Genomic DNA, 57,671 nt, shown 5'->3' with positions numbered 1-57,671 from the left:
TCTGAAACGCCAGCCAAACTTATTACTCGTTTTATACGGTGGTCTTCTTCGGCTTTAATCGTAACTATACCGCCAGCTCTACTATGGCCTAGTAAGTTAATATTGCCGGTGTTTGCTTCGTTTTTAAATGGAAAACCGTTAGAAACCCATTCCATAACGGTTTGTAAATCATCCAATTCTTTAGTGTAATTATTGTTTCCAAAGGCTTCCAAATCGAGGAAATCAATGGGTTGGTCTACAGTGCCGCCATTATGCGAAAAATTAAACTTTATAAAGAAAAAACCGGATGCGGCGAATGCTTTTGCCATTAAATCCCATGCGCCCCAATCTTTAAATCCTTTATAGCCGTGGCAAAAAATGATAATGGGTTTTGGTGTGTTGTTTTCTTCAAAAAACACGTCGGCCAAAATAGGTTTGCCGTGTTTTCCTTCTAATACAATGTTTTTTTCAATGGTCATTTTTAAACTTCTTTTTCTACGAAATCGATGTTCGGACTGCAAATTTCAATTATCAACTTTTTAAGTTCTGCTTCGAAGTCCAACAACGTATTTTGGGTTATCAGGCTGTCTTTCTTTCGGCTGGATGATGATTCTTTTTGGGCGAATTTTAAAAACCCCGAACTAAGGTTTTTAAACGAAATAATGCCCGCTTCAATAGGGAACTTCAGATTTTGTGAGGCCTGCATCATGTAGGCATAACAAAGCACTTGGAAACTTTTGCTGTATTTTTTATAATCGGTTGTAATGTCTTGCCAATCCACAATTTCCACTTGATTTTGTTCTACCTTTCCGGTTTTGTAGTCAATAATCCTAATCATTCCGTTGCACTCATCCACACGATCTACCTTTCCTTTTAATTTTATAGGAAAATCGAGTTCAGGAATATGGATTTCTATTTCATTATCGGCTTCAATGGCCAATATTTTAATTTCATTCCCTGCTTTTAGGGCTTGCATCTCTAATTTAAGAAAATTGGAGACATAGCGCTTGGCAATTTCAAAAATAATCAGATTTTTTCCGGTTGAAATATCACCTTGTTTGTATTCGTTTTTAAAATGGTAGGTTACCCGTTCTTCAATATTTGTTTTGAGTTGATTGATGATTTCAATGGTTAAAAATGTTCCAGTAAGCGGTTTGTAAAAATCTTCCAAAGTATTATGAACTACTGTCCCCAAAGTGTTGGCCGCCACGGTTTCTTCAACATCGTTGTTCTCGCGAATTTTTAGGATGCTTTGGTAGTAAAAATCAATGGGATTCCTGACGTAATTGGTGAGCGATGAGGGCGAAAATCCTTTTCCGGACAATGCAATTAATTTCTTTTGCAGGTCGGGTGTTTTTTTGATGCATTGCAATTCTGCGGGAATTACCGGCACGTTTGGCGCTAATATTTTGTGGTTGATTTGGTGTTTGCCCTCCAATTCCAGTTGCGTGATAAATCGACTTTTTTCGCCACCGGTCAACACATCAGCCTCTGTGTTGTATAAAATGTAAATGTTTTTAGCGCGCTGTAAAAGTCTATAAAAATGGTAGGTGTAAACGGCGTCTTTTTCTTTGTAAGTTGGGAGCTGGTTTTCTAACTTGACATCAAACGGAATGAACGAATTTTGGGTTTTTCCTGATGGAAGAATGCCTTCGTTAACCGAAGAAATGATAACGGTTTCAAAATCGAGAACACGCGATTCCAACATTCCCATAATTTGTAAGCCCTGCAATGGTTCACCTTGAAAATCGAGAGTTTCTGAACTTAAAAGCTCTTTGTAAATGCCGTGCAGGGTTGAAACGTTGTCGATATACGGATGCTCTGAATTTAATTTTGATATTTCCTTGAAAAGCGTACTGAATCGGTACAAATATTCCAGAGCAAGTAAATTAGCGGTTTTGTTTTTGTCTAAATGCTGTTTTATAAGTAGGATTAAATTAGTGCAGTTTTCTAAAGTATTTTCAACTGAGGTTCCCCAATTTGAAAATAGTAAATCGATAATATTTTCACCTTTAGGAGTTATTTCGTTGAGTTTTTCCTTTTTCAAATACACTAAATTGTTTTGATCGATAGTTTCGGTTATCACCGATGAGTAATCTGTGTTTTCAACAAAAAACAATGGTTTTATAAATTGATGCGAAATGATTTTAACTACATCTTTATAGTAAAACGTTGTTGGTGAATGTTTGTGTAAAAGGAATAGTGATTCGAACAAAGTAGCCAAAGGAATGGATTTTAACGGAAACCCCATAGTGATGTTAAGCGCATCAACGTTTGGAGGAATGGAGTTGAGCACCGGGACAAGTAAGTTTTCGTCGCCCAAAACTACCGCAGTATTTTGCAACGAGGGATTGTTACCTTGTAATTTTTTTAAGATTGAACCGATGTATTTGGCTTGGCCTATATTTTTAGGAATGCCAAAAACCGATATGTTTTTTTCTTCGGAATAATGCTTTGTTACCCAATTAAACGGATGGGTTTTAAAGTGTTTCCAGTTGTTTTTGTGCTGTCTTGTAAACAGCCCGGCATCGTGGTTTTTGTTATTGAAAAATTCTGCATCAATATCCCAATATACTTTGGCCATTTCATTTTGAAGCAATTCTTGAATGATGGTAGATTCTGAAGTGTTTAGTGCATTGAACCCCAAAAAAATATGTTGTTTTTTGGAATTGTTTTGAATGTAGGGTTCCAGGTTTTCAACGGCTTCTCTGTAAACCAATCCTTGGTAGCCTAATCCTTTGGTCAACAAAGCTTCATGAAAATGGTCATAGTAGTTGTGAAGCTTTTTCCAAAACGAAAGGTAGTTTTTTACAAAATCGGTTTTATTGACTTCGAGTGACCAATGGTTTAAATCTTGAATGGCACTTAAGTAATTGAAAATCTTTTCCTGTGGAATCAGGTAACGGTCAATCTCGTTAAAATCCTGCAGGAGTATTTGCGCCCATTTGGTAAAGGTGTCGAATGAATCTCGTTTTTGAGGCTTTGTTAACTGAGAATAACTATTGTAAAACTCAAAAAGCAATTCGGTATTCGAGATGGTTTTGAGTTGGGAAAGTTGCCCAACAAATTCTTCAATGCTTATAATTTCTGGTGAAAAAATAGTTTGATTTAAAACTTGCGGCAGTTGATGTTTTAAGAACAGCCCCGCACGTTTACTGGGAACAATGAAGGTGAGTTCGGAAAAAGATTGTGTGCTGTTTTTTAAGTCTTTTAAAACATCAAAAATAAAAGTCGTCATGTTATAAAAATAAAAAACGCTTCGGAAATCCGAAGCGTTTTTTTACTTATTATTTGAAAATTATCTGGGCTGTAAATTACTTAGCCAAGTTAATTTCTACACGTCTGTTGTTAGCTCTACCAGCTCTAGTTTTGTTAGAATCGATTGGTTTAGATTCTCCGTAACCAAGAGCAGAAAGTCTGAAGGCATCGATACCATTCTCAACTAAGTACTCTTTTACAGCATTAGCTCTAGAATCAGACAATCTTTGGTTTAAAGTTTCGCTACCTACGCTATCAGTGTGACCTTCAACAGTAAACTTAGAGTTAGGATACTCGTTTAAGATTTTGATGATATCAGCTAAAACTTCAGCAGATTGAGATTTGATAGTTGATTTACCAGTATCAAACAAGATTGTTTTTGCGTACTCGTTAAGTTGTTTTTGAACTTCAGCAGTTACTTCTGGACAACCAGCGTTTGCTACAGTACCTTTAATTTCAGGACACTTATCGTCTTTGTCTAATACACCGTCACCATCAGTATCTGGCCATGGGCAACCGTTGTTAGCAGAAGGACCAGCTTGGTTAGGACACTTATCGTCAGCATCAGTTACACCGTCACCGTCAGCATCTGGACAACCAGCTAAAGCAGCTACACCGGCAACAGTTGGGCAGTTATCTTTGTTGTCTGCTATACCGTCACCATCTTGGTCTGGGCATCCGTTAAGCTCAGCTAAACCAGCTTCGTTAGGACAATCGTCTTTGCTATCTTCAATACCGTCACCGTCAGTATCAGGACAACCGTTGAAAGCTTCTAAACCAGCAACATCTGGACAAGCATCATCTTTGTCGTAAATGCCATCTCCGTCAGTATCAGTTCCTCCAAATTTAATAGAGATACCTGCACTGTGCTGGAAGTGAGTTTGTAAGTAATCTTCGAAAGCGTGCTTGTATGCGGTTTGGAGCGTTAAACCAACGTTTTCGCTAAACCAAATGTTTACACCTAAAGTACCGTTTAAAGTACCAGCACCAATTTCGTCAACCCAAGTGTAACCACCACCTACACCTAAGTAAGGGTCGATAGTTGTTCCTTGTAAAAAGTTGTACTTAATGGTACCGTCTACACCGTAGTAAGACCAATCATCAACTTTGTTTACTTCTTCTGGTACAGTGTTTGCTTTATCTCCCCAGTTTTCAATTTTATTTAAAGAACCCGTAATTCCGAAAGAAAATCCGCTGCTTAGATATTTAGATACAGAAATGGTTGATAACGATGGTAAAATGTTCCAGTGGTCGCTAGCGTTAAAAAATTCATCGCCTAAACCGCTACCTAGGTAAGCGTCGCCTACTACACCATCTCCAGAAGGGTAAGCATCAACCGCGTTTGCCCCAATGGTAATTTGCCAAGGGTTGTTTTCGTCTTGCGCATTAGCGTTGCTATAACCAAGTACAAGCAACATAGCGAACAGTAATCTGCTAAGATTTTTCATATTCAAAAGTTTAATTTTTAAGTGTTAATTGTGAACAAAAGTAAGTTGTTAAATGTTATTAACAAAGACAAATATAAAAAAAAATAGTACAAATGTACCTTTCGTCGATAGTTCAGATTCAATTTAGATTATTTTTAGAGTATAACTTGCTTTAGCCAAGGTTATGGCGCATTTGCCCGAATGCGATTCCTTAAAACAAGCCATAATACCAGCTGTTTTGACAGATTTAAACCTGTTTTATTTTAATGTCGTCATTTATATACACCAAGATTCTCTTTTTGATGACAATGCCCATTTCTTCCAAAACGTCTTGGTAAAGTTGTAGCTGTTGTATGTGTTTTTCATCTTCGACTCCCGTTTTGTAATCAATAATAACGGCTTCGTTTTTTTTGTTTACAGCGACTTTATCCGGCCTAAGAGTAATACCTTGTTTAGTAATAATGTCGCGTTCATTATAAGTGGTGTAGGTTTTGGTAAAATAGTCGCTAATTTTGGAATGGTTGATAATTTGAACAACGGTTTCTTTCAGCTCAGAAGCTTGCAAGTCATCAATAACGGAAGCGCCAAAAAAATCATCAATTACAAAATCAATATCGGCTTTGGTTTTAATTTGTGCCATAATATCGTGTATCAAATTCCCCCTTTCAATAGCTTCTTTTTGTGCAGTATCCCATAAAAAGCTCGATTTGGTTACTACTTTTATGTGGTGTTGCTCTTTTGCCGTTGAAATGAATTCGTCCTGCAATTGGGTGTTGGTTTGTTTTTCTTCGGAAGTTGTTGAGGTCTTTTTTGAACTTCCGAAACTATATATCAACTTTGACTCTTCCCATAGACCCAAATGCTGAAGGTAGCTAATTAATAATCCTGAATATTTTTTGGTGTTGGCTTCGCCTTTTGTTGAAATATCTTTTGCAGAAACAATGTAAAGTTGCTCAGCAGCACGGGTTAAAGCTACGTAGAGTAGGTTGATGTTGTCCAATTCCAATTCCGACTGGTGCTTATTGTAAATCTGCTTGCCCTCATCTCCAAAATATTCAAAATCCTTATTGTAATTAAGCAGCGTATGTGTAAAACCCTGATATTGCTCTTTGTTGATGGCAAACCATTCTTTAGGCTCTTTTTCGCGGTAAATGTCCAGATCGACATACGGAAAAATAACCACCGGAAATTCCAAACCTTTCGATTTGTGAATAGTCATAATCTGTACCGCATTTTGCCCCAAAGGTGAAACAATGCTTAGGTTGTCTTTCTTTTTGTCGAAATACTCTAAAAATCCAGAAATATCAGAGCCTTTTTTCTGCGTAAAATCCAAAACAACATCCAAATAGAATTGAATATAGGCATTGCTGTTTTGCACCAAATTAAATTGGCGAACAATGGTTTCGGCCAAATCGAAAAGAGGTAGTTGAAATAGGCCTTCGGCTTTTATAAACACATCAAAGGGTTCCAGTTTTTTCAGTAGTTCTGAAACAGGCGTGTCGATATTTTCAATGAAAAAATCATGCTGGTTTTCAATTTCAAAATGTTTGGTTAGAAATTGAAGCACTCTAATTTTTATTTCCTTGTTTTTGGGTTGCAGCAAAAGCCCTAAAAAATGGTTGACGAACTGTACTTCGGGTGCATTGTTTAAAAGCAAGGTTTCTGACGATATAATGGGAATGTTATTTTGGCTCAAAAAATTGGCCACGGCCACGCCGTCTTTTTTCTTTCTTACCAAAACACAAATATCGCCAAGAGCAAAACCGTTTGTCAAACAGTTGTTTATTTTTTTCAAAACGGTTTCGGTAAAAAATGCATCACGGTCGTCGTTTTTAGTGAGGTCCAAAAACTCCAATTCTACATAGCCATCATCGGTTTTAGTGATGTTTTGTTCGGCGTGGTTGTATAGGTGGCTGTACATATCATCATTAAAAACCTGATGTGCCAAAAAGCTGAAAAGGCCGTTGTTGAAACTTACAACTTCTTTAAAACTTCGAAAATTGGCCGGGAGATTTTTTACTGTCTTTTCAACATAAAACGGATTTTCATTATTGAACAATTCGATAAACTGTTCGGCCTTGCCACCACGCCATCGGTAAATGGCCTGTTTGGCATCGCCAACCAGCATGGTGCTTCCGTTTTCGGCCGATAGGGAGTTGCCGAGTAATGGCAATAAATTTTGCCACTGCACCACCGAGGTGTCCTGAAATTCGTCAATAAAATAATGTTTGAATTTTTCGCCAATACGTTCATAAATAAAAGGAGTGGGCTGTGCTTTAATTTCGTTGTTAATGATGGCGTTGAATTCTGAAATAAGCATTTTATTTTGCTCTACTTTTAGAGCAATCAATTCTTTGTTTATAGCGTTCAACACAGAAAGCGGCGTGATGTTTTTGTAAAAGGCTTTTAAAAATTTCAGCAGAAAAACAGCTTGTTTTGAATCATTGAAAGCCGATGCAATTTGCGGTTGAATCTGCTCTATGGTTGAAGCAATATGTTCTGAAACCCGTTTGGGGTACAGTGTTTTTGTTTCAAGGTCTTCCTGCCACTTGGCCGTAAAATGAACATTGAAATCGGTGTTGGCCAGTTTTTGAAAGTGTTTTGGCAAATAGCCTCCAGAAAAATCTGTAAATTCCAATCCGGACTTTTCAATGGTACTTAATATACTTTTTGCAATTTTCGAGATGGACGATTCGGTTTCAGCAATGTCTTTTTTCAATTGTGATTTTAACGAGTTAAAATCAGCCAATGTTTTGTCTTTCAGTGTTTGTAAAAACGGAATATCATTTTCATTCACCAAAAGCTTGGCCATTTTGTTGAAATCGATAGCGACGTCCCAACTTTTATCGTCATCGGCCTTTTCAATGGCAAAATCTACCAAAATTTGAGTTAGGGCATCGTTTGTCCCTGCCTTGGCAATAAGGCTATCTACCGCTTCGTTTAAAAGTGCCTCTTGATCCAGTTCTACTTCAAAATTCAAAGGTAATTTGAGGTCGTGGGCAAAAGTGCGGATAATTTTATGGGTAAACCCATCAATGGTCGAAATATCAAAAGCCGCATAATTGTGCAGAATGGTATGGAGTAGCTTTTCCGATTTTTTGTGAAGCTCTTTTGATGGCATTTCCAATTCTTTACAAATGGATTTGAACATACTGTGGTTTGCCGTTAAAATTTCGCTGTCTGAAAATATTTTTAGCGTTTCGATAATGCGCTCCTTCATTTCGGCCACCGCCTTATTGGTAAAGGTTATGGCCAAAATACGCCTGAATTCAAAAGGACTATTTGAGCTGAATAGAATCTTTAAATATTCTTTTACAAGGGTGTAGGTTTTGCCACTTCCGGCAGAAGCATTATATATGGTAAACGGCGATTTTTTAGGCATTTTGTTTTATTTGTTTACAAGATAAAAACAAACAATCATTCTATAGCAATTTATTATTTTTAATATTTTTTATTGCCCCGTATAATGCCTAAATTTGAAAGAAATTAAATATTAACACTAAAAAACAATAAAATTATGGCTTTCGAATTACCGAAATTAGGATACGATTATGATGCTTTAGAACCGCACATTGATGCCCGTACTATGGAGATACACCATAGCAAGCACCACCAAGGGTACACCAACAACTTGAATGCGGCTATTGAAGGAACTGATTTAGATGGAAAATCTATTGAAGATATTTTAGCAAATCTTGATATGGACAATGGTGCCGTAAGAAACAATGGTGGCGGATTTTACAACCACTCGTTGTTTTGGGACGTCATCAACCCAGAAGGAAAAGGATACCTTTCTGGAGAATTAAAAGATGCCATTGAAGCGGCTTACGGTTCTAAGGAAGCGTTTATCGAGGCTTTCAGTAAAGCAGCTGCCACTCGTTTTGGGTCTGGTTGGGCTTGGCTTTGCGTACACAAAGGAGGAAAAGTTGAAGTATGCTCATCTCCTAACCAAGACAACCCGTTAATGCCAGGTGTTGGTTGTGGCGGAACTCCAATTTTAGGATTGGATGTATGGGAACATGCTTACTACCTTAACTACCAAAACCGTCGTCCAGATTACATTAAAGCGTTCTTTAACGTTGTTAACTGGAATGAAGTTGAAAGACGTTATGCAGAAGCTAAGTAAGTAGTAAACTTATTTTCTTCGGAAAATTTATGAACGGTTTGGCTTATCGAACCGTATAAAAAAATCGCTTGAAGGAATTCAAGCGATTTTTTTATGCATTCAACAGGGTTAGAATAAAACCCTGATGGTGTTTTTTAAAATGAAAAAGGTGAACAAGAAATGTTCACCTTTTTGCCCCAAATCTACCATAAACTTAACCTACTTATGTTATGGTGGCTCAAAGATATTGCGATGGAAGGGGTTACCGAAATATTTTAGTTGAACGACATATATATTGGCTTAAACGGGATAAAGCTATTAATTGGGGATGAAATGATTTCTTGTGGAAAACATCTGGCCGGGAAAGTAAATTGCATAAAAAAAGGCGAACAGATGTTCACCTTTTTTTGCCCCAAATCTACCATGAACTTAACCTACTTATGTTATGGTAAGACCAATTTATATGTATTTTAGATAATCTGAATATTTTTTAGATGAAATGCGCTTTTTTAAGTCGAAATGCGTTATTGGTGGATTATCAGCAGCTAAATTGTTAATGTCGTAATTAATAGGCGCGTTCTTTGTTGCCTTCGTAAAAGTTAATAAATGCCCGGTTTACTACACGGTTTCCACCTACTGTTGGGTAATTACCCGTAAAATACCAATCACCCAAATGTTCAGGGCAGGCTTTATGTAAGTTTTCAACCGATTGGAAAATGATTTTTACCTCTGCATTTATGGAAGTGTCGCTTAATAATTCCGAAATTTTGTCTGAAATCTGTTCACTTGTAAACGGGTCGTAAATTTCCTTTACAAAGTTTTGTACATGCTTGTCGTCCAAATCTGTTTGCTCGATACATTTATGGTACACATCCTTAACAATGTCATATTTTCCAGCTTCTTTAAGTAATTCCAGGGCAGCTCTAAATGCAATTAAATCTTCCAAACGAGCCATGTCGATACCGTAACAATCGGGGTAACGAATTTGAGGAGCCGAAGACACCACAATAATTTTTTTAGGATTAAGGCGGTCTAGCATTTTCAGGATACTCTTTTTAAGAGTGGTGCCTCGAACAATACTGTCGTCTATTATTACCAGGTTGTCGTTAGGTTTTATTACACCATAGGTAATATCGTAAACGTGGGCCACTAAGTCGTCTCGACTGCTATCTTCGGTGATGAAGGTACGCAGTTTAACATCTTTAATAGCTATTTTTTCAACTCTTGTGCGCTCAGATAATATTTCTGTAACTTTTTCTGAAGACAGTGAGCGCTGGCCGTTTAAAATTTTGGCTGTTTTCGTTTTGTTTATAAAAGCTTCAGCAGTTTCAATCATGCCGAAAAACGAGGTTTCCGCCGTATTGGGAATGTATGAGAACACCGTATTTTTGGTGTCGTAATTAATAGCCTCAAGTACTTTTGGCATGACTAATTTACCAAGCATTTTCCGTTCATAATAAATTTCGGCATCACTTCCTCTTGAAAAATAGATGCGCTCAAATGAACACGATTTTTTCTCTAATGGCTGTAAAATTTGCTTCAACCTAACTTCTCCAGATTTTTTGGTGATAATGGCTTGACCCGGATTTAATTCAATGATATCCTCAAACTTCACATTGAAAACAGTTTGAATCACAGGGCGCTCGGAGGCCACGACTACCACTTCGTCGTCCTTATAATAATAAGCCGGACGAATTCCAGCAGGGTCGCGTAAAACAAACGAATCACCATGCCCAATAAGTCCTGCCATAGCATAACCACCATCCCAGTTTTTAGCGGCACGTTTTAATATTTTGGCCACTTTTAATCGTTCTGCAATTAGTGGCGAGGCTTGGCGCTTATTATAGCCTTCTTTTTTTAAGTCTTTATAAATTTTGCTAACAGCATCATCTAAAAAGTGACCGATTTTTTCCATAATAGTAATGGTGTCGGTATATTCTTTTGGGTGCTGCCCAAGTTCAATGAGGTTGCCGAAGAGCTCTTTAACATTGGTCATGTTAAAGTTTCCGGCCATAATCAAGTTTCGGTGCATCCAGTTGTTTTGTCTTAAAAACGGATGAACACTTTCCACGCTATTTTTGCCAAAAGTACCGTAGCGTACATGTCCGAGTAACACTTCGCCTATGTACGGGATGTTTTTCTTTTGGGCAGCGACATCATCTTTATATTCGGGGTGGTTTTCAAACTCCTTATTGATGCGGTCGTTAATCTGTGCAAAAATGTCTTGAATAGGTTGTTGGGCTATAGACCGTACTCGGCTTATGTAGCGCTCGCCTGGCTTAGTGTCCAGTTTTATGCTGGCAAAACCGGCACCGTCTTGTCCACGATTGTGCTGTTTTTCCATCATGAGATACATTTTGTTTACCCCATAAAAGGCACTGCCGTATTTTTCTTTGTAATATTCCAAAGGCTTTAAAAGCCTTATCATGGCAATTCCACATTCGTGTTTTATAGCATCACTCATAAAAAATGTTTTCGCTTTTCTTTAATTTTATTTCCCTTAGTCGGATTTTTAATAAATTGATTTCAAGGGAATTATTTTTTTATTTTAAACTAAAACGCACCCAGTTTAAGGGCGCGTGGTTTTATGTTAACTCTATATCAAATTGTGTTAGCTGTTTAAACTGTAACAAACGTTTATGCACTTCGGAGTTTGTTAAATTTTGCATGCGTTCGGTGCCAAATTTTTCTACACAGAACGAGGCCAGTGTCGAGCCGTAAATAACGGCATTCTTCATGTTTTTAAATGAAAAATCGTTGGTTTTGGCTAGATAGCCTGTAAAGCCTCCTGCAAAGGTGTCGCCTGCTCCGGTGGGGTCGAACACTTCCTCTAATGGTAGTGCTGGTGCGTAGAACACATGGTCGTCGTGAAACAACAGTGCGCCGTGTTCTCCTTTTTTTATAACCACGTATTTTGGCCCCATGGCATGAATTTTTCTTGCCGCGACAACCAGGGAGTATTCGCCGGTTAATTGTCGGGCTTCCTCGTCGTTTATCGTGATAACGTCAACACGCTTTATAACGTTTTTTAAATCCTCTAAAGCGCAATCCATCCAAAAGTTCATGGTGTCTAAAACCACGAGTTTTGGTGTTTCTTCCATTTGATCCAGAACACTAGCCTGTACCAGAGGGTGTAGGTTGCCCAGCATGACTACTTCGGCGTCTCGGTAGTTTTCGGGAACTACAGGATTGAAATCGGCAAGGGTATTAAGCTCGGTAACCAAAGTGTCGCGCGAGTTCATATCGTTGTGGTAGCGCCCGCTCCAAAAAAAGGTTTTGCCTTCTTTTACAATTTCAATGCCCGAAATATCGATGTTTTTATCGGACAATAAATCTAAATATTTCTGCGGAAAATCACCACCAACCACCGAAACGGCTGTAGCATCAACATTAAAATGTGAAGCGGCTAAACCTATAAAAGTCGCTGCTCCGCCAAGTATTTTGTCGGTTTTGCCGAACGGGGTTTCAATAGCATCAAAAGCTACGGTGCCCACTATTACTAATTTACCCATGAAAGGAGTTGAAATTTTTTTGCAAATATAAGCCTTTTGAAGACTTATTTGGTATTTATTGGTGGCATTAACTTTTAATGTCAGTTTTTTTTAGAAAAAATGTGACTAACTGAAAAATGAAGTGTATTAAGGTAAATGCTATTGTCAATTCTTAAATTGGGGGTGCCATTATGGTGTTCCCTTTTTTTTTGAAAGCTTTATTTTCTTCCAAAATCGGCTGGTATTTCCCCCCAGGCCTTGGTTTCCCATTTCACAATTACGGTGCTGTAACTATTTTTTTTTAGCCAATCGACCGCTCTGTCAACGAGTTCAAAAAGGGCTTTGTTTTTGGCGTTTCGCTCCAATTTGGTGTTACAGGTTTTCTTTTTAACCCAACTTATGGCGGTTCGCGAATCGGTGTAAATAATACGGTTGCTCTTGTTTTTTTTCAATAGTGCCAAACCGTGCACAATAGCCAAAAACTCACCGATGTTATTGGTGCCTTCTTCAAAAGGACCTTGAATGAAGAGTTGTTTTTTGGTTTTGGTGTCCACGCCACGGTATTCCATTTTGCCCGGATTCCCGCTGGAGGCGGCATCAACCGAGATGGAATTGTAGTTGGGTTGGCCTATTTTTTTAAGTTGTTCGGCAGAAAGTTCACTTTTAAAGCTTTTGTTTTTTCCAACGTAATCAAAGTAATTGCCTTTTAAAGCGGCTTTTGCAGCATCGAAAGTGGGGAAGGATTTGTACTGCGCCCCTTCAAAATTGGTGATTTGGGCTTTGCAGTCGTCCCATTTTTCAAAAACACCCGTTTTATGGCCTTTCCAAACAGTGTAGTATTTTTTCTTTTTTGACATTTTTTTGACACGAATTACACTAATCTTCACAAATATTTTTTGGAATAGAATTTTTACTCAAAACGGTTTCCCCTCTCCTTCGGTGAGGGGATTAAGGGGCGGGGCTAAGTATTCCGTCCACCACCTTCGGAAAATGCTCCATTTCCAATTCATGTATTTTGGCCGCCACATCATCGGCGGTATCGGTGGGGGTCACTTTGCATTTCGCCTGAAAAATAATGGCGCCCTCATCATAATTTTCATTTACATAATGTATGGTAATGCCTGTTTCGGTTTCTTTGTTTTCAACCACCGCCTTGTGCACGTGCATACCGTACATGCCTTTTCCGCCAAATTTGGGCAATAGCGCCGGGTGAACATTAATCACTTTATTGGGAAATTCGTTTAGAATGAATTCAGGGAATTTCCATAAAAAGCCGGCCAGAACAATTAAGTCGGGTTTCGAGGCTCTTAAAATATTAAGTACGTCATCGGTTTTTGAAAGGGCTATTCTGTTGAACGACAAGGCGCTAACGTTTAATTTTTTTGCCCGATCTAAAACTTTGGCATGAGGATTGTTGGTAAGCACTTGAATAACAGACGCATTATCGCTGTTGTGAAAAAACTTAATTAAATTTTCAGCATTAGTACCACTTCCGGACGCAAAAATTACAATACGTTTCATTTACAGACTATAGTGTTATAGATTATTCGAACAAAAAAAAGAATAATTATTAACAATTAGAAGGTATTATATAAATACTTACAGGTAATTTTAGTAAATTACCAACACATTTTTAATGTAAAAGTGTGTTTTAAAATAAAGTTTTTTATTTTTGCCAACTAATTAAAACTTAAAATTAAAAGATTATGTCAGACATTGCATCAAGAGTAAAAGCGATTATCGTAGACAAATTAGGAGTTGATGAAAACGAAGTAGTAACTGAAGCTAGCTTCACTAACGATTTAGGAGCAGACTCTTTGGATACTGTAGAATTAATCATGGAGTTCGAAAAAGAATTCGATATCCAAATTCCTGACGACCAAGCAGAGAACATCGCAACAGTTGGTCAAGCTATATCTTATATAGAAGAAGCAAAATAAGCAAAATACTTTATGGAATTAAAGCGAGTTGTAGTCACAGGATTAGGGGCTTTAACACCTATTGGCAATACCAAAGACGAATATTGGGATGGCTTGGTTAGTGGAAAAAGCGGTGCTGCGCCTATAACATACTATGACACCGAAAAGTTTAAAACAAAGTTTGCTTGCGAGCTGAAAAACTTTAACGTTACCGATTTTATCGACAGAAAAGAGGCCCGTAAAATGGACAAGTTTGCGCAGTACGCTATGGTAGCTGCAGACGAAGCCATTGCCGATGCCAAATTGAATCTTGATGAAGTTAATAAGTTGCGTGTTGGTGTTATATGGGGTGCTGGTATTGGAGGATTGGAAACGTTTCAAAACGAAGTTATGAACTTTTCGGAAGGAGACGGAACTCCAAGATTCAACCCTTTCTTTATTCCTAAAATGATAGCTGACATTGCACCGGGCAACATCTCTATAAAGCACGGCTTTATGGGGCCAAACTATACAACGGTTTCGGCTTGTGCCTCTTCTGCAAATGCTATGTTCGATGCACTGAACTCTATACGTTTAGGGCACACCGATGTAGTGGTTACAGGTGGAAGTGAAGCAGCGGTTACCATTGCTGGTATGGGCGGATTTAATGCTATGCATGCCTTATCTACAAGAAACGAGAGTCCAGAAACGGCATCCCGTCCATTCGACGCTACCAGAGATGGTTTTGTTCTTGGCGAAGGTGCAGGAGCTTTGGTTTTAGAGGAATATGAGCATGCCAAGGCTAGGGGAGCTAAAATATATGCGGAGTTTATTGGGGGCGGTTTGTCTTCTGATGCTTACCATATGACGGCACCTCACCCAGATGGTATTGGTGTAATTGCAGTAATGAAAAATTGCTTGGAGAATGCAGGCTTAAACCCAGAAGATGTAGACCATATTAATACCCATGGAACATCGACACCTTTAGGTGATGTAGCCGAGCTAAAAGCAATTACAGAAGTATTTGGCAGTCACGCAAAAAATATAAATATCAATTCAACAAAATCAATGACGGGGCACTTACTTGGTGCAGCCGGAGCCATTGAGGCAATCTCGGCTATTTTAGCTATGGAAAACGGCATTGTGCCACCTACCATTAACCACGAAGTAGTTGACGAGAACATTGATCCCGAATTAAATTTAACCTTGAACAAGGCACAAAAGCGCGACATAAAAGTAGCAATGAGCAACACATTTGGATTTGGCGGACATAACGCTTGTGTGTTGTTTAAGAAATTAGACTAAATCCCGAATGAAATAAACCATAACGATAAATTAAATTTTACAGTAAAATGAACCATGGTTTATTACATCTGACATTAAAATAAAAATATTAATCATCAGATGAAAAACATTCGTAACATATTAAATTCCCGTTTTAAACGCAACGGGAATTTTTTTATGGAATTAACTAAAATTCTGGGGTTTAAGCCTAAAGAGATTAAATACTACAGAAAGGCTTTTACCCATCGTTCTATGAACATAAAGGACGATAGTGGAAACCCTTTCAATTACGAGCGTTTAGAATTTTTGGGCGATTCCATGCTCAGTTCTGTTATCGCTTCGCACCTTTATGTTGAAGCTCCCAGTGGCGACGAGGGCTACTTAACCAAAATGCGCTCTAAAATTGTAAGTCGCGAACATTTAAATGAACTCGGGAAAGAGTTAAATCTTATCGGCTTAGTAAAGAGTAAAATCCCTTCGGGCCAATTTGGCGATAATATTCACGGCAATTTATTTGAAGCTTTGGTGGGTGCCATTTTTTTAGATCGTGGGTATAAATACTGCGAAAAGTTTATTTACAAACGTGTTATTATTCCGCATGTAGATATCGAAAAACTGGAGGGCAAGGTCATTAGTTATAAAAGCCTTCTTATTGAATGGTGCCAAAAAGAAAAGAAAACATTTGGCTACAACGTTTATGAAGATACCGGAAATGATGATGTTAGGCACTTCTCCGTAAAGCTTTCTATAGACAATAAAGTTGTGGCAAAAGCGAGGGCAACATCAAAGAAAAAGGCTGAAGAAAAAGCCTCGAAACGTGCCTTTTTCGCGTTTCAAAGTAAAATATCTAAAATCATTTAGGGCTTTTAGAATTAAAACGTTTTTACTACAACGTTTTAGTCACTTTTATTCTTAAGAATAGTGTTAACTTAACACGATACAACTTTTTAAATATTATATTTACGAAATTTTTATCATGAGTTATGGCTGTTCACAAACTTATTCTTGACGATACTTTTGATGATTCGGTTTATACTTTAACAGCGATACATTGTAGGCTTGAAGATTTTCGTTTGGCCTATCTTCTAAATAACCATTTAGGGATATGCTTAAGCCGGAAAGCTTCAGATCTCGATGCCAAAAACGGACAAGCATCTTACTCCATATTTGAATGGGAGGATGAAAAACAGCTCATAACATGGAGTTTGGTGTCCAATATCTGTAAAACTGAAGAAATTCAGGAATCAGATTACAAGTCGCTATTCGACAATCAAGAAAAGATAACTAAAACATTTCACTTATTGCCAGAATTTAAAACTGTAAATTATTTTCTAAAAATAGAAGGTGAACTTTCAATAAAGAAAGAACGATCTATTACAGAGGCTATTTTGAATATACCACAGGTAGCCACCGCTTACAGTATTGATTCGGGGCAATTAAAATCTAAGGACAATTTAATTTTTAACTAATGTCAGCAGCACAAAAGAAAACCAAAATAGTGGCTACCCTAGGCCCTGCTACAAGTACGAAAGAAGTTTTAAAGGGTATGCTTGAAGAAGGCGTAAACGTATTTAGAATTAACTTTTCGCACGCCAATTATGATGATGTAAAAGAACGTATCGATATGATACGCGAACTTAATAAAGAATACGGATTTACCGCAGCCATCTTGGCCGATTTACAAGGGCCGAAATTACGTGTTGGCGTAATGAAGGAAGAAGTGGTGGTAAGCCCTGGTGACGAAATTATTTTTGCTACCGGAGAACGTTTTGAAGGCACCAAAGAGCGCGTTTACATGACCTACGATAGTTTTCCGCAAGATGCCAAACCGGGCGAGCGCATCCTTTTGGATGACGGAAAACTTATTTTTGAAGTGGTTTCAACCGATAAAAAATCTGAAGTAGTTGCTAAGGTAATTCAAGGTGGGCCATTAAAATCTAAAAAGGGGGTAAACTTGCCAAATACCAATATTTCGCAACCGGCATTGACCGAAAAGGATATTGAAGATGCTATTTTCGCCATAAAACAAGATGTCGATTGGATTGCACTTTCGTTTGTTCGCCATGCCGAAGATTTAATGCAATTACGAGATTTAATCAATCAACACAGCGATTATAAAATCCCAATTGTAGCCAAAATTGAAAAGCCGGAAGCGGTAGAAAATATCGATAAGATTGTAGCGCACTGCGACGGTTTAATGGTGGCTCGTGGTGATTTGGGAGTTGAAGTGCCCGCACAGGAAGTGCCGCTTATCCAAAAGCAATTAGTGCTTCGTGCCAAAAAAGCCAGAATTCCGGTAATTATTGCTACGCAAATGATGGAAACCATGATTTCCAGTTTAACACCTACCCGTGCCGAGGTGAACGATGTGGCCAACTCGGTAATGGATGGTGCCGATGCTGTAATGCTTTCCGGCGAAACATCCGTTGGTAAATATCCGGTGCAGGTTATTAAACAAATGGCCGATATTTTAAGAAGCGTTGAAAATTCAGAATTGATTAAGGTGCCGCAATTGCCACCGCACATCCGTACCAATCGTTACATTACTAAATCGATTTGTTACCACGCGGCAAACATGGCCAACGAGATTAACGCCAAAGCGATTTCTACCCTTACCAATAGTGGGTACACGGCGTTCCAAATTTCAGCTTGGAGACCTTCGTGCCATATTTTAGTGTTTACATCAAACGAGCGCATTTTAACCCGTTTGAGTTTGTTGTGGGGCGTTCGTGCGTTTTATTACGATAAGTTTGTAAGTACCGATGAAACCATTGAAGATGTTAACGCTATAGCTTGTAAGCAAGGCTATTTGGATGTGGGCGATATGGTAATTAGTTTGGCGGCCATGCCTATCCAAGCTAAAGGTATGGTGAATACATTACGTGTTACCGAGATTGAAACTTGTAATGTGTAACGTTAAATAAGCGTTAACAACAGTTATATCTTATATAAAAAAGTCAGGGGGCAAATTAATATTTGCCCCCTGACTTTTTTGTAAACTTATTTTGATTATCAGTACTTATAACTTAAAGTTCCATTGTTATTAAAATATGTAGATGATAATCAATTTGAACTTCTTTTTAATAAGCTCCTAAGTAATAACTACCAGAAATAGTTTTTAATTTAGCACCTTTTTTAATTTCCTTAGTTATAGTATTTATAACGTAAATTGAACCTTCTTGACCTGAAGGAGTTAATGGAACATAAGCAGTGTCTCCAATAAGGCCAATGTTTTGGTATTGACCCAATGTGCTAGATAAGTTTGCATCTGCTTCAACATCTGTAGCTAATTTAACAGAGTTTGATGGGTTGTTTAAATCGATCAAAGCTATGTACCCTCCTTCTGCATCATCAGAAGTATATAAAACAACACCAATACCATCTTTTACATATCTCCAAGCTCTAATTCTTGAACCTGTAAGCCCTAAAGCGTCATCTAAGCTAAAATAAAAGCTTGGGTCGTAATCGTTAGTTGCGCTATTAATACGTAAAATTTCTGAACCTCCCGTTGCGGTAGCTTGGTAAATATGTCCATCTGTACCCACATATTGCGTCATGGTACGGTATGAGTTGTTGACATTTGTTGAAAGCGTAGAAGTAATGTAAGTAGGGTTTCTTAACGAAGGATAATCTACTACTAAAGTTTTTGTACCATTAATATCATCACTAGGCCAGCTTGGTTCCCCGTCTTCATCTATTTCAGGTGTAGCGTTAGGGTCTAATTTTCTTACTCTACATCCAATAAAAAGTTTATTTTGTGCAGCATTTAAAATTGGAACATCCACACGACCTACGCTATAACCAGCCGCTCTTTCTTCATCAGTCCAAGGAAAGTCGAATATAGCTGTGTTTGTAATTGCTGTTTGATCTAAATCTAATACAGCTATTTTTATTTCACTATCGTGAGCTACAAACGAAAAATTTGGAGCTTCACCTTCATATTCTACATCATAAGTGCTTGCATAAACACCAATACCAATACCTTCTGCAGCTTTCATCCAACGAGGAGCCGTTCCTAAAATAGCTGCTGTATTAAGTTCGTAACCTACTTCTTCAAAATCAGCTCCACCATTAACAGCGTATTTGTTGAACACACCACCTTCTGTACCAGTGTACTGTATGTTATATAAAAATTCACCATCAGCAGAACCTTGTACACGTGCTGTACGGCTAGATTTTAAACCAATCCCTTCAACAAAATTTCCGTTTTCTATTTTTAGTAAGTCCACTTCAAAGTTAGGGTCAGCGGCGTTTTCTTCTGTTAAGGCGTAGGCACGTGTACCTCCGTTTCCTCCAGTTCCGTTATCATCGGGAAAAGAAGCTGTTATGGTAATCCATCGGGTGTTGTCTTCTTCAGGAGGAGTAGTTCCTGGGATGCCTTCGTCACTGCTACAGCTTCCTAAAGTGAGGATGCTGCAAAACAAAATAATTCTAAACAAATTTTTTTTCATGATTTTAATTTATTAATTGTTTGGTTTATAAAAATTTACTAAAAGTGTAATTCAATTTAACATAGATACCTCTACCAGGTTTCTGTATATTGAAATTATCGTAGAGTTCTGCATTGGTTATGTTTTTTACATCAAGGCTAGCAACCAGTTTTTTGGAAGGAAAGCGATAGCTTACACCAATATCGTGAGAAAGTTGACGGGGTGTTTTAGACCATTCTGGTTGCCCCCAAATAGTGTAATATTCCCCAACAAAACCTGCGCTGTAGTACGTATTTAGGATAGATTTTTTTTGGAATACGTTATTAAACCTATACTGTAAGTTGGTGTTTATGGTAAAAAATGGCTCGTTTGGTACTTGTTGCCCAAAGAGTGAATGCGGATTGCCGTTTTCGTCAATGCCTTGTTTAAATACATTGTTGAATTTTGATATATTGAAAGATGCGTTTAATCTATCATCATATATATAGATAATTTCTGCTTCGAATCCGCGAGCTTGTGTTTTTCCGAGATTTACATATCGTGTAACTTGAATATCTGCGTCTTCTTCATCTTCAATATCATCCTCATCAACAGCTTGTCTTGTAATTTTATCGTATCCATTACGCCAAAAAGCATTTGTATAGAATGATATTTTATGCTTTTTAAAATTTAAGGTGGCCCAACGAAAACCTAAATTGTAATTGATGTTTTTTTCAGGATTTAAATCAAGGTTAGCTAAGATGTTGTTTTCTGGAGCTCCGTATAGCTGATTTTCGTTAGGCATAATGTACGAATTCTCTGTTGACCCTATTATTAAAAACTTTGGTGTTATGTTATAGGATAGTGTAGCTCCATAGCCAAAATTATAGTCAGATGTGGTGGTATCTATTTTAACTAAGGAATTAACGCCATCTGTAGTTTCAATTTCGTATTTAGTTTGCCGTGCTCTATTGTAAGTGTACTTTCCCAATAAATTAGTACGTAATTTTTTATTAAAAGTTTCAGCTTCATAATTCATGGAAACAATGTGTTTTGAAACTATACTTTTAGTGGCTAAATCACCACTATCAGGATCTAATAAGTCTTCATCTTCTCTATCTGTAGATTCGAACTTATGATTTAAAGAAATACGATGCCCATTGGCTACCATGTACCCTAAATTAGTTCGAGCATTTGTTATTACTCTGTCTATATTGGTCATGGTGGCTTCTCCTTGTTGTCCACCATTGGTTCTTAGTGGCACTCTTTCGCCAAATTCGATAATTTCCCTTACGGTTCCATCCCAGTTGTAGGCATAGCTTACGGTGTCTTGTATATATGTGTTGCGAAAACTTTGTACGGCATTTACATTTATGGCTAAATCTTCGATTAAAAAATTTCTTTTACTGTAGTTTAGTAATATGGCACGGGCTTTAGTTTCGTTAAATCGACCAACGTATGGAGTCGACTGGGTTATGCCGTGAGGAATTTCGTTATAGTTGCTAGAGCCGTTGTAACCTATAAAAAATTGGTCGGCCCATTTAGTGTCTGTAAATCCAGCTTCAAAACGTCCGCCTAACGATTTGTAGGTGTCGTTAAATCGTTTAGCGCGATAGGGTCTAGTAATTTGCCCCAAATGATTTACATAAGTTGTCGATCGTCCCCAGGTTTCAAAACTGTTGTCGGTATAAGTATAAAAAGCAGAACCTCGAAATGAAAGTCCTGATTTTTTTTCGCGATAGGTTACACCTATATCTGACTGGGAGGTATTGAACGAACCATAAGATGTAGCAAGAGTAATGTTGTTTCTAGAAACATCTTTTTTCAACACTACATTTATGGCGCCGCCAACGTAGTCGCCTGTTAAGTGAGCGGGTAAAACGCCCTTATAAACCTCTATCCGTTCAATCATTGAAGGCGGGATATTGTTAAGGTTGAAGGATTGACCAAAAGTTGAAATTTCAATTCCGTCGATAAACATTCCGATGGTACTCCCAGACATACCATTAAGGTTGTATTCAACATTAGAGCCTATACCTCCATTTTGCCTTACGCGTACGCCAACCGATCGGTCTAATAGTTCATTAGTGGTTAAATTTCTTAAAGACGCTTCCTTTGTTTCTATAATGGCTACGGCAAACCCCTTTTCCTCTATTTTTCTTTTAGTTGTTTTTGTTTGAACTAATACCTCCTGTAAATCTTGATGGTCAGATAGCTCTAAGACCACATTTAAGGTATTGTTTTTGGCGCTTAATGTTGTGTTAACGGTTTTCGGTTTTGCATCTAAGGAGTGAACCTGTAAAGTATAATTGCCATGAGGCAAATTTTGAAAACTAAATTCACCATTTATTCCTGTTGAAGCATATTTTTTTATCGCACTACCGTTTAAGGCGATTGATGCACCAATAGCAGGAGTGTTATTGTCGAACATAACATATCCCGAGAGATCTTGATTTTGCGCATAGGTTAAAATACTTATGCAGAAACTAATAACGTATAGAAGTTTGTTAGTCAAAAGGATGGTTGTTTTTTTGTACAAAAGTAAATTTATTTAGACTAAGTCCAAATAAAAACAATAAATTTCAAAACATTTTATTTAAAATCGTTCTAAATTGTGAACTTGTGAATTTTTTGAAATTTATTTTACGGATTTCGGAAGAAAAGTAGTGTTTGGGGTGCTTTTGAAAAGCCGAATAGATTTTTAAAAAACAAGCAGCAAAAACTCAGCAAATATTATATTTGCATCACAAAACAAAATTAGGTGAGTCAATCTACCCTCTCTCAAACCTATGCACAGTTTTTGCAAACGCAAAAATTGCAGGACGCCATTGCCCAAGCCGGATCAAAAAATTATTTAAAAGGACTTGTAGGTTCTTCGTTATCATTTGTAATCTCCAGTGTTTTTAAGGAAACACAAAAACCGTTTTTGCTGGTTTTTAACGATAAAGAGGAAGCGGCACACTACCTAAACGACTTGGAGCAACTTTGTAGCGAAAAAGATGTGTTGTTCTATCCGGGAAGTTACCGCAGGCCGTATGATATTGAAGAAACCGACAATGCCAATGTGCTATTGCGTGCCGAGGTGCTTAACCGCATCAATTCGCAAAAGAAACCGGCGATAATCGTAACCTATCCCGATGCGCTTTTCGAGCAGGTGGTTACCCGAAAGGAGTTGGAACGGAACACCTTAAAAGTGTCGGTAGGCGATAAGGTTTCCATCGATTTTGTGAATGAAGTTCTGTTTGAGTATAAATTTAAGCGGGTAGATTTTGTTACCGAACCGGGAGAGTTTTCGGTACGTGGCGGCATTGTGGATGTATTTTCGTTTTCGCACGACCAGCCGTATCGAATTGAATTTTTCGGCGATGAGGTGGATAGCATCCGTACTTTCGATGTGGAAAACCAACTCTCTATCGAACAGATTAAAAAAATCAACATTATTCCTAATGTGGCCAATAAGTTGATGGAAGAAAAGCGCCAAAGCTTTTTAAAATACATTGCCCAAAAAACGGTAATTGGAATAAAAAATGCCGATTTACTGTTTTCAAGAATTGATGATTTTTACGCTAAAGCGGAAGAGGCTTTTAAGTCGCTTTCATCTGAAATAAAACATGCCGAGCCCAGCGAATTGTTTTGCGATTCCACTTTGTTGAAAAAGCAGTTATTGGATTTTACTTTGGTTGAGTTTGGAGCTTCGGCTGTCATGTCGAACGGAGTCGAGACATCCCATAATCAAATTGTAGAATTCAACACCACCCCACAACCAGCCTTCAACAAACAATTCAATTTGTTGATTGAAGATTTAAACAAAAACCACAACAAGGGTTATACCAATTATATTGCCTGTGTAAGTGAGCAGCAAGCCAAGCGTTTCCACGACATTTTCGACGATTCAAACTTAGAGGTAAGTCCTTACAACACGGTTATTTTGTCGCTCCACCAAGGGTTTATAGACCATGATGCGAAAATAGTCTGCTATACCGACCATCAAATTTTTGAACGTTACCACAAATTCCACCTTAAAAATGGTTATGCCAAAAAGCAGGCCATCACTTTAAAGGAACTTACCAATTTGGATATTGGCGATTACGTAACCCACATCGACCACGGGATTGGGCGTTTCGGTGGGCTCCAAAAAATTGATGTGGAAGGCAAAAAACAGGAAGCTATAAAATTGGTGTATGGCGAACGCGATGTGTTGTATTTGAGTATTCATTCACTACATAAAATCACCAAATTTAACGGTAAGGATGGCAAGCCACCCAAAGTGTACAAATTGGGCAGTAAAGCTTGGAAAACCTTAAAGCAGAAAACAAAGGCTCGTGTAAAACATGTTGCCTTCAACTTGATAAAACTTTACGCCAAACGCAAAACCGAAAAAGGCTATCAATACAACCCCGATAGCTATATGCAACACGAGTTGGAAGCTTCTTTTATTTACGAAGACACGCCCGACCAAAGTACTGCAACGGCCGATATTAAAGCCGATATGGAAAGCGAGCGCCCCATGGACCGACTGGTTTGTGGCGATGTGGGGTTTGGAAAAACTGAAGTGGCCATTCGTGGTGCTTTTAAAGCCGTTGATAACGGAAAACAAGTAGCCGTTTTGGTGCCTACTACCATTTTGGCTTATCAGCATTACCGAACCTTTCGCGAGCGTTTAAAGGATTTCCCGGTAACGGTCGATTATCTCAACCGATTCAGGACCGCCAAAGAAAAGCGCGAAACCCTCGAAGCATTGGGCGAAGGCAAGGTGGATATCATCATCGGTACGCATCAACTGGTCAATAAAAATGTAAAGTTTAAAGATTTAGGTTTGTTGATAGTTGATGAGGAACAAAAATTCGGCGTGGCCGTAAAGGAAAAACTGAAAACGTTAAAGGACAATGTGGATGTACTCACCTTAACGGCAACGCCCATTCCGCGAACCTTACAATTCAGTTTAATGGCTGCCCGCGATTTGTCGGTCATCACCACGCCGCCACCTAATCGTTACCCCATTGAAAGTCATGTAATCCGTTTTAGCGAGGAAACCATTCGCGATGCGGTGAGTTACGAAATAGAACGTGGCGGGCAAGTCTTTTTCATCCACAACCGTATTGAGAATATCAAGGAAGTGGCGGGGATGATACAGCGATTAGTGCCCGATGCCAAAATAGGCATTGGCCACGGGCAAATGGATGGAAAAAAATTGGAGCAGCTCATGTTACAATTTATGGATGGCGCTTTCGATGTGTTGGTAAGTACCACCATTATTGAGAGTGGGCTGGATGTGCCAAACGCCAACACCATATTTATTAATAATGCCAATAATTTTGGGTTGAGCGATCTGCACCAAATGCGTGGACGTGTAGGCCGAAGCAACAAAAAGGCCTTTTGCTATTTCATCACTCCTGAATATTCAGCAATGACCGATGATGCCCGAAAGCGCATCACGGCACTCGAACAGTTTACCGAATTGGGAAGCGGTTTCAACATCGCGATGAAAGATTTGGAAATTCGGGGAGCTGGCGACTTGTTGGGTGGTGAACAGAGTGGTTTTATCAATGAAATAGGTTTCGACACCTATCAAAAAATATTGAATGAAGCCATTGAAGAACTCAAGGAAAACGAGTTTAAAGATTTATATAACGAACCGGAAGACGATAAGGTTTACGTAAAGGATGTCACCATCGATACCGATTTTGAACTGCTGTTCCCCGACGATTACATCAACAACATTTCAGAACGATTGAATCTTTACACCCAACTCAATAATTTGAACAATGAAGAAGAAATAAAAACTTTCGAAAAAGATTTGATAGACCGATTTGGCGAGTTGCCAAAACAAGTAGCCGATTTACTCGATAGCGTTCAAATTAAATGGTTGGCCACAAAAATTGGTTTTGAAAAAGTAGTGATGAAAAAAGGCAAATTGATTGGGTATTTTATAAACGACCAGCAAAGCCGTTTTTACCAAAGCAAGAATTTTACCAAAGTACTGCAATTTGTGCAAACACAACCTGGAGTTTGCAAAATGAAAGAAAAACAAACCCGAAACGGCCTGCGCTTATTGCTTACTTTTGATAATATAAAAACCGTGAAACAAGCCTTAAATGCCCTGCGGCCTATTGTGGCTTGATTATTGACATAAGAATTTATGTCATGCTGAAACGATTTCAGCATCTCAAAATTTAAAAACTTAATCAAAACAATTTTAAAAAATTGAAACGATTACTACTATTAGCCCTCATATTTCCCCATGTTATTCTGGCGCAGCATGCCATAAAAGGTGTGTTTTCCCCTCCCGAAGATTATAACGTGGCATTGTTGTACAAAGTGACGCCAACCATTTCAGAATATGTTGGCAACTCCGAAATAAATAGTAAAGATGGGCGTTTCGAAATTAAATTGGATTCCACAGCGGCTAAAGGGATGTACCGTTTGGTATATGCCATTCCGCAAGAGGATTACAATTTCGATATTATTTACAATGGAAAGGAAAGTGTTGAGCTGGTTTTTAATTCCGAAACGGGTGTAAAATTCACCAAATCGGTTGAAAATAAACTGTTGGAATATTACACTAGCAGCATGTCTAAAATTACCCAAAGCATTGGCAATTACTACCGAAAAAAAAGTAAAGACACCCTAGCTTTAAAAGCTATTTTTAAAACGCAACGGGAAGCACAGCTAAACTTCGAAAAGGCAGCCAAAGGTATGATTGCCCTCGAATTTATTAAGGCCAATAAACCGTTTATTCCCAATAAAGCTTTGGATGTTGAAACCTATATTAAGCAACTGGAAGCACATTATTTCGACCATGTCGATTTTACGAACAAAACACTGCAAAGCTCCAATTTATTGCAGGAAAAAATGCTGAATTTCGTTTTTGGGAAATCCTCAGAAACCAAAGACGATACCGAAACATACATTAGTAATATTGACGTGTTTTGTGGAAAAATGAAAGCGGCTCCTGCCAAAGTAAAACGTATTTTATTGGTGGATTTGTGGCAGCAAATGGCCGATTTGGGTCATGAGACTGTAGCCAACCACATTGCCGAAGCCTACCTGATGGATATTGCTGTTGCCTTAAACGACCAAGAATTGTTGCGTACGCTCATTCTTTATAAAGACCTTTCGATAGGTAGTGAAGCGCCCGATTTTAACCTTCAAGTAAAGGAAAACGGTCAGTTGGTCAATAAAAAACTCAGTACATTAAATGTGGCCAAAAATTATATTATTGTGTTTTGGAGCAGTACTTGTTCCCATTGTTTGGACGAAATCCCGCAATTATTAGAGTTTGTAAAACTTCAGAAATCAGGGGCTGTAAAAGTGGTTGCCATAGCCTTGGAAGACGAACCTGCCCAATGGAAAAAACTAATAGCCAAATTCCCGAATTTCATCCATGTGTACGGTAAGGGAAAATGGGATAACCCCATTGGCGATAGTTATGGTGTTACCGCCACGCCAACTTATTTTGTGTTGAATAAAAACAAGGAAATTATTGCCAAACCACAAGATTTCGAGGATTTAAAAGATTTTTTTGACGAAGAGGAGTAGCTCTAAAAATGATAAAAGGCATTTTCTAAATGATCGATTTTAAAACTTTTGTCTTCTTTCACAATCGCAATAATATCAAAGCGCACTTCTACATCTAAACAGTTTGTGGTAACGTATTCGTCAACAGCCTTTACCAAGCGCTGAATTTGCTTGGATTTTACAAAATCCTGCGGATTTCCAAAATCGGTGGTTGAGCGGGTTTTTACTTCAATAATAGCTAATATGTCACTTTTTTGGGCGATGATATCCACTTCGGCCTTGTCGAAACGGTAATTGCGTTCCACAATATCGTAACCGTTCTTCAAAAGAAAATCGACCGCCAATTGTTCACCTTTTTTTCCGAGTTGGTTGTGTTGTGCCATATAAATATCACCTAAAGTCAGTTTACAATTTACCCTTTTTTTGAAAGTGCTCCAACCCAAACGTTGAAACCCGCAACTCAGAACCCAAAACCTGGAACCAATTTACCCCCTAAACAAAAAGAAATCGTCTTTCATTCCTTCAATTTGAGCGTGTTCATTGGTCATAATATAATCAATGGCTTGCGAAGTAAAAGCGTCACCTTTCTTAGAGAGGGAAACCACTCGATTTTCAATGGAAATCATGTTGTTTTTTAGGGCGAGGTTCAACACTGTTTTGCTACGTACTTTTTGCCAATTGATATGTTCGTTGAGGTGGTTCACGTGGCGTTCACTTTCTTCGGTGTGGTTTTTTAAATGAAGCAAAAACGTAAGTAACGATACTTCGATACGCTGCTGTTTCTCGCGGTACAAAACGGCAATGATGCCTTTGCCTGGAGCGAATAAATATACGGCCAAAAACAATAATCCTAAAACGGTGGTAATAGATCCCGCAATGGAAGCGTCGAGCACATGTGCCAACCAGTATCCGGCAATGGCACTAAAAATTCCGAAGCCACAGGCGTAAAGAATCATGCGTTTTAAATCGGTAGTAAGTAGGTATGCTGCTGCGGCCGGGGCTATCATAAGCGCGACGACTAAAATAGCACCAACGGCATCAAAAGCTCCTACTGTAGTTACGGATGATACCGTCATTAAGCCATAGTGAATCACCGCTGGAGAAAAACCCAATGAAGCAGATAACCCGGCATCAAAGGTGCTGACTTTTAATTCCTTGAAAAACGTAGTTAATAAAATAAGGGTGATGCCTAAAATGCAGCCAATAATCCAAAGTGATTTTGGACCAACATCGGTTCCGGCTATAATCATTCGGTCGAATGGTGCAAAGGCCAATTCGCCCAATAATACGGCATCAACATCCAAATGAACGTCGTTGGCATGTTTTGCAATGAGAATCACTCCAATACTGAACAACACTGGAAACACTAGTCCAATGGCGGTGTCTTCTTTTACCAATCCGGTTTTTTGGATGTATTCCACCAAAACTACGGTGATAATGCCTGTTAAAGCCGCCAAAAGAATGAGTAGCGGTGAGTTTAAATCTTGTGTAATAAAGAAGCCCACAACAATGCCCGGTAAAATAGAATGGCTTATGGCATCACTAATCATGGCCATTTTTCGCAACACTAAAAAAGTGCCCGGAATGGCACAAGCTACGGCCACCAAACAGGCTATTAACTGTATTTCTATTTGCGCACTACTCATCGGTCTTGTTTTGTTGGTTGTACAGATTGGTAGCGGTTTTAAACCCTTCTTCGGTCAAACTCCACATGTTTCCCTCTAAAACCACATAGTTTTTGTTGACCAATTTTTGCAAAGTGCCTTTGGTGTAACCTTGAAAGTTGTTCAGGATTTTAATGGTGTGCGGATGTGAAATGTTGTCGTGTGTTGATGCGATGCGGTACATAAACGCCAAGGTTTTGTGAAGCTGCAAATCGCGACGATTTTTTATAAAACGGATTTGTTTGAAAAGCAATCCTCGGCTGGGCGAAAAAATAAAGGATACCAACACAAAAACGCCAGCTACAATAACAATAACAGGGCCGGTTGATAAATTGTTTTGGCTCGCGCTAACGGCTGTACCAAACACCCCGGAACATGCTCCGAAAACGGCCGCAAGAAAAACCATCGTGCCCAAACTGTTGGTCCATTGCCGGGCTGCGGCGGCAGGTGCCAAAAGCATGGCGCTCATCAATACCACGCCAACGGTTTGTAAGCCTAAAACAATGGCCAACACAATAAATGAGGTGATTAAAATATCAATAAATTTGGTGTTGAAGCCTAGTGTTTTGGTGTAATCGGCATCAAAAAGCAGGATTTTAAATTCTTTCCAAAACAGTAATAAAACCAATAAGCAAATGCCCGTTACAATAGCCATGAGCCACACGTCGCTTTCCACCAAAGTGGCTGCTTGGCCAAACAGGTAAGTGTCCAATCCCGCTTGGTTGGCATTGGGTTGCTTTTGAATGAAGGTGAGCAGCAACATACCAAACCCAAAAAACAATGATAAAATAAGTCCCAAGGCGGTATCGGATTTTAAATGTGTTTTTTTAATGATACCGCGAATCCAAAAGGTGCCAATTAATCCGCTTACTAATGCGCCTAGTAACAAAACGTTACTGTCTTTAGTTCCAGAAATCAAAAAAGCGATGGCAATGCCTGGAAGCGCAGCGTGCGAAATCGCATCACCCAAAAGGCTTTGTTTCCGCAGTACGGCAAAACTGCCCAGCATGCCAGTAACCGCTCCTAAAATGGCCGTGCCAAGGGTGATGGTGCGAAGGGTGTAATCGCTAAAAACGAGTTTTATGTATTCTGTTAGGTCTATTTGTCTATTTTTTTGTCATTGCGAGACTTTTTCAGTCGTGGCAATCTTTTAATTGGAACTTCATTTTAAAAGATTATCACGTCCTCTCGGTTATCATTGAAACTCCTCGTAATGACGATTATCTACTCCTGAACACTCACTTTATAATTGATGCCGTAGGTTTTGGTTAAGTTATCGTCATTAAAAATGTCCTTAACCGGGCCAGTGGCAATTTTCTTTACGTTTAAAAAGGTTACCCAATCAAAATATTCGGGAACGGTCTGTAAATCGTGGTGCACCACAATAACCGTTTTTCCTGCTTTCCTAAGGGCTTTTAAAATATTGATAATGGCTATTTCGGTGGAAGCATCAACACCTTGAAAGGGCTCGTCCATAAAATAAATGGAAGCGTTTTGTACCAATGCCCTGGCCAAAAATATACGTTGTTGCTGCCCGCCGGAAAGCTGACTAATTTGTCTGTTTTTAAATGGCAGCATGCCCACTTTTTCAAGGGCTTCCAAGGCTGCTTTTTTTTCTTTTTGTCCGGGGCGTTTTATCCAGCCTAAACTACCGTAAGTGCCCATCATCACAACATCTAAAGCCGTAGTGGGAAAATCCCAATCTACACTCCCTTTTTGGGGGACGTAGGCGACTTGGTCGCGTTGTTTGTCGTAGGGTTTTCCACAAATGCTAACGCTTCCGGCAATGGGTTTTAAAATGCCTAAAATGGATTTTATGAGAGTGGATTTTCCGGCGCCGTTTGGACCAACTATGGCCATAAGAACGCCTTCGGGGATTTCCAAATCGATATCCCAAAGCACGGGTTTGTAATTGTATGCTACGGTAAGGTCGTCTATTTGTACGGCAGTCACTCCTGCAGAAGCAGGAGTCTCTTTTTGGATTTTGTCATTTTTTTGTAACATAATTTCCTTTTAATGTTCATTTTGTCACGATACAAAACGAACCAAAAAATCATATCAAAAATAGGAAATTGCTTTGGCAACATTCCCTTTCAGAGTTTCGCGCTTGAAACTGCGTTTCGCGTCTTCACTCTTTCACTCATTATTTCTGCAGATTGATGATTCGGACTGCGTCCGAACTGGGGACTTGACTTTATGCTATTTTATTCAATACAAAATTAGTTTTTCGCTTTTTTCACTTCAACGCATTTACAATAGTATTCACGTTGTACTCAAACATACCAATATAAGTGCCTTCTTTGGTTCCCAAAGTTCCCAGTGCATCAGAGAATAATTCGCCGCCAATTTCAACATGATGGTTTTTAGAGTTGACCGCCGCTTGCAACGCCTCGATGGTGCGTTTGGGTACAGAACTTTCAACAAATATAGCTTTTACTTTATTTTCAATAATGAAGGCCGATAGCTTTTGAACGTCTTGAACTCCGGCCTCGGTAGCGGTTGATATGCCTTGCAAGCCTACCACTTCGAACCCAAAGGCTTTGCCAAAATAATTAAAGGCGTCGTGGGCCGTAACCAAAATGCGCTTGTCTTCGGGCAATGTGTTTATGGTCGCGGTTAGTTCGGTTTTTAAATTTTTTAATTGCTCGACGTATTTTGTTGCGTTTAATTGAAAGGCTTCTTTTTTGTCTGGAACCGCTTCTGAAAGGGTATTGGCAACAAAATGGGTGGCTTGGATCCAATAATCAATATTAAACCAAATGTGCGGATCGTAATTCGAAGCGAAATATTCCGAACCGATAAGTGTGCTTTTATCCAAAGCATCCGATATGGCCATCGTTTTTTTGGTTTTCATTTTTTCGAAAACCTCTACCAATTTACCTTCCAAATGCAGGCCGTTGTAAAAAATGATATCGGCACTGGCCAATTTTGTAACGTCGCCCTCGCTGGCTTTATATAGATGCGGGTCTACACCACTGCCCATCAAACCTTGAAGATTGATGTGGTCGCCACCAATGTTTTTAACCAAATCGGTAATCATGGTGGTTGTGGAGACTATGTTGAGTTTATCGTTCGATTTTTTTTCACTTTTGCAGCCGAATGTAAATACGATAAGGGATAAAAGGAGTATATGCTTTTTCATGTATTAAGTTTATGGCACATTTTTTCAGGTAGCTTACTTGTGATAGTTGAAGTTGCCTTTAGTTCGCCAAGCACCCATTATGGATTTCATTTTACCAAATTTAATTTAAAGTATAGCGTAAACCAAAAAATAGTCGTCTTCCTTGATTGGGTCCGTAAACGTATGATGGATCGAAGGTTAAGGCATACGGATTATCGTTTGTAGCTACAGCGTTTCCTTCGTTATCAAATTGTACGTTTTCATCAAAAGGATCGTGGGCACGGGCAATAATAAACGGGTTGCCTTTGTTGGGTGTCCAATTCAATAAATTTTTTACGCCACCATAGATTTCGAAGTTCTTTAAACCATCAAAAGTCAGTTGGATATTTTGAATGCTCCAATATGGCGATTCGGGCTGTCTTGGGTCTAAATCGCCCAAAAGCGGTAAACGCATGGGGCCGTAAAGGTTTCCGGTGTAATCTAACGTCAAATTGTATTTGTAATTTTTGTATGATGCTGCCCAGGTGCCTGTAAAGCTTTCGGTTAAAATTTGGCGTTCGGTAATCCCGTTTTCAGTTTTCGATACATCTTGGAGTGTGGCTCCGGCCAAAAGCTTTATACCGTTGGAAAACATAGCATCGACATTTAAACTAACCCCTTTGGTGATGGCTTTTCCGTCTAAATTATCATAAATAATTTGGTTGGGATTGGTGTCGTAATCGGGTAAAATGATATTGTTGAAATGCGTGTACCACGTGGAAGCATCCAACCCGATAATCACGCCGCTTTTGGTGAAAATTTTCGTCATATAATTTAAGTTGACGTTGTATGAGCGTTCGGGTTTTAGAGCTTCGGCAATAATGACGTCGCGAGCTCCGGTAAGTGCAGCATGTTCTTCGGTAAATAAATTCACTACTCTGAATCCGGTGCCGGCATTTAAACGGAAAATATCGTTTTTTGTAGGCTTGAATTTGTAAGCCACTCTTGGTGTAAAAATGTTACCGTGCCTTTTGTCGTAGTCATAGCGTGCGCCCAAAAGGAGGTTGTGTTTTTCGTTCAGTTTTATTTCGTCCTGAACAAAAAGGGACGGGATTACCAGTTCGTCCGCTTCAACAGTAGCAGGGGTGTTGTCGTTATAAAAATTGTAACGGGCGGCAGCACCGAACAATAAATCGTGATTTTTTACGGGTTTATCCCAAGTGAACTGCCCGAAGCCAATACGTTGGTCGGCAATATATGGGGTGTCGCCATATACCGAATTTTGATGGTGGTCGGTATATGAGAATTGGAACAGCACTTTTTCTTCAATGGGCAGTTGGTATTTTCCCAACACCTCAAAACGACTGGTGTAAATGCTCTCTCCGTAAACTTGGTCGCCACCTCGGAAGGAAGGGTTCCATTGTAATTCACCACCCCATCGGTCTTCGTAAAAATAGCGGCCTGCCAAAGAAAATACGCGATGGTTTGCTCGTTTGAAATTCCACTTTTGAAATACCGAAATACGGTCTTGAAGCGTTAAATCGGTGAAATTATCGTTGTTATTATCAACAGGATTGCTGTAATTAAAATAATTGATTCCTGTTAATATATCGGTTTTCGCTCCCAATCTGGCTTTAAAACCTAAATCGGTATTGACTTCGCCCCAACCGGAAACGTAGCTATCTGCGAACACAATAGGGGCATTTTCGGGCAGTTTGGTGATAATATTTATGAGTCCGCCAACAGCCTCACTACCATAAAGTGAAGAGGCGGGACCTTTTACAATTTCAATCTGTTCGATAAGCGAATTAGGGATTCCTGATAAGCCATAGACGGTTGATAGGCCGCTAACAATGGGCATCCCGTCAATAAGCACAAGCGTGTAAGGACCTTCGAGTCCGTTAATGTGGATATCGCCGGTATTGCAAACGTTACAGTTAATTTGTGGACGAACGCCGTTTACATTTTGTAAAGCTTCAAAAACACTTGGCGTAGGGTTTTTCTTTAAAAAGGTAGGAGTGTACACTTCAACTGGCACAGGACTTTCCAGTCTTGAAACCGCTTTTAGTGTTCCGGTAACCACCACTTCGTCGAGCATTTGCGATTCTTCCAAGTGAAAATTCAAAGTTAAATTTTCGCCCTTTACAGAAATTGGTTTCGTTTGGGTTTTGTATCCTGTAAACGACGCTGAAATTTGGTATTGTCCAGGCTCAATTCCGCTGATGTTAAAAACGCCATTTTCGTTGGCTGTGGCACCTTTTGAAATTTCTTTTAAGTATACGTTGGCGAAGGCCAAGGGCTCGCCATTTGAAAACACGCGGCCGCTAATGTTTTGTCCGAATAATGAGAATGAGACAAGGTTGATTAATAATATTAGATTTTTCACTTTATTATTTTTATATATGTGCATTTTTGTGCAAATATAAATATTAATTTAGATTGACCTAAAAATAGATTTAAAATAATGATTAAACTATATTTGCATTTAAATTAAAATAGGATGATAACGCTAACGGAAGAGAACTATATTAAAACCATTTATCAGTTGGGTAAATACGGCACTTTAACGGTGAGTACCAATAGTATTGCTGAAGCCATTGAAACCAAGGCTTCGTCGGTAACCGATATGGTTAAAAAATTGGCCGAAAAAGGATATGTGAATTACAAGCGTTATCAAGGGGCTACCTTAACGGGCAAAGGGAAAAAAATTGCTGCCGATGTGGTTAGAAAACATCGGTTGTGGGAAGTGTTTTTGGTTGAAAAGCTGAATTTCTCATGGGATGAGGTTCACGAAATAGCCGAACAATTGGAGCACATAAAATCGGAAAAGTTAATTAACGAACTCGATAAGTTGTTGGATTACCCTACCCACGACCCGCATGGCGACCCGATTCCGGATAAATCTGGCGATATTAAAAAATCGGATAAAGTGTTGCTGTTCAGTTTGACTGAAAATGCCAAAGGGGTTTGCGTAGGTGTAAAAGATACCTCGTCGGCCTTCCTAAAATATTTAGACAAACATAAGATTGCGTTAGGCTCGGAAATCAGTGTGGTGTCTCGCGAAGATTTTGATGATTCTATGGTGATTAAAATAAACGGTGCCGAAATGAGTATTTCGCAAACTGTGGCCAATAATTTGTTTGTTATAGAAGAATAAGTACCAACAAGAGGCTGTCTAAAAAGTCTTGAGGATAGTGATTTTGAGAGGAATCGAAAACATTGTCTTCTTTGTCTTTAATGCATTTCGACTGCGCTCAATGTGACAAATTACTTCAATTTAAACTTTTTAGGAAGCCTTTGGTTTTTTTAAAGTCTGCTGAGGTTTACTTTTTAAACCGTACTTGTTTTTTTATGGCTTTCGGAAATTTTTTGATGGGTGTTAATGTAAGTTGTTTGTAATAACATTCGGCCGCTTCGCTTTGTATTTGAATCTGGCCTTTATCTAAAATAGATCCGTCGTGTTTTTTGGCGTTTTCAACCACCATAACAACATGTCCGTTAATAAGGTGTACGGCATCATTGCCCACCACGTAAATTTCTAAATGGTTCCATTCGCCATGTGGGGCATCGTGTTCTGAAACGGCTTGAATATAACCTTTGCCTTCCGAATACATCTCAGCATTGGGATTATATTTCTTTTCTTTACTAAAATCGCCACGAATTTCAACCATGGGAGCACCTATTTTAGGTTTTGCAGTATTACCGCCTAAAGGAATAAAATCGCCAAAATCGGTTTCCTGAACTTGGTATTCCAAACTGGTTTTCCAAGTGTTCCAAAACCTGCCGTGATCACCGTAGCAATGGTACAAAATGCCACTGTCCCTTTTTTGGTCTAGTCTTGGTTCCCACTTTTTGTCGCCCCATTTAAACATAGCACTAAAATGGTAATTGGCATATTCTTTTTTTGTGGTGAGTCCGCCAAAAATTTCACCGGTAATTTTTAATACAGGTTCGCCATCTTGTTCAATTACAGAAAATACGTTTTTTAAATTGTTGTTTAGCCCAATGGGATCACCCGAATTCATTTTGTCTGATTGGTAGGTCCCTTCGGGAAGTCCTTTTACGGTTGAGTGCGGAATGCTCAACCAAATATCAAAATGACTTAAATCTTTATCGAGTAAGCTGATGGATTTTTTGGAACTTTGAGAAAAAGACACCAAGGTAAATGCAGAAAGTAAGCAGGCTAATAATACGTGTTTTTGTTTCATTATCTAGTTTGTTGGTTTTATGAAACCAAATATAGATAAATTAATTAATGGCAGCCACAATCGCCGTTGCTTCCGCAGGCCTTTTTGCTTTTAGGCTTTTTCCAAAAGAACTTTTTAACCAAAAATATAATGGCAAAACCTACGGCCGCAATTACAAGGGTATTTTGGATTATTGTGTTCATTGGAGGGTGATTTTTTTCTATTTCAAAAATTGAAAAGCCATTAAAGCTACAATATACGCAAACGAACTCATTATCACCAATTGCAGCACCGGCCATTTCCAGCTGTTGGTTTCTTTTTTTACAATGGCCAAAGTACTCATGCACTGCATGGCAAAAGCATAAAACAGGAGTAAAGAAATTCCTGAAGCAAAATTGAACAGTGGTCCGCCTAAAATAGGGTTGATTTCGGCAGCCATTCGGTTTTTTATCGTGGCTTCGTCGTCGCTACCCACACTGTAGATGGTTGCTAACGTGCCTACAAATACCTCGCGTGCGGCAAAACTGCTTACTATGGCAATGCCAATTTTCCAATCGTAGCCCAATGGACGGATAATGGGTTCGATGGCATGACCTGTTATTCCAATAAAAGAGTTTTCTAATTTATATGAAGCGATGTGTTGTTGCAGTTCGTCTTCCGAAAGGTTCTGTGAAGCGTATTCGGTAATGATAATCTCTTCGGCATTATTAAAATCGTCGCCCGGACCATAGGATGCCAAAAACCAGAGAATGATGGAGATGGCCAAAATAATTTTTCCTGCACCAAAAACAAACGATTTGGTTTTTTCAACCACGGTTAAAGCCACATTTTTAAATAGAGGTAATTTATAATTGGGCATTTCTACCACAAAAAACGATTTGCTTCTAATTTTTAAAATCTTGTTTAAAATATAGGCTGAACCTACCGCTGTTCCAAATCCTAAAAGATAGAGTAGCATGAGTGTTAAGGCTTGATAACCCAAACCTAAAAAGCGCCCTTCTGGAATAACCAACGAAATAATAATTAAATACACTGGAAGTCTGGCCGAACAAGTGGTAAATGGCGTTACCAAAATGGTGATTAAGCGTTCTTTCCAACTTTCAATATTCCTGGTGGCCATTACCGCGGGAATAGCACATGCCGTACCCGAAATGAGCGGCACCACGCTTTTTCCGCTAAGGCCGAAACGACGCATAATACGATCCATTAAAAATACTACCCGACTCATATAACCGCTTTCTTCGAGTACTGAAATGAACAAAAACAAAAAGGCAATTTGTGGAATGAAAATCACTATGCCGCCAAGTCCCGGGATAATGCCTTCGGCCAGCAAATCGGTAAAAGCTCCGGCTGGCAATTGGTTTTTTGACCATTCGCTTAATGAAGCAAAAGTTTCGTCAATAAAATCCATGGGAACCCCCGACCAATCGTAAATGGCCTGAAACATGAGTAGGAGTATGAAAAAGAAAATGGCGTAGCCCCAAATTTTATGGGTTAACACCCTATCGAGTTTAGAGCGCAAATCCTTTGCTTTGGTAGCATCAATGGCATGCCCCTTTTTTAAGGCGTTGTTTATAAATTGGTAACGTTTAATGGTTTCCTTTTGCTGTAAACGCTTAAGGTCAGCTTTGTTTTTGGTTTTAAAATTGGCGACCGTTTCAATTTCGTTGCGATCGGTTTTTCCGAAGTTGACATCTTGCGTAATCACCAACCAAAGTTTGTACAATAATTGGTTTGGGAAGGCTTTGTGTAAGCTGTTGAAATAATCTTTGTCAATTTCAGCGGAGTCCAAACATGGTTTTGTCGAAAGGTCTTTGTAGCCTTCAATAAGTTGTTTAAGCTCGTCGATGCCTTGTTTTTTTCGGGTGCTCACTAAAGCAATTTTTGTGTTGAGCTGTTCTTCCAAATGCGGAATATCCAACGAAATACCTTTGTAGGCCATGCGGTCGGCCATGTTAATGACTAACAATGTTGGGATTTCCAAATCCTTGATTTGGGTGAAAATAAGCAAGTTTCGCTTTAGGTTTTCCACATCGCTCACCACAACGGCCACATCAGGAAAATCTTTGTCATTTTTATTTAAAAGGAGTTCGATTACAACGCTCTCATCCAATGACGAAGCATTAAGGCTGTACGTTCCGGGTAAATCGATAATGTGGGCTTTTAATCCACGTGACAATTTGCAAACCCCTTCTTTTTTTTCGACGGTAATACCCGGGTAATTACCCACCTTTTGGTTTAATCCGGTAAGGGCGTTAAATACAGATGTTTTTCCGGTATTGGGATTGCCGATAAGGGCAACGTTAATTTGTTTACCCATGCGACACTTTTTCAATTAGTATGTGCGCAGCGGTTTCTTTTCGAATGGCCAAATGCGAGCCGTTAATGTTAAGGTACATGGGGTCTTGAAAAGGCGCCACTTGAACAAGCTGTACGGTATTACCAGGCAGGCAACCCATTTCCAGTAATTTTAAGGGAATATGGATGGACGAAACATCTGTAATTACGGCTATTTCGCCTCGTTTTAAATGTGCTAAGGTATTCTGCAAGCTTATTTAGATTGATTTTAAAGAGGCAAAAGTAAGGGAAAAATTTAGGCTAAAAAAATTGTTGTGAATATTAAGAGCCTGTTTAGGAATTTGTCAATTGTTTTCTTATGTCCCTTTTTGTGCATTTCTGCGTTGAAATTTTGAACCGTAGCTGAGGCTATGCTTAAAAATTCCGCCTCGAACTTCATCAAAAATGGTCTATAACAATTCCAATCATAAATTCTTAAACAGGCTCTAACTATTTTAACGGTTGTATTCTTCCTTTAAAATTTCAATTTCATTTAGTAAACGTTCAATTTCAGCGGGGTCGGTGCCATCGTAAAATCCGCGGATTTGTCGTTTTTTATCAATGAGCATGAAATTTTCGGTATGAATCATATCGTACGGGCCGTCAAACGGATTGTCCTTTACTGCCAAATAGCTCTTTCGCGCCAAATCGTAAATTTGTTTTTTGTCGCCCGTAACCAAGTTCCATTTTTTATCGTTTACGCCTTTCTTTTTAGCATAGCGTTTTAGCTGTGCCACGGTGTCAATTTCGGGAGTTACGGAATGCGACAACAGCATTATTTCGTCGTCGTTCAAAATTTCCTTTTGGATTTTCGCCATGTGGTCGGTCATAATGGGGCAAATGGTCTGGCAGGTGGTAAAAAAGAAATCAGCCACGTAAATTTTGTCTTTATAATCGGCCTGGGTTATGGTTTTTCCGTTTTGGTTAATTAAACTAAAGTCGGCTATTTTGTGGTATTTCTTTTTGTATTGTAGGGTACTGTCAACAAGTTCGGTGCTTACCATGGTTGGTTGGTAAATCGGTAAGGGGCGGTACACATTTAGCGTATTGTAAATAATAAAAACGATAATAACAGAAATGGCTAAAAAAACAATAGCAAACCGCTTGTATTCCTTAAAAAAAGATAGCATTGAAAATATAATTTTAGCAAAAATACAACGATTTTTCTGTTGAAAACACTTCGTGCCATCTTAAATTACAGTTAAAAACGGTTGCATTCTTCAATAGTCTTTTATAAAGTTGGTTTAAAACCTTACTTTTGTGCGATTGTAAAAAAATTGTTAGACACTATTTATGGAGTTTGTTATAAAAATATCACAGTTTTTGTTAAGCCTTTCGTTGCTCATCGTTCTGCACGAATTGGGGCATTTTATCCCGGCAAAGGCTTTTAAAACAAGGGTTGAAAAGTTTTACCTCTTTTTCGATGTGAAGTTTTCATTGTTCAAAAAGAAGATTGGTGAAACCGTATATGGTATTGGTTGGTTGCCGCTTGGGGGCTATGTGAAAATTTCTGGAATGATTGACGAAAGTATGGATACCGAGCAAATGGCACAAGAACCACAGCCATGGGAATTCCGTTCGAAACCAGCCTGGCAGCGATTAATTATTATGCTTGGCGGCGTAACTGTAAACTTCCTTTTAGCGATTTTAATCTATATTGGTATGAGCTTTTTTTACGGAGAAAGCGTATTGCCGATTGAAAATATAAAAGACGGATTGGCCATTGAAAGTACCGTAGCCAACAAAGCAGGTTTGCAAACCGGTGATAAAATTTTGGCGGTTGATGGCGAAAAAATTGAAACCTTCTCACAGATTTCTGAAAAGGTGCTATTCGGAAAAGAAGTGTTGATTGAGCGTGATGGTGTGCAATCGACCATAACAATGCCAGAAGACTTTTTAGCTCAGTTAATGGACTCGAAAGAACGTGGTTTTATAAGCTTAAGGCAGCCATTTATTGTGATGCAAGTTCCGGATACGTCTTACAACAAGGCCAGCGGATTGCAAAAAGGCGACATACTTTTAGCGCTTAACGATTATAAAACCAAATATGCCGATCAGGTTAGAGACGGTTTAGAACAATTTAAAGGTCAGGAAGTAACTGCAACCGTAAAACGTGAAAACCAGAGTTTATCGTTACCGTTAAAAGTTAGCGACGAAGGGAAATTGGGGGTTGTGTATGCTGCGGCATCAACCCCAGAAACTTTAGAGGCTTTGGGTTATTACGATTACCAAACTAAAGATTACGGATTTTTTGAAGCTATTCCGGTTGGAATGCATAAAGCCAAAGAACGTGTGGCATCATATTGGGACCAATTAGGAGCTATTTTTACGCCAAGTACAGGGGCTTACAAAGGCGTAGGAGGCTTTAAGGCCATTTACGATATCTTCCCGAGTTTTTGGAGCTGGCAAGCGTTTTGGAGCATTACAGCCTTTTTATCGATTATGTTGGGCGTATTGAACCTATTGCCCATTCCGGCCTTGGATGGCGGCCACGTGATGTTTTTACTTTACGAAATGGTTTCTGGAAGAAAGCCGGGCGATAAGTTTATGGAGTATGCGCAAATGGTTGGTTTCTTTATTTTAATAGCCTTAGTGTTGTTTGCAAATGGCAATGATATTTATAAAGCGATTTTTAATTAAAATTTTTTTTAAAAAGTATTGCGAGAACTAAAATAATATATATCTTTGCGCTCGCAAAAGCGAAACAAAACCTTCCTCAGTAGCTCAGTTGGTTAGAGCATCTGACTGTTAATCAGAGGGTCGCTGGTTCGAGCCCAGCCTGAGGAGCAAACAAAGACTTTACAGAAATGTAAGGTCTTTTTTGTTTTATGCAAAGGCTCCATAGTTCAAGGGATAGAACAAAAGTTTCCTAAACTTTAGATCCAGGTTCGAATCCTGGTGGAGTCACTCTTCTTTTAGTGAAATCTGTGGAAAGGCTCTTTGTTTTCGGTGTGCCTTTTAAAATAGGTGCATTTTACTTTTCCGACCAAACAGCCAATTCATTCCCCGAAGGATCTAAAAAATGAAACCGTCTGCCACCGGGAAACGAGAAAATATCTTTTGAAATCGTTCCGTTGTAAGAAATAATCCTGCTTTTTATAGTGTCAAGATTTTCATGGTAAAGTACCACCAAAGCACCATTTACAATTTCATGGTCGGTTTTCTCGAAGCCGCCTTCAAGCCCACTATCTGCAAAGGCAATGTATGTCGCCCCATAATCGGTAAATGCCCAGCCAAATGCTTCAGAATAAAATTGTTTGGTTTGCTCTAAATTATAGGCTTTGAGTTCAATGTAATTGATGTGGCTATTTTTAGGCATAAAACGGATAACAAATGGTTCTTAAAAACAAAATCAATCCAACCGTTCGGTGAGTTTTTTAAATACCTTTTTGGGGTTTTTGTTTTCATAAAGCACATCGTAAACGGCATCGATAATAGGGGTTTGTGCCTTTTTCTTGTTTTTTTGGTTAAGTTGGTAGGCGCTTTTGGTAGCGTAATAGCCTTCGGCCACCATGCTCATTTCCATTTGTGCCGATTTAACCGTGTAACCTTTTCCGATCATATTACCGAACATGCGGTTGCGCGAAAAAACCGAATAGCCCGTAACCAACAAATCGCCCAGATAAGCCGAGTTGTTAATGTTGCGTTTCATTTTATGTACTTTTTTAATGAAACGTTTCATTTCGCGAATGGAGTTACTCATTAAAACACTTTGAAAATTATCGCCGTAACCCAGTCCGTGGGCAATACCAGCGGCAATGGCATAAATGTTTTTAAGCATAACGGCGTATTCAATACCGATAATATCGTCACTGGTTTTGGTGTTGATATAGTCGCTGCTTAAACTTTTGGCAATGGCTTTAGCTTTGTTCTCGTCTGAGCACGAAATGGTAAGGTAAGATAAGCGCTCTAAGGCTACCTCTTCTGCGTGACAAGGGCCAGCAATTACAGCAATGTTGTCGTATGGTACATTGTAAGCCTCATGAAAATGTTCCCCTACCAATAAACCGGTTTCGGGCATAATACCTTTTACGGCAGAGACAATGATTTTGTTGGAAATATCAACATTCAGCTTTTCCAATTCACTGTGGACAAACGCAGATGGGATTACAAAAATTAAAACATCGGCATATTCGGCCATTTCGTTGATATCGTTACTCAGTTTTAATTGTTCCAAATGAAACTCCACCGAACTAAGATAATTGGGGTTGTGCTGTTCTCTCAACAAATGTTCCTTGGTGTAAACACTTCGCATGTACCAACCAATTTCATCTAAATTTTCGCAAAGCATTTTTACAATGGCCGTAGCCCAGCTACCAGCCCCAAAAACCGCATATTTTAAAGGTTTATCCATAAAAAATAAAATCTTTTCTCTTCAAAAATACGCAAAATATCACGCTTTTTTAAGATTGCAAAACAATAGCCTAGGGTTTTTTGGCACGCGTTTTGAAACCCATTAACAGAATCCCTAAAAATGTTTGATTATGAAGACCATAAAAATACTTTTCAGCGTTGCCTTATTTGCTACATTATTTACATCGTGCTATAGTGAAGTTATAGTTGAAGAACGGGTAATAGTAGATGATTTTGAAGAACCCGGAATTTCAATAAACCAATTATTGGGCGCTTACGAATTATGGTATGTTGATATTAACGCTACCAAAGGTTACGGTACAACGCCATTTCTGCAAAAGGCTTTTACCATTTCGTTTAGAAACGGTATCGTTTATGCAAATAACAATATTGTAGGTTTGGGCGATAGTGGCAACGGCTTTGGTATTGATGTGGGCGAGTATGATGCTTACGAAATGATTTTGGATGTAAATCACGATATTGATGGATTTGAAACTTTTGATGTGTACGAAATAGATAATAATACCATTGAACTTTACAACCCCAATAACGATACTTCGTATTTTTTAGATGGTTACCAGCGCAATAATTTCGATTACGATTTTGTGTTTTATGATAATATACATTATTTCCTTCAGGAATATGAAGCTTGGGAAAAGACCTTTACCAGTAACTACGGTGCGTTAAATGAGTTTGATAACGAAAACTACTTGCAGTTTTTGGCCGGAGGCAACGACATCGAGTTTAGAAGCTCGCAAGATGAACCAGGAACTGCCGTGAGTAACCTAATATGGGATTACACGGGAGTATATGGAGTTGGCGATGTGGCTGGAGATTTCTATCTGAAAACTTTAACATTAGATTATGATTCTTGGGGCAATGAACATTTTGAATTGAGCGTTATTAATGACGGAAAGATTGAGTTGTTCCACCCGGCATCTGAAACGGTATATGAATTTGAAGGCAGGGGGTATATTCAATACCTAAAATCATCAGAAAAGAAGGAGACGCGTTCTGCTCCAAAGAATGAAATGCGTAAGCATAGAAAAGATAAAGTGGACAACCCTAGAGAAAGTAAAAGAGGTTAATAATAAAAATTTTTGGTTGGTTATTTAGTTTAGAAACCGTTTAAAACACTTTGTTTTAGGCGGTTTCTTTTTCTTTTTAACCTTTCGGTTTCAGTATCGCTTTTTAAGGTGATTTAAAGTTGGGGCTAGCTTGGTTTTAATTTAATGTGACTATTTTTTGTTTCGAAAAGTACCAAACCTTAAAACAAATTTTGGGATTATTTACGTTTATTAAAAATGCAGGCGCAAAAGTATTTGGCATAGGAAAGACCAATGCTGAAGCTGCAGCAAAAGAATTAAAATTAGAAGAAGCCAGTGCCCAAAACCTAGAAGAAACTATCAGCGATTTAGGTTTAAAAGTAGAACATCTCAATATCGTTATCGACGACAACAAGGCTACGGTTACAGGAGCTGCTTACGATCAAGCTACAAAAGAAAAAGTGGTGTTGGTAATTGGAAACTCAAATGGTATTGGCACTGTTGATGACCAAATGACTGTTGAAAACGTAGAGCCTGAAGCGTAGTTTCATACTGTGGTAAGCGGAGATACCCTAGGAAAAATAGCAAAGAAATTTTATGGAAACGCCATAAAATACCCCGTTATTTTTGAAGTAAATAAACCAATGCTTAAAGATCTAGATAAAATTTATCACGGTCAAGTATTGCGAATCCCGGCACTTGACTAGCAAGAACTTAGTTAATAGCAGCTAGACATGTTAGTTTTGGCCAGCTCTTTTATGGGCTGGCTTTTTTATCTGTAAAAATTCATTTCGTCTAAGTATTTCCAAACGTGCTGTGGCAACATGGGTTCAACGTTTTTACCAGCTTTTATACTTTTACGGATAAAGGTTGAAGACAGTTCCATAATTGGGGCGTTGATAAAATGGATTTTTTTATGCCCGTGGAATTGGTTGTCTATTCTATTGTCCGAAATTCTCGGATACACATAAAGGTCGTGATTTTCTAGTATAACCTCATAGTTTTTCCATTTATGGAAACTTTTTAGGTTGTCTTCACCCATAATCAATGCAAATTCATGCTGCGGAAACTTTTCGTGCAAATGCGCTAAAGTGTTTACCGTGTAGTTGGGTTGCGGTAAATTAAATTCAATATCGCTGGGTTTTAGGCTGTCGTAATCTTGTGTGGCCAAGTAAACCATTTCCAGACGTTGGTAATTATCTAAAAGAGTGCTTTTCTTTTTAAACGGACTGTGTGGAGTAACCACAAACCAAACTTGATCTAAATCGCTGTGTTCGGCCATGTGGTTGGCAATAACCAAGTGCCCGATATGAATGGGGTTGAATGAACCAAAAAACAAACCAATTTTCAAAACGGGGTGGGTTTTAAGAATTTATAAAATCACTGACTTTTTCGTGGGCTTCTTCTAGAGCGTGGTCCAAATTGTCATTAATAATTATGGTATCGAAAAGGGGGGCGGTGGCCAGCTCGGCAGAGGCCTTGGCTACACGCATATTTATTTTGTCCTCGCTTTCGGTTTTGCGCTTTTTCAACCTTATTTTCAATTCATCCACACTTGGTGGCTTCACGAAAATAGCCAAGGTTTCCTTTGGGAATTTACGTTTTATACGCAGACCACCAGAAACATCAATATCAAAAATAACGTTTTTGCCCAGTGCCCAGATACGCTCCACTTCGGTTTTTAAAGTACCGTAAAAATTATCGCGATACACTTCTTCCCATTCCAAAAATTCATCGTTTTTAATTTTGCTTTTGAATTCTTTAGCCGACAGAAAATAGTAATCTTTGCCGTGCTCTTCGGTACCTCGTTTTTCTCTTGAAGTGGCCGAAATGGAAAACTCCAGATTCAAATCTTCCAAGTCCAACAAGTGCCTAACTATTGTGGTTTTTCCAGAGCCTGATGGTGCTGAAAATACAATGAGTTTACCTTGTTTTTTATCTTGACCTGTTGCCAATTTTTGTTTTTTTTAAAGTACGTTGAGTAACTGTTCCTTTATCTTTTCGAGTTCGTCTTTCATTTGTACCACCAATTGTTGCATGGGTGCATAATTACTTTTTGAACCTATGGTATTGATTTCGCGACCCATTTCCTGACTAATAAACCCTAGTTTTTTCCCGTTGGATTCTTTGGAGTTTATCGAATCGGTAAAATAATTAAGGTGGTTTTTTAAGCGCACTTTTTCTTCGGTGATATCGAATTTTTCAATGTAATAAACCAATTCCTGTTCAAATCGGTTTTCGTCGTATTTTTCTTTTAGTTCTTCAACGCCTTTTAGCAATCGTTCGCGAACACCTTTTACACGCTCGGGATCCATGGCAACAACTTGCTCAAGAATCGAATCGATAGCAATAACCCGTTCATTGAAATCCTGTTCCAGCACTTTGCCTTCGTTTAATCGGTGGTTAATCAAATCTTCAGTGGCATTGTCAGCGGCTGTTTCAATAGCCTGCCATTCGTTTTCGTCAATTTCTTCGCGAACGGTATTCAATGCATCGGGGAACCTGATGGCCATTTTTAAAAGATCTAGTTCGTTGGCATCCACAACTTCTTTTAATTGAGCCATATATTGTTTAACGGCAGGTGTGTTGATTTGCGACGAAGTATCTTCTGCAGTGGTTTCAACATATATTGAAAAATCGATTTTGCCACGCACCAACTTGTTGGCGAGTTTTTTCCGAATGGTCAATTCTTTTTCTCTGTAAACGGAAGGCATTCGCGCATTCAAGTCTAAATTTTTGCTGTTAAGCGATTTTAACTCAATGGTTATTTTTTTTGTGGGGAGTTGCAACACAGATTTTCCATAACCTGTCATCGAATAGATCATAATCGCATTTTTAAAGATGCACAAAGGTAATAAAACTAAAGAATTGAAGGATTCCAAACGCTTTTAAATGCTTAAAGTTTTAAATGTAATTTAGTTTATATAGCCTTTAAGGCTATTTACTTGGGTAGGTAAAAACTTAGCAACTTTTTTATTGGGACTTAAATGAAAGTTGTAGAATATGTGTTTAGTTCTATGCTTTGAAACTTTTAATGTATTCACTTGGTGTTTGACCAAATTGCCTTTTAAAACATGTTCTAAAATATTTGATATCAGAAAAACCAACCATAAAAACAACTTCTGTAATGGAATATTGCCCTGAAACAATAAGTGTTGCAGCACGTTTTATTCGAATAGTCCTAATAAATTCTGAGGTTGATTGGCCTGTAATGGACTTTATTTTTTTATGAAGTGCAGATCGACTCATGCTCATATCTATTGAGAATTTCTCAACTGTGTAATCTGAATTGTCTATATTTTTGTCAATAAACTGGTAGGATTTTTTTAAAAAGTTTTTGTCCAATTTATTGGACAATTCTTTCCAGCTGGAAGGTGTGGATTTTGTTTTGAATTTTTCTGCCCATTGCTGTTTCGTTCTTAAAATGTTGTTTACCCTAAGCCTTAGGATTTCCATATTAAAGGGTTTTAAAACAAATTCATCTGCGCCGGCCTCTAGGCCTTCTTTCTCATTTTCCAATCCTAATTTGGCGGTAAGAATTATTACAGGAATATGGCTTGTCTTGATATCGTTTTTAATGATTTTACACATTTCTGCACCATTCATAACAGGCATCATTAAATCAGATATTATGATATCTGGACTCATTTTTAAAGCAAGGTCTAGCCCTTCTTGCCCATTTTTAGCGTTTATTACCTTATAGTGTTTTTCAAAGTAATTTGATAAATAGTTTCTCAGGTCGATGTTATCTTCAACCACCAGTAATGTTGGCGTTTCTTTAGGGTGTTCAATCTTTTTGGGGTTTTCTTGGGGAGAAATCAAATCACTCTTAAAATCTTTTACTTCATTTTTAACAAAGCTAAAGTTGTACTGATTTGGTTGGGTCTCCAGCATTGAGCTATCTTCGTATTCTTGTTTGGATATGGGAATTGAAACCGTGCATGTAGTGCCTTTGCCCACAATGCTATCTATGGTAATACTTCCTTTATGGATTTCGACCAAACGTTTCGTGTAGGCCAAACCTAGACCAGAACCTGTTTGTATGGAATTGCTTTCTTTTTTAACTTGATAGAATCTATCAAAAACGCTTGGCAAATCTTCAGCTGCTATCCCAACACCCTGATCAACTACTTTTATAACAGCACAAACACTGCCATTTGTGTTTTCTTTATCTAAAATTAGTTCAATACTTCTGCCTGTGGGTGTAAACTTGAAAGCATTTGATAATAAATTATAGACCACTTTTTCTATTTTGTCGTTATCAAACCATCCTTCAATAGATTTTTCACTGGTTTTAAACTTAAAGCTTATTTGTCTTTCTGATGCAATTTCTTCGAATGCATTATAAATTTCAGTCAAGAAACTCACAAAATCGCCTTCTTCTACGATTAAATTCACATTTCCTGATTCTACGCTTCTAAAATCCAGTAATTGATTTATTAGCTTTAATAAGCGTGTGGAATTTTTATACATGATAGCATTTAGGCGCTGTAAATACTTAGTGTCACTGCTCCCTTCCATAATTTGCTGAAGCGGCCCTATTATAAGGGTAAGCGGTGTTCTTAATTCATGGGAAATATTAGTAAAAAACCTTAATTTCATCTGGTTCATCTCTTGGGATTTTTCATGTAGTGCGCTTTCCAGTTTTATTTGGTTTTTAAGTTTTATTTGGTTCCACCTTACCTTATTAACTACAAAAATTAATATGCCAAAAACGAATAAAAAAAAGATGATTGCAATTGTCGTTAGGTACCAAGGTGGCGTAATTGTTATCATGACTTCTTTGGGAACATCGCTCCAAACTGAGGCGCTATTTGAGCCGTACACTTTAAAAACATAATCTCCAGGAGGTACATTGGTATAAGAGGCAAATTTACGTTCTTGTCCAATTGTAGTATGCGACTTTTCTTCAAAACCTTCTAAAACAAACCTATATCTGTTTTTTTTGGGATTAGAATAATGCATGCTCGAAAAAGCCAATTCAAAAGAATTTAAATGATAAGGTAGCACAATTTTTTCGATGTCATTAATTCCTTTGTTTAAAATGATTTTACCGTCTATTTCTTCACCTACGCTTATAGACCTATTGAAGAGTTTAAAATCTGTAAAGGTTACTTGTGGTTTCTGGGAGTTAAAGGTTAAATTATCTGGGTAAAAAAAAGTGAATCCGCCTACGCCTCCCGCGAGCATCATTCCGGAGGAGGTAAATTCCATGGCATTATCTGCAAATTGATTAACATTAAACCCATCTTTTTTTTCAAAATATATAATTTTCCCTGTGCTAGGGTTTAGTTTGGAAATTTGCCTGGTATGTATGGACCATATATTCCCGTTAAAATCCTCTCTTATTTGAGAAATAACATCACTAGGTAAACCATTTTCAACTGTATAATGAGTGAATTTGTAATCATTTTTATTAGAATAGCTTAAGCGATTTAGACCGCCTCCATATGTGCCAATGTATAAGTCTCCATTTTTTGCTTGATGAATATCTACTATATGGTTATTGCTTAAAGTGTTCGAGTCTTCAGGGTCACTATAAAATTTTTTGAAAGTTACTTCACCAGTTGAAGAACGATTTAATCTATTCAGTCCATTAACAGTACCTATCCATATAACCCCTTGGTTGTCTTCTAAAATATCCCTTACATTATTGCTTGATAGGCTTGTAGAATCCTTTCTGAAAGCATTATAATTAACAGTATAATAAGAATTGGTTTGTTTATTAAAGCTCATTTTTATCAAACCTTTTTCCCATGGACCGAACCAAATATTTCCTTTACGATCTTCTTCTATTGCAAAAACTCGACTATTGATTGTATTTCCTAAATTATCTTTTACATTGTCAATTTCCTTGATTTTATAAGCTTGTGATGATTCGTTGTATTCAATCTTGAAAAGGCCATTTAGAGCGCCTAACCATATAGAGCCTTCTCTGTCACTGAACAATCGTTTAATTTCTGGAAAAAAAGGGTCTTTATTTATTTTTATACCACTAATCGAGTCTAAATAAATTATAGGAAAATCTGTTTTTTGGGATATGTTGCCTCTTAACAAGTCTTTGTCTAGAGCAGTAATAATGCCATCTTGTGTTCCAAACCAAAAATTCCCTTTTTCGTCTTCACAGATTGTGACTACCTCAGATTTAAACAACTGTGAGGAATACTCGCTACTTAAATATTCTGTTGAATTATAAAAAAAATGACTTTCTAAATCCATTTTAAAAAGACCATTTGTTAAGGCGCATAACCACAATACATTGGAATTGTCTATAAAAATCTTTTGAAAGTCTTGATTATCTATAACGTTTTTCAATTGTTTGTCTTCTGACAAATTTTTAATCTCTCCAGATTCAACATTATAATTAAGAAGTAGCCTATTTCCTGCAATCCATATTCTACCTTCTTTATCTCCAGACATATTAATTAGCCGTTGTTCTTTAAATTGGCTAGTGGAAATACTTGTTTTAAGTTCAATTTTTTTAGACTCAGCAACTTTTAAACTGTCATTTAGTTTTATTTTTAACAGTTCAAGATCATCGTTTATAACCCACAAGGTGTTTTTGGGATATTCTACAAAATCAAGCACGACATTATTGCTTTTGCACAAAGAATTTGTAAAATTGGTAGAATTTAGAGATAGTTTTGGTGCAGAGCCATTTTTCTCAAAATCTATTTGGTGCACCTTGACATCATTTGTAGGTGTTAAGAGCCAAAATTTACCATTTGATGAAGGTTTGATGTTTGTAATATCGAGTTTTACCCCACTATGTTTGTTCAAAAAGAAATCATATTTTAGTTTTCCTTTGTTGTCTATTTCAAAAAACTTAACTCCATCAAAATAATTTACAAATAAAATACCCGAATCTGACTGATATATCCTGTTTTTGCCTGTGAAATCTGGACTATCGCCATCCTTAAAGTAAGTGTCTATTTTTCCTGTATCTGGATTTATTCTATTGAGACCCGCTATTGTGCCTACCCATATATAGCCATCTTTATCTTCAAACAATTTAAAGGTAACACTACTGCTTAAACCCTTATCGTCTAATCCATAGTCATATAACTTCATGGAATAACCATCGTACTTATTAACTCCATTTAGGGTGCCAAACCATAAATAGCCGTTTCTATCTTGAATGATACTTGTAACTCTATTGTGTGATAAGCCTTCTTCCACTCCAGTTTGCTGCATTCGCCATTGGGAAAACAAGGCCATATGGATGAGAAAAAAAACACTAGCTAAATGAGTTTTTTTTGCAGTTATAATCATTTATCTTGTAATAAAAACCTTGGTTTAATGTTTTACATTATCTAAGTTTAAGGAACTTCTAGATTTCATTGTTAGCATACAAATACCTTATAGCCCACTCTATATTTAAAAATATTGAGTAAATCTGTAAATTCAAAATTTGTAAAAACGGAATTTTCAATTTAAATGATGATACGCCAACTAATATACCTTAAGCTTTGTATTCGGCCATGTATGTGTATTAGGTTTTAGTAAAGTTAAGGGTTTTAAAATAAACAGGAATATTTTTTTGTTAGGGACACATAAGCTTGTTGCAAATAGGGAATTGTTAATGCGTAATGAAATAGGACAATAGTAATTTGCTGAAAATTTATATTAAGAAAACGGACTAGCTTGTTTTGTGTACAGTTCTTAACTATGATAATTAATTATTTTGTCTCTATTCAAAATACCTCTAGAATCCATAGTAGTTTTGATAGAGCGCATTAATTGAATCTCTTCATTTGAACGACAAAATTTTAGATACGTTTTTTTATGAGATCCTATGCCGTGTTCGGCAGATACTGAGCCTCCTAGGTCTGTTAATGGGGCGTAAATAATTTTATTAATTTTATCTGTTAGGTCTTGACTATTATTGGTTTTACTGATTAGAAAATGAATGTTGCCATCGGCCACGTGCCCATGTGCAAAAAAGTTTTCTACTTCAGGTATTTTGTTTAAAATGTCAAAAATAGAATCTACATAGGTGCCTATTTCAGAAATGGGAAGGCTAATATCAAAGTTTTGTACATTGTTACATTGGTCTACTAAAATATCTACATCTTCACGGATTCTCCAGAACAACTCGGTGTGCTTCACTGATTGCGATACGGCAGCATCTAAAATTAGTTCATCTATTAAAGCTTCTTCTAATAATTCTTCTAATTTTTGCTGGTCTTGTTCTTGATTACTGCCCAAGCCCTCTATAAGTACATAGTATTTGTAACCATAGGGAAGGGGTTTGGGGATATTTGTAGCAGGCGCAGTCATGGCTTTGAAATTGCGTTCCCATAATAATTCATAACCACTTAAAATGCCTGCCAATCCGGCATCTATAAATTTTAAAAAAGCGATTACTTTATTAAAATCGTTCATGGCAACAAAGGCACTGCTTCTGCTTTTTGGTTTTTGCTGAAGTCTTAATACGGCTTTAGTGATTACGCCTAATGTCCCTTCAGAGCCAATAAACAGGTGTTTTAAATCGTATCCCGAATTATCCTTTATGATTTTTTTTAAAGAAGAGATAATAGTCCCATCGGCTAAAACCACCTCAAGTCCTAAAATGAGGTTTCTGGTCATGCCATAACGGAAAACACGAAGTCCGCCAGCATTGGTTGCAATAACGCCACCAATTTGTGCAGACCCTTCTGCGCCAAAGTTAATTGGAAAGAGTAAGTCTTTTTTTTCTACTTCTTGGTGTATGGATTCTAGAATTACTCCAGATTGTACCGTTATTGTTCGGCTGGAAATATCGAATTCTTCTATAGTATTCATTTTTTCCATACATATAACAATCTCATCAGCATTGGTTTCAGTGCTGCCGGCTAGGTTAGTTAACCCTCCATGTACAACAACGGGTTGGTGGTTTTTATGGCAAATGCTTAAAACGTCTGAAACATCTTGGGTGCTTAATGGAAATATTACCGCTTTGGCAAGTAAAGGTTTGTCTGTTTCCCATATGTGGGAATATCTTTCTCTAACTTTATCTCCTAGTAGAACTTTATTGCTTCCAAGTTTTTTTTCGATTTCTATTATATGTGCTTCAATCATAATTATGAAACTAACTTATAAATTATTGAGATCCTGCGTTTATAGTATTTTCTCCTAAACCTTCTGATCCGATAGCAAGATATCCTCCATCTACGGCTAGATTAGTGCCCGTAATGAAAGAAGCATCGTTACTTAATAAGAAGAGTACGGGTCTTGCGACTTCAATAGCCAGCCCCATACGTCTTAGTATATGAAAACGCCCCCAAATAGGGTCCCATTTTTCTCGGCCACCTCCATCTAGATTTGCGGCTTTATCGGTTTCTTTAGTCCATATCCACCCAGGGTCTACACTATTTACCCGTATTTTATAGGGCGCAAAATCTAGAGCTTGGCATTTGGTTAGTTGGTTTACAGCTCCTTTTGAGGTGTTGTACGTCCAACGGTCTTTTTGAGCTATATGAGCGGAAATACTCGAAATATTTACAATAGCACCACCTCCATATTTTTTCATGTAAGGGTAAACTTCTTGAGCCATTCTTGCATAGGCCAAAGGCCCTACTTTAAAACTTCGCATCCAATCTTCTGTTTTAGCATTCATTCCTGCTGCGGCAAAAGAAAAAGCGTTGTTGACCAAATAATCAATTTTGCCATATTTTTTATTTGTTTCGACTACACAGGCCTTGCAAAATGCTTCGTCTCCCATATCGCCCATTAAAAATGTTGTGTTATAGCCATTTTTGGCATCTTCTTCTTGCTTTATTTTGCCCGATTCGCTAATGTCTGTAAATAGAACTTTACCGCCTTCTTTGCAAAATTCTTCGGTAATAGCACGTCCTAAACCTGAAGCTCCGCCAGTAACAATAGCCACTTTTCCTTCAAATCTTTTCGGAACAAAAGCATGGTTGGTTTTATATAATGTGTTATTCATAGTTGTTTAAATTATAAGTTGTAAAAGCGAATGGCGTTAGTCCTAAAAATTTTAGCGCGTTCTTTTTCGTTTAGTCCTTCTGTTAAAGAAACCGCGGTTTTAAACCATTTTGACCAAGATGATGCACGAAGTGCATGGGGCCAGTCGCTTCCCCATATTAGTTTTTCAGGGCCAAAAACGTCAATGACCGTGTCAGAATAAGGTTTTAAGTCATCTATATGCCAATGCTCTAAATTGGCGTTACAAACTAGGTTTGAAAATTTACAGTAGTGAATACCTGAACAAGCAAAAGCTTTTAGGTATTGTTTCCAGGGTTGGAGCTGGTTTTTTATGATATTTGGGTTGCCGATATGGTTCAAGATGAACCGCGTATCCGGACATTTTTCTACAAGTTTTAAAACGGCAGGAAAATGGTTTGGGTTTATTGTTAATTCAAAGTGCAGGTTATTTTTTCCTAAAAGTTTTATGCCCTCTATAAAATCTGGACGCAAACAAAAATTAATGTCCTCTTTAGGTTGAATAAGTTGCCTTACGCCTTTTATTTTTGGGTTTTGGGCAAACTGCTCTAATACTTCTGCCGCAGCATTCCCAGTATGTATAGGAGCCCAAGGAATTATGGCAGCTAGCCGTTTGTCTTTTTGGGCAAGAGCTTCAACCCATTCTATTTCTTTTAAAAAATGAGAGGGTTTACATTCGGCTTGAACGAAAATCATTTTTTCTACAAGCTGTCCGGCTGTGGCAATATCGTAATCAGGTAATAAAAAAGTTCTGTTTATTTTAGGAAACTGGCTTAACCATGGGTAGTCTAAGTGTTGTATGTCCCAAAGGTGTATGTGTGAGTCAATTATTGATAAGTTTTCCATTTCTCTATTGGTGTTAAGCAGTTACCCATTCATTACATAAGTGGAATACCCTAAAAGTGTAAATGCTAGACATAACACTAAAATTCCTGTAACCATAATACGGCGGGGAATTGCTCCTGAGTTTTTCCATTCACCGCCTAATGCGCCTGCTAGGTTTCCAGCCAGAATGGATGCCAGTATCATCATAGGAAATCCAGCATAAGCACCGTAAGGTCCCATGGCATTTGCGCCAATGCCATAAATGATAATGCCACCTGGCCACGCTATACCCATGAAAATGGCTCCTATCCACTCTTTAGAAAAACGACCTTTAGATAAGTTTTTTAGCGTTCCTTTTTTCATCATCATATAAAAACCGTAAAAAGTGTTAATGGAAAAATTAGCTGTAAACACAAGGCTCCAAATTGCAAAACTTGTTGCGTAGTCTTGTACCTGCATTTTTGAAGCCTCCTCCGTTATTGGAGTGCCAATAATAAATGCAAAATTAACGGCAGCCGAAAGGATGCCAGAAATTAAACAAAATAAGATGCCAATACGAAATGTTCCAGTTTTCTTATGGTCTCGCGTATTTAAAGCCTCTTCTTTCTTTTGACCAGCAATTGATATTATTACTACACCTATAATCATTACAATAATGGCCAATATTAATATATAGCCACCTGTTGTTAAGAGTTTGTTAGGTTCAAATACAGATAGTGGTACAATTGAGCCAAAAACGTTAATAAGCCCCATAAGTATTGATACGCCTAAAGCCATCCCAAGAGCAGCAATGGCCCGCCCCCAGTATATTCCTCCAATACCCCAGAAAATCCCACAAAAAATAACGCTAATTAATACTGAATTGGGAATGGCGCTATATAATTGCCATAAATTATCTACAAAAAGATATGATAAAGGCCAGGGTAGTAATAAAAGAGCCAAAAGTGAACCAATGCCCCATATGTTCTCAAACTCCCAAGTTTTTACCTTGGTAACAGGAACAGAGAAAAGGCCTTCTAAAATTCCTCCTAATGCTACGAGTAATATGCCTACAAAAAATGTCATTTTATATATTTAAGTTTGTTAATGGCACATAGAGCAAATCTATACTTTTCTGCTATATAGTGGTTTTAATGTTTTACTATTAATAAGTTATTTTATAAATTTTTCCATCTGCTTTAGTTAACATATATATGTCTCCGTTGCAATCTTGGCCTAACCTGAGATCCACACGATTTTTTTTGATAAGTTGTGCGAAATCTGTTTGTTTTTCATTTAATACGATGTTTAATTTTTTAATGTTTCTTTGTTTCGTTTCAGAAAGATCCGCTATAAAAATGGTGCCAACAGGTATATCTCCAAATATATATTTCCCATTAAAGGGCGGTTTTTGGGCAAAAAAGCCTCCACTAATAGCTACCCCGTCATCGTGGTCGTATTCAATTACGGGATATGTAACTCCGTATTCGTCATCATTTTGTGGTAACGGATAGGCTAAACTTTGGTTCCCAAAGGTGTTTAGAACAAAAGTGCCTTCGCGAATGGGCCAGCCATAAAACTTACCGGGTTCTATAAGGTTTACTTCTTCTACTATTTTATGTCCTATATCAGTAGCAAACATTTGTCCTTTTGTGTTCCAGCAAATTCGGTTTGGGTTCCTAAATCCATAAGCCCAAATTTCTTTTTTCTTTTGTTTAGATTTAGTAAAAGGATTGTCTGTTGGAATTCCGTATTTACCATTGCCACTATTGTTTCCGCTAGGGTCTATTCTTAAAATAGTGCCCCAAACTTGCGACCCCTCGTGCAATGCAACCTCTGGAAAGCCTTGACCCACACTGCCTCCGTCTCCAAGGCTAATGTAGAGCATTCCGTAATCAGATTCATTTTTAGAGCTAGTTGGGTTAAAAGCAATTTCTTGAATACCATGCATGATGGTTACAAAATCAATGCGCAGCAGTTCTCGAACAGTTCCTTCAAAACTGGTGCTTTTTGGGTCTTTATTTTTCCATTCTTTAACCACCCATTGCATTTTTGTAGGGATACTGTCTGGAAGAAAAAAATCGGCTTTTTTAGTGTATGGCTTTTCTGAATGAGCGGTGTAAAACAATCCGTTTTTTTCAAAATTAGGATGAAATGCAAAGCTTCCAAACCCGGTGCCTAATCCAGGTTCGTGAACAAAATTTTTGTTGAATTCTGAAATTGATGCATATAATTTAGGCTGGTTGTTATTTAATTCATAAAGTTTGCCTCTCAAATCGTTGATAAAAATCCGCCCAGAATTACCGGCACAATCCAATTTATTTATTCGTGCTAATGTTGGACTTTTTGCAGATGCAGGTACTTGAGCAACAAATTTTATATTTGCATTTATATCAGAATAAACCAGCGTGTCTTCAATCGGGTTATCAATAGGATTTCCTAGATTGGTGTTGCTGGTTGCTTTCTTTTTAGAAAACGAATTAATATAGCTTATAAGTTCATTAAATTCTTTTTCAGATAAATCTGGAAACCCAGGCATATTTATCTTGTATTTTTCATGCAATGCAAGTGCTCTTTCATCATTTTCAGAAAGCACTAAAGACGGGTTTTTTATGAATTCCTTTATCCACTGCACACTAACTTCTTTTGTAATTCCACTAAGGTTGGGGCCTATGGCGTCTTGATTAAAGTTGTGGCAGTAGCTGCATTTTTGCTCAAATATTACTTTGCCGTTTAGAATGTCTTCATCATCCGTACTTAAGTAACTACTTGTAAGCTCCTGTTTTGACTCTGATCGACAACTATATAGTACTAATGATATTAGAATTATATAGAGTAGCCTTATTTTTGTTGGCATATTAATTCT

43 protein-coding genes, 2 tRNA genes and 1 pseudogene (1 of these 46 cut by a window edge) are annotated in these 57,671 nt (G+C 38.0%); 14 read left to right on the top strand and 32 right to left on the bottom strand.

Going from position 1 to position 57,671, the window contains the following annotated elements; translation table 11 throughout:
* The 4 genes from ABI125_00710 to ABI125_00695 form a co-directional block, all read right to left on the bottom strand.
* Positions 1-458 carry the 5' portion of an alpha/beta fold hydrolase gene (locus ABI125_00710; GenBank protein XCF06394.1) on the bottom strand. The gene continues 391 nt to the left of window position 1, outside the view, so 458 of the gene's 849 nt are visible here — the first part of the coding sequence; it begins with the start codon at positions 456-458; the stop codon falls past the left edge of the window.
* Positions 459-460: 2 nt separating this feature from the next.
* Positions 461-3,217, bottom strand: coding sequence for a PD-(D/E)XK nuclease family protein (locus tag ABI125_00705; GenBank protein XCF06393.1), 2,757 nt, complete (start codon positions 3,215-3,217; stop codon positions 461-463).
* A gap of 76 nt (positions 3,218-3,293) precedes the next feature.
* A complete protein-coding gene (locus ABI125_00700; protein ID XCF06392.1) occupies positions 3,294-4,685 on the bottom strand; it encodes an OmpA family protein in 1,392 nt (463 codons plus the stop codon).
* Positions 4,686-4,911: 226 nt separating this feature from the next.
* Positions 4,912-8,046 (bottom strand): UvrD-helicase domain-containing protein, encoded by a 3,135-nt coding sequence (locus tag ABI125_00695; GenBank protein XCF06391.1) that lies wholly within the window; start codon positions 8,044-8,046, stop codon positions 4,912-4,914.
* Positions 8,047-8,181: 135 nt separating this feature from the next.
* Between ABI125_00695 and ABI125_00690 the strand changes: the two genes are divergently transcribed.
* A complete protein-coding gene (locus ABI125_00690) occupies positions 8,182-8,790 on the top strand; it encodes a superoxide dismutase (GenBank protein ID XCF06390.1) in 609 nt (202 codons plus the stop codon).
* A 544-nt stretch (positions 8,791-9,334) separates the two neighbouring features.
* On the opposite strand, the gene ABI125_00685 is transcribed toward ABI125_00690, so the two are convergent.
* From ABI125_00685 to ABI125_00670, 4 genes are all read right to left on the bottom strand, one after another.
* Positions 9,335-11,233, bottom strand: a complete 1,899-nt coding sequence (locus ABI125_00685; GenBank protein XCF06389.1) for an amidophosphoribosyltransferase — start codon at positions 11,231-11,233, stop codon at positions 9,335-9,337.
* Between the two features lie 121 nt (positions 11,234-11,354).
* A complete protein-coding gene (locus ABI125_00680; GenBank protein XCF06388.1) occupies positions 11,355-12,281 on the bottom strand; it encodes a PfkB family carbohydrate kinase in 927 nt (308 codons plus the stop codon).
* Between the two features lie 197 nt (positions 12,282-12,478).
* Positions 12,479-13,117 carry a ribonuclease H family protein gene (locus ABI125_00675; GenBank protein ID XCF06387.1) on the bottom strand — a complete coding sequence of 213 codons (639 nt, stop codon included), beginning with the start codon at positions 13,115-13,117 and terminating at the stop codon, positions 12,479-12,481.
* A 91-nt stretch (positions 13,118-13,208) separates the two neighbouring features.
* A complete protein-coding gene (locus ABI125_00670) occupies positions 13,209-13,781 on the bottom strand; it encodes a phosphoribosylglycinamide formyltransferase (protein ID XCF06386.1) in 573 nt (190 codons plus the stop codon).
* Between the two features lie 185 nt (positions 13,782-13,966).
* Between ABI125_00670 and ABI125_00665 the strand changes: the two genes are divergently transcribed.
* From ABI125_00665 to pyk, 5 genes are all read left to right on the top strand, one after another.
* Positions 13,967-14,200 carry an acyl carrier protein gene (locus tag ABI125_00665; GenBank protein ID XCF06385.1) on the top strand — a complete coding sequence of 78 codons (234 nt, stop codon included), beginning with the start codon at positions 13,967-13,969 and terminating at the stop codon, positions 14,198-14,200.
* A gap of 12 nt (positions 14,201-14,212) precedes the next feature.
* A complete protein-coding gene (fabF, locus tag ABI125_00660) occupies positions 14,213-15,463 on the top strand; it encodes a beta-ketoacyl-ACP synthase II (protein XCF06384.1) in 1,251 nt (416 codons plus the stop codon).
* 99 nt (positions 15,464-15,562) lie between these two features.
* On the top strand, positions 15,563-16,303 hold the full coding sequence (rnc, locus tag ABI125_00655; protein XCF06383.1) for a ribonuclease III: 741 nt from the start codon (positions 15,563-15,565) through the stop codon (positions 16,301-16,303).
* A 122-nt stretch (positions 16,304-16,425) separates the two neighbouring features.
* Positions 16,426-16,911: an IPExxxVDY family protein gene (locus ABI125_00650; GenBank protein XCF06382.1), complete on the top strand. Its 486-nt coding sequence runs from the start codon at positions 16,426-16,428 to the stop codon at positions 16,909-16,911.
* Positions 16,911-18,356, top strand: coding sequence for a pyruvate kinase (gene pyk, locus ABI125_00645; protein XCF06381.1), 1,446 nt, complete (start codon positions 16,911-16,913; stop codon positions 18,354-18,356). Before ABI125_00650 ends, pyk begins: the two co-directional genes overlap by 1 nt.
* Before the next feature lie 166 nt (positions 18,357-18,522).
* On the opposite strand, the gene ABI125_00640 is transcribed toward pyk, so the two are convergent.
* Together ABI125_00640 and ABI125_00635 are read right to left on the bottom strand one after the other, a co-directional pair.
* A complete protein-coding gene (locus ABI125_00640) occupies positions 18,523-19,893 on the bottom strand; it encodes a hypothetical protein (GenBank protein XCF06380.1) in 1,371 nt (456 codons plus the stop codon).
* A 25-nt stretch (positions 19,894-19,918) separates the two neighbouring features.
* Entirely contained in the window at positions 19,919-22,366 is a 2,448-nt protein-coding gene (locus ABI125_00635) for a TonB-dependent receptor (protein XCF06379.1), read from the bottom strand.
* A 246-nt stretch (positions 22,367-22,612) separates the two neighbouring features.
* Between ABI125_00635 and mfd the strand changes: the two genes are divergently transcribed.
* Positions 22,613-25,972, top strand: a complete 3,360-nt coding sequence (gene mfd, locus ABI125_00630) for a transcription-repair coupling factor (GenBank protein XCF06378.1) — start codon at positions 22,613-22,615, stop codon at positions 25,970-25,972.
* A gap of 83 nt (positions 25,973-26,055) precedes the next feature.
* Positions 26,056-27,390 (top strand): TlpA disulfide reductase family protein, encoded by a 1,335-nt coding sequence (locus ABI125_00625; protein XCF06377.1) that lies wholly within the window; start codon positions 26,056-26,058, stop codon positions 27,388-27,390.
* Positions 27,391-27,392: 2 nt separating this feature from the next.
* Here the strand turns inward: ABI125_00625 and ABI125_00620 are convergent, their stop codons facing one another.
* From ABI125_00620 to ABI125_00595, 6 genes are all read right to left on the bottom strand, one after another.
* Positions 27,393-27,752 carry a YraN family protein gene (locus tag ABI125_00620; protein ID XCF06376.1) on the bottom strand — a complete coding sequence of 120 codons (360 nt, stop codon included), beginning with the start codon at positions 27,750-27,752 and terminating at the stop codon, positions 27,393-27,395.
* Between the two features lie 102 nt (positions 27,753-27,854).
* On the bottom strand, positions 27,855-29,015 hold the full coding sequence (locus tag ABI125_00615) for a metal ABC transporter permease (protein ID XCF06375.1): 1,161 nt from the start codon (positions 29,013-29,015) through the stop codon (positions 27,855-27,857).
* Positions 29,008-30,135: an iron chelate uptake ABC transporter family permease subunit gene (locus tag ABI125_00610; protein ID XCF07924.1), complete on the bottom strand. Its 1,128-nt coding sequence runs from the start codon at positions 30,133-30,135 to the stop codon at positions 29,008-29,010. The genes ABI125_00615 and ABI125_00610 overlap by 8 nt, the downstream gene beginning before the upstream one ends.
* A gap of 122 nt (positions 30,136-30,257) precedes the next feature.
* Positions 30,258-31,037, bottom strand: a complete 780-nt coding sequence (locus tag ABI125_00605; protein ID XCF06374.1) for a metal ABC transporter ATP-binding protein — start codon at positions 31,035-31,037, stop codon at positions 30,258-30,260.
* 232 nt (positions 31,038-31,269) lie between these two features.
* Positions 31,270-32,175 carry a zinc ABC transporter substrate-binding protein gene (locus ABI125_00600; GenBank protein XCF06373.1) on the bottom strand — a complete coding sequence of 302 codons (906 nt, stop codon included), beginning with the start codon at positions 32,173-32,175 and terminating at the stop codon, positions 31,270-31,272.
* Positions 32,176-32,275: 100 nt separating this feature from the next.
* Positions 32,276-34,543, bottom strand: coding sequence for a TonB-dependent receptor (locus ABI125_00595; GenBank protein ID XCF06372.1), 2,268 nt, complete (start codon positions 34,541-34,543; stop codon positions 32,276-32,278).
* 93 nt (positions 34,544-34,636) lie between these two features.
* On the opposite strand from ABI125_00595, the gene ABI125_00590 reads away from it, so the two are divergent.
* Positions 34,637-35,290 (top strand): metal-dependent transcriptional regulator, encoded by a 654-nt coding sequence (locus ABI125_00590; protein XCF07923.1) that lies wholly within the window; start codon positions 34,637-34,639, stop codon positions 35,288-35,290.
* Between the two features lie 166 nt (positions 35,291-35,456).
* Here ABI125_00590 and ABI125_00585 read toward each other — a convergent pair whose 3' ends face one another.
* From ABI125_00585 to ABI125_00565, 5 genes are all read right to left on the bottom strand, one after another.
* Positions 35,457-36,341 (bottom strand): DUF1080 domain-containing protein, encoded by an 885-nt coding sequence (locus ABI125_00585; protein ID XCF06371.1) that lies wholly within the window; start codon positions 36,339-36,341, stop codon positions 35,457-35,459.
* Positions 36,342-36,385: 44 nt separating this feature from the next.
* A complete protein-coding gene (locus ABI125_00580; GenBank protein ID XCF06370.1) occupies positions 36,386-36,523 on the bottom strand; it encodes a FeoB-associated Cys-rich membrane protein in 138 nt (45 codons plus the stop codon).
* A gap of 17 nt (positions 36,524-36,540) precedes the next feature.
* Positions 36,541-38,640 (bottom strand): ferrous iron transport protein B, encoded by a 2,100-nt coding sequence (feoB, locus tag ABI125_00575; GenBank protein XCF06369.1) that lies wholly within the window; start codon positions 38,638-38,640, stop codon positions 36,541-36,543.
* On the bottom strand, positions 38,633-38,869 hold the full coding sequence (locus ABI125_00570) for a FeoA family protein (GenBank protein ID XCF06368.1): 237 nt from the start codon (positions 38,867-38,869) through the stop codon (positions 38,633-38,635). Before ABI125_00570 ends, feoB begins: the two co-directional genes overlap by 8 nt.
* Positions 38,870-39,112: 243 nt before the next feature.
* Complete coding sequence (locus tag ABI125_00565) at positions 39,113-39,787, bottom strand: SCO family protein (protein ID XCF06367.1); 675 nt, start codon at positions 39,785-39,787, stop codon at positions 39,113-39,115.
* Positions 39,788-39,950: 163 nt separating this feature from the next.
* Here ABI125_00565 and rseP point away from each other — a divergent pair, with 163 nt between their 5' ends.
* The 3 genes from rseP to ABI125_00550 all read left to right on the top strand — a co-directional run bounded on the left by rseP (position 39,951) and on the right by ABI125_00550 (position 41,564).
* Positions 39,951-41,297: an RIP metalloprotease RseP gene (gene rseP, locus ABI125_00560; GenBank protein XCF06366.1), complete on the top strand. Its 1,347-nt coding sequence runs from the start codon at positions 39,951-39,953 to the stop codon at positions 41,295-41,297.
* Between the two features lie 73 nt (positions 41,298-41,370).
* A tRNA-Asn gene (locus tag ABI125_00555) sits at positions 41,371-41,444 on the top strand.
* 48 nt (positions 41,445-41,492) lie between these two features.
* Positions 41,493-41,564 (top strand) — tRNA-Arg (locus ABI125_00550).
* Between the two features lie 67 nt (positions 41,565-41,631).
* Here ABI125_00550 and ABI125_00545 read toward each other — a convergent pair.
* Both ABI125_00545 and ABI125_00540 read right to left on the bottom strand, forming a co-directional pair.
* The gene (locus ABI125_00545) at positions 41,632-41,976 is read right to left on the bottom strand and encodes a VOC family protein (GenBank protein ID XCF06365.1); all 345 of its coding nucleotides are present in this window, start codon (positions 41,974-41,976) and stop codon (positions 41,632-41,634) included.
* A 33-nt stretch (positions 41,977-42,009) separates the two neighbouring features.
* Positions 42,010-43,011: an NAD(P)H-dependent glycerol-3-phosphate dehydrogenase gene (locus ABI125_00540; GenBank protein ID XCF06364.1), complete on the bottom strand. Its 1,002-nt coding sequence runs from the start codon at positions 43,009-43,011 to the stop codon at positions 42,010-42,012.
* Positions 43,012-43,141: 130 nt separating this feature from the next.
* On the opposite strand from ABI125_00540, the gene ABI125_00535 reads away from it, so the two are divergent.
* Both ABI125_00535 and lysM read left to right on the top strand, forming a co-directional pair.
* Positions 43,142-44,098, top strand: coding sequence for a nicotinic acid mononucleotide adenyltransferase (locus tag ABI125_00535; protein XCF06363.1), 957 nt, complete (start codon positions 43,142-43,144; stop codon positions 44,096-44,098).
* Between the two features lie 191 nt (positions 44,099-44,289).
* Positions 44,290-44,763, top strand: a pseudogene (gene lysM, locus ABI125_00530) (peptidoglycan-binding protein LysM).
* Positions 44,764-44,828: 65 nt separating this feature from the next.
* Here the strand turns inward: lysM and nadD are convergent.
* The 9 genes from nadD to ABI125_00485 all read right to left on the bottom strand — a co-directional run bounded on the left by nadD (position 44,829) and on the right by ABI125_00485 (position 57,662).
* The gene (nadD, locus tag ABI125_00525; GenBank protein ID XCF06362.1) at positions 44,829-45,407 is read right to left on the bottom strand and encodes a nicotinate (nicotinamide) nucleotide adenylyltransferase; all 579 of its coding nucleotides are present in this window, start codon (positions 45,405-45,407) and stop codon (positions 44,829-44,831) included.
* A 13-nt stretch (positions 45,408-45,420) separates the two neighbouring features.
* Positions 45,421-46,011 (bottom strand): guanylate kinase, encoded by a 591-nt coding sequence (gene gmk / locus ABI125_00520; GenBank protein ID XCF06361.1) that lies wholly within the window; start codon positions 46,009-46,011, stop codon positions 45,421-45,423.
* Between the two features lie 12 nt (positions 46,012-46,023).
* Positions 46,024-46,881, bottom strand: a complete 858-nt coding sequence (locus tag ABI125_00515) for a YicC/YloC family endoribonuclease (protein XCF06360.1) — start codon at positions 46,879-46,881, stop codon at positions 46,024-46,026.
* Between the two features lie 190 nt (positions 46,882-47,071).
* Positions 47,072-51,250 (bottom strand): two-component regulator propeller domain-containing protein, encoded by a 4,179-nt coding sequence (locus tag ABI125_00510; protein XCF06359.1) that lies wholly within the window; start codon positions 51,248-51,250, stop codon positions 47,072-47,074.
* Between the two features lie 468 nt (positions 51,251-51,718).
* A complete protein-coding gene (locus tag ABI125_00505) occupies positions 51,719-53,116 on the bottom strand; it encodes an FAD-binding oxidoreductase (protein XCF06358.1) in 1,398 nt (465 codons plus the stop codon).
* Between the two features lie 22 nt (positions 53,117-53,138).
* Positions 53,139-53,984 carry an SDR family oxidoreductase gene (locus ABI125_00500; protein XCF06357.1) on the bottom strand — a complete coding sequence of 282 codons (846 nt, stop codon included), beginning with the start codon at positions 53,982-53,984 and terminating at the stop codon, positions 53,139-53,141.
* Between the two features lie 11 nt (positions 53,985-53,995).
* On the bottom strand, positions 53,996-54,847 hold the full coding sequence (locus ABI125_00495; GenBank protein ID XCF06356.1) for an amidohydrolase family protein: 852 nt from the start codon (positions 54,845-54,847) through the stop codon (positions 53,996-53,998).
* Positions 54,848-54,868: 21 nt separating this feature from the next.
* On the bottom strand, positions 54,869-55,891 hold the full coding sequence (locus ABI125_00490) for an L-rhamnose/proton symporter RhaT (protein ID XCF06355.1): 1,023 nt from the start codon (positions 55,889-55,891) through the stop codon (positions 54,869-54,871).
* Positions 55,892-55,970: 79 nt separating this feature from the next.
* Positions 55,971-57,662: a PQQ-dependent sugar dehydrogenase gene (locus ABI125_00485; GenBank protein ID XCF06354.1), complete on the bottom strand. Its 1,692-nt coding sequence runs from the start codon at positions 57,660-57,662 to the stop codon at positions 55,971-55,973.
* Positions 57,663-57,671: the final 9 nt, after the last annotated feature.

This window comes from Tamlana crocina, assembly GCA_040429635.1.
In the GTDB taxonomy this organism is placed as follows: Bacteria; Bacteroidota; Bacteroidia; order Flavobacteriales; family Flavobacteriaceae; genus Flavisericum; species Flavisericum crocinum.
The sequence above is the reverse complement of the archived record's forward strand: the minus strand, read 5'-3'. Positions and strand labels throughout refer to the sequence as shown.

Excerpts from the sequence above, each read along its gene's own strand:
- ABI125_00705 (XCF06393.1), bottom strand. The coding sequence starts at position 3,217 with ATGACGACTTTTATTTTTGATGTTTTAAAAGACTTAAAAAACAGCACA.
- ABI125_00700 (XCF06392.1), bottom strand. The coding sequence starts at position 4,685 with ATGAAAAATCTTAGCAGATTACTGTTCGCTATGTTGCTTGTACTTGGT.
- ABI125_00695 (XCF06391.1), bottom strand. The coding sequence starts at position 8,046 with ATGCCTAAAAAATCGCCGTTTACCATATATAATGCTTCTGCCGGAAGT.
- ABI125_00690 (XCF06390.1), top strand. The coding sequence starts at position 8,182 with ATGGCTTTCGAATTACCGAAATTAGGATACGATTATGATGCTTTAGAA.
- ABI125_00685 (XCF06389.1), bottom strand. The coding sequence starts at position 11,233 with ATGAGTGATGCTATAAAACACGAATGTGGAATTGCCATGATAAGGCTT.
- ABI125_00680 (XCF06388.1), bottom strand. The coding sequence starts at position 12,281 with ATGGGTAAATTAGTAATAGTGGGCACCGTAGCTTTTGATGCTATTGAA.
- ABI125_00675 (XCF06387.1), bottom strand. The coding sequence starts at position 13,117 with ATGTCAAAAAAGAAAAAATACTACACTGTTTGGAAAGGCCATAAAACG.
- ABI125_00670 (XCF06386.1), bottom strand. The coding sequence starts at position 13,781 with ATGAAACGTATTGTAATTTTTGCGTCCGGAAGTGGTACTAATGCTGAA.
- ABI125_00665 (XCF06385.1), top strand. The coding sequence starts at position 13,967 with ATGTCAGACATTGCATCAAGAGTAAAAGCGATTATCGTAGACAAATTA.
- fabF (XCF06384.1), top strand. The coding sequence starts at position 14,213 with ATGGAATTAAAGCGAGTTGTAGTCACAGGATTAGGGGCTTTAACACCT.
- rnc (XCF06383.1), top strand. The coding sequence starts at position 15,563 with ATGAAAAACATTCGTAACATATTAAATTCCCGTTTTAAACGCAACGGG.
- ABI125_00650 (XCF06382.1), top strand. The coding sequence starts at position 16,426 with ATGGCTGTTCACAAACTTATTCTTGACGATACTTTTGATGATTCGGTT.
- pyk (XCF06381.1), top strand. The coding sequence starts at position 16,911 with ATGTCAGCAGCACAAAAGAAAACCAAAATAGTGGCTACCCTAGGCCCT.
- ABI125_00640 (XCF06380.1), bottom strand. The coding sequence starts at position 19,893 with ATGAAAAAAAATTTGTTTAGAATTATTTTGTTTTGCAGCATCCTCACT.
- ABI125_00620 (XCF06376.1), bottom strand. The coding sequence starts at position 27,752 with ATGGCACAACACAACCAACTCGGAAAAAAAGGTGAACAATTGGCGGTC.
- ABI125_00615 (XCF06375.1), bottom strand. The coding sequence starts at position 29,015 with ATGAGTAGTGCGCAAATAGAAATACAGTTAATAGCCTGTTTGGTGGCC.
- ABI125_00605 (XCF06374.1), bottom strand. The coding sequence starts at position 31,037 with ATGTTACAAAAAAATGACAAAATCCAAAAAGAGACTCCTGCTTCTGCA.
- ABI125_00600 (XCF06373.1), bottom strand. The coding sequence starts at position 32,175 with ATGAAAAAGCATATACTCCTTTTATCCCTTATCGTATTTACATTCGGC.
- ABI125_00595 (XCF06372.1), bottom strand. The coding sequence starts at position 34,543 with ATGCACATATATAAAAATAATAAAGTGAAAAATCTAATATTATTAATC.
- ABI125_00585 (XCF06371.1), bottom strand. The coding sequence starts at position 36,341 with ATGAAACAAAAACACGTATTATTAGCCTGCTTACTTTCTGCATTTACC.
- ABI125_00580 (XCF06370.1), bottom strand. The coding sequence starts at position 36,523 with ATGAACACAATAATCCAAAATACCCTTGTAATTGCGGCCGTAGGTTTT.
- feoB (XCF06369.1), bottom strand. The coding sequence starts at position 38,640 with ATGGGTAAACAAATTAACGTTGCCCTTATCGGCAATCCCAATACCGGA.
- ABI125_00565 (XCF06367.1), bottom strand. The coding sequence starts at position 39,787 with ATGCTATCTTTTTTTAAGGAATACAAGCGGTTTGCTATTGTTTTTTTA.
- rseP (XCF06366.1), top strand. The coding sequence starts at position 39,951 with ATGGAGTTTGTTATAAAAATATCACAGTTTTTGTTAAGCCTTTCGTTG.
- ABI125_00545 (XCF06365.1), bottom strand. The coding sequence starts at position 41,976 with ATGCCTAAAAATAGCCACATCAATTACATTGAACTCAAAGCCTATAAT.
- ABI125_00540 (XCF06364.1), bottom strand. The coding sequence starts at position 43,011 with ATGGATAAACCTTTAAAATATGCGGTTTTTGGGGCTGGTAGCTGGGCT.
- ABI125_00535 (XCF06363.1), top strand. The coding sequence starts at position 43,142 with ATGAAGACCATAAAAATACTTTTCAGCGTTGCCTTATTTGCTACATTA.
- ABI125_00515 (XCF06360.1), bottom strand. The coding sequence starts at position 46,881 with ATGATCTATTCGATGACAGGTTATGGAAAATCTGTGTTGCAACTCCCC.
- ABI125_00510 (XCF06359.1), bottom strand. The coding sequence starts at position 51,250 with ATGCAGCAAACTGGAGTGGAAGAAGGCTTATCACACAATAGAGTTACA.
- ABI125_00505 (XCF06358.1), bottom strand. The coding sequence starts at position 53,116 with ATGATTGAAGCACATATAATAGAAATCGAAAAAAAACTTGGAAGCAAT.
- ABI125_00500 (XCF06357.1), bottom strand. The coding sequence starts at position 53,984 with ATGAATAACACATTATATAAAACCAACCATGCTTTTGTTCCGAAAAGA.
- ABI125_00495 (XCF06356.1), bottom strand. The coding sequence starts at position 54,847 with ATGGAAAACTTATCAATAATTGACTCACACATACACCTTTGGGACATA.
- ABI125_00490 (XCF06355.1), bottom strand. The coding sequence starts at position 55,891 with ATGACATTTTTTGTAGGCATATTACTCGTAGCATTAGGAGGAATTTTA.
- ABI125_00485 (XCF06354.1), bottom strand. The coding sequence starts at position 57,662 with ATGCCAACAAAAATAAGGCTACTCTATATAATTCTAATATCATTAGTA.